The sequence below is a fragment of the Neisseria subflava genome (assembly GCF_003044645.1).
Classification (GTDB): Bacteria; Pseudomonadota; Gammaproteobacteria; order Burkholderiales; family Neisseriaceae; genus Neisseria; species Neisseria subflava_B.
In genome coordinates, this window is the sequence record NZ_POXL01000009.1 from 1 (window position 1) to 56,579 (window position 56,579).

57 protein-coding genes, 2 tRNA genes and 1 riboswitch (1 of these 60 running past the window's edge) are annotated in these 56,579 nt (G+C 47.8%); of the genes, 38 read left to right on the forward strand and 21 right to left on the reverse strand.

Translation table 11 applies throughout. The annotated features are described in order from the left end of the window. The first annotated feature begins 231 nt into the window (after window positions 1–231). Together DBY97_RS09840 and DBY97_RS09845 are read left to right on the forward strand one after the other, a co-directional pair. Window positions 232–519: a ComEA family DNA-binding protein gene (locus tag DBY97_RS09840; protein ID WP_107858216.1), complete on the forward strand. Its 288-nt coding sequence runs from the start codon at window positions 232–234 to the stop codon at window positions 517–519. Window positions 520–710: 191 nt separating this feature from the next. Beyond that, window positions 711–1,205 carry a type IV pilin protein gene (locus tag DBY97_RS09845; protein ID WP_234394552.1) on the forward strand — a complete coding sequence of 165 codons (495 nt, stop codon included), beginning with the start codon at window positions 711–713 and terminating at the stop codon, window positions 1,203–1,205. Window positions 1,206–1,276: 71 nt separating this feature from the next. On the opposite strand, the gene DBY97_RS09850 is transcribed toward DBY97_RS09845, so the two are convergent. The 6 genes from DBY97_RS09850 to metK form a co-directional block, all read right to left on the reverse strand. After that, entirely contained in the window at window positions 1,277–2,101 is an 825-nt protein-coding gene (locus DBY97_RS09850) for an undecaprenyl-diphosphate phosphatase (protein ID WP_107858217.1), read from the reverse strand. A 44-nt stretch (window positions 2,102–2,145) separates the two neighbouring features. After that, window positions 2,146–2,787: a thiol:disulfide interchange protein DsbA/DsbL gene (locus DBY97_RS09855; protein ID WP_107858285.1), complete on the reverse strand. Its 642-nt coding sequence runs from the start codon at window positions 2,785–2,787 to the stop codon at window positions 2,146–2,148. A gap of 11 nt (window positions 2,788–2,798) precedes the next feature. After that, on the reverse strand, window positions 2,799–3,956 hold the full coding sequence (locus DBY97_RS09860) for an SPOR domain-containing protein (protein ID WP_107858218.1): 1,158 nt from the start codon (window positions 3,954–3,956) through the stop codon (window positions 2,799–2,801). A gap of 154 nt (window positions 3,957–4,110) precedes the next feature. After that, window positions 4,111–5,607 (reverse strand): YifB family Mg chelatase-like AAA ATPase, encoded by a 1,497-nt coding sequence (locus DBY97_RS09865; protein ID WP_107858219.1) that lies wholly within the window; start codon window positions 5,605–5,607, stop codon window positions 4,111–4,113. Window positions 5,608–5,620: 13 nt separating this feature from the next. Further along, window positions 5,621–5,941: an accessory factor UbiK family protein gene (locus DBY97_RS09870; RefSeq protein WP_107858220.1), complete on the reverse strand. Its 321-nt coding sequence runs from the start codon at window positions 5,939–5,941 to the stop codon at window positions 5,621–5,623. Between the two features lie 109 nt (window positions 5,942–6,050). Next, window positions 6,051–7,220: a methionine adenosyltransferase gene (metK, locus tag DBY97_RS09875; protein ID WP_070583688.1), complete on the reverse strand. Its 1,170-nt coding sequence runs from the start codon at window positions 7,218–7,220 to the stop codon at window positions 6,051–6,053. 173 nt (window positions 7,221–7,393) lie between these two features. Beyond that, window positions 7,394–7,504: riboswitch (SAM-I-IV-variant riboswitch) on the reverse strand. Window positions 7,505–7,751: 247 nt separating this feature from the next. On the opposite strand from metK, the gene DBY97_RS09880 reads away from it, so the two are divergent. The 3 genes from DBY97_RS09880 to DBY97_RS09885 all read left to right on the forward strand — a co-directional run bounded on the left by DBY97_RS09880 (window position 7,752) and on the right by DBY97_RS09885 (window position 9,514). Beyond that, window positions 7,752–7,949: a hypothetical protein gene (locus DBY97_RS09880; RefSeq protein ID WP_107858221.1), complete on the forward strand. Its 198-nt coding sequence runs from the start codon at window positions 7,752–7,754 to the stop codon at window positions 7,947–7,949. 67 nt (window positions 7,950–8,016) lie between these two features. After that, window positions 8,017–8,478 carry a hypothetical protein gene (locus tag DBY97_RS11400; RefSeq protein ID WP_159069491.1) on the forward strand — a complete coding sequence of 154 codons (462 nt, stop codon included), beginning with the start codon at window positions 8,017–8,019 and terminating at the stop codon, window positions 8,476–8,478. Between the two features lie 154 nt (window positions 8,479–8,632). Further along, window positions 8,633–9,514, forward strand: coding sequence for a lysophospholipid acyltransferase family protein (locus DBY97_RS09885; protein ID WP_070713395.1), 882 nt, complete (start codon window positions 8,633–8,635; stop codon window positions 9,512–9,514). Window positions 9,515–9,562: 48 nt separating this feature from the next. On the opposite strand, the gene DBY97_RS09890 is transcribed toward DBY97_RS09885, so the two are convergent. After that, window positions 9,563–9,639: transfer RNA gene (locus tag DBY97_RS09890), tRNA-Pro, on the reverse strand. 199 nt (window positions 9,640–9,838) lie between these two features. Here DBY97_RS09890 and recC point away from each other — a divergent pair. Both recC and DBY97_RS09900 read left to right on the forward strand, forming a co-directional pair. After that, window positions 9,839–13,138 (forward strand): exodeoxyribonuclease V subunit gamma, encoded by a 3,300-nt coding sequence (gene recC, locus DBY97_RS09895; protein ID WP_107858222.1) that lies wholly within the window; start codon window positions 9,839–9,841, stop codon window positions 13,136–13,138. 3 nt (window positions 13,139–13,141) lie between these two features. Then, on the forward strand, window positions 13,142–13,648 hold the full coding sequence (locus DBY97_RS09900; RefSeq protein ID WP_107858223.1) for a thioredoxin family protein: 507 nt from the start codon (window positions 13,142–13,144) through the stop codon (window positions 13,646–13,648). Window positions 13,649–13,762: 114 nt separating this feature from the next. Here the strand turns inward: DBY97_RS09900 and lapB are convergent, their stop codons facing one another. Together lapB and DBY97_RS09910 are read right to left on the reverse strand one after the other, a co-directional pair. Beyond that, complete coding sequence (lapB, locus tag DBY97_RS09905; protein ID WP_063076142.1) at window positions 13,763–14,932, reverse strand: lipopolysaccharide assembly protein LapB; 1,170 nt, start codon at window positions 14,930–14,932, stop codon at window positions 13,763–13,765. A 25-nt stretch (window positions 14,933–14,957) separates the two neighbouring features. Continuing rightward, complete coding sequence (locus DBY97_RS09910) at window positions 14,958–15,281, reverse strand: LapA family protein (RefSeq protein WP_107858224.1); 324 nt, start codon at window positions 15,279–15,281, stop codon at window positions 14,958–14,960. A 213-nt stretch (window positions 15,282–15,494) separates the two neighbouring features. Here DBY97_RS09910 and ilvE point away from each other — a divergent pair, with 213 nt between their 5' ends. Both ilvE and DBY97_RS09925 read left to right on the forward strand, forming a co-directional pair. Next, complete coding sequence (ilvE, locus tag DBY97_RS09915) at window positions 15,495–16,493, forward strand: branched-chain-amino-acid transaminase (protein ID WP_070608070.1); 999 nt, start codon at window positions 15,495–15,497, stop codon at window positions 16,491–16,493. 1,077 nt (window positions 16,494–17,570) lie between these two features. Beyond that, window positions 17,571–19,811: a right-handed parallel beta-helix repeat-containing protein gene (locus tag DBY97_RS09925; protein WP_107858286.1), complete on the forward strand. Its 2,241-nt coding sequence runs from the start codon at window positions 17,571–17,573 to the stop codon at window positions 19,809–19,811. Window positions 19,812–19,903: 92 nt separating this feature from the next. On the opposite strand, the gene metE is transcribed toward DBY97_RS09925, so the two are convergent. From metE to iscX, 3 genes are all read right to left on the reverse strand, one after another. Then, entirely contained in the window at window positions 19,904–22,180 is a 2,277-nt protein-coding gene (gene metE / locus DBY97_RS09930) for a 5-methyltetrahydropteroyltriglutamate--homocysteine S-methyltransferase (protein ID WP_107858226.1), read from the reverse strand. 89 nt (window positions 22,181–22,269) lie between these two features. After that, window positions 22,270–23,151, reverse strand: a complete 882-nt coding sequence (metF, locus tag DBY97_RS09935; RefSeq protein WP_049323818.1) for a methylenetetrahydrofolate reductase — start codon at window positions 23,149–23,151, stop codon at window positions 22,270–22,272. Window positions 23,152–23,319: 168 nt separating this feature from the next. Beyond that, a complete protein-coding gene (gene iscX / locus DBY97_RS09940) occupies window positions 23,320–23,517 on the reverse strand; it encodes a Fe-S cluster assembly protein IscX (RefSeq protein ID WP_003682097.1) in 198 nt (65 codons plus the stop codon). A 299-nt stretch (window positions 23,518–23,816) separates the two neighbouring features. Between iscX and DBY97_RS09945 the strand changes: the two genes are divergently transcribed. Continuing rightward, complete coding sequence (locus tag DBY97_RS09945) at window positions 23,817–24,437, forward strand: hypothetical protein (RefSeq protein WP_107858227.1); 621 nt, start codon at window positions 23,817–23,819, stop codon at window positions 24,435–24,437. A 75-nt stretch (window positions 24,438–24,512) separates the two neighbouring features. Here DBY97_RS09945 and fdx read toward each other — a convergent pair whose 3' ends face one another. From fdx to hscA, 4 genes are all read right to left on the reverse strand, one after another. After that, the gene (fdx, locus tag DBY97_RS09950; RefSeq protein ID WP_003745561.1) at window positions 24,513–24,854 is read right to left on the reverse strand and encodes an ISC system 2Fe-2S type ferredoxin; all 342 of its coding nucleotides are present in this window, start codon (window positions 24,852–24,854) and stop codon (window positions 24,513–24,515) included. 92 nt (window positions 24,855–24,946) lie between these two features. After that, a complete protein-coding gene (locus DBY97_RS09955) occupies window positions 24,947–25,309 on the reverse strand; it encodes a TIGR02328 family protein (RefSeq protein WP_049337076.1) in 363 nt (120 codons plus the stop codon). Continuing rightward, window positions 25,306–25,935: a GIY-YIG nuclease family protein gene (locus DBY97_RS09960; protein WP_107858228.1), complete on the reverse strand. Its 630-nt coding sequence runs from the start codon at window positions 25,933–25,935 to the stop codon at window positions 25,306–25,308. The genes DBY97_RS09955 and DBY97_RS09960 overlap by 4 nt, the downstream gene beginning before the upstream one ends. An 82-nt stretch (window positions 25,936–26,017) precedes the next feature. Continuing rightward, window positions 26,018–27,877, reverse strand: coding sequence for a Fe-S protein assembly chaperone HscA (hscA, locus tag DBY97_RS09965; RefSeq protein WP_107858229.1), 1,860 nt, complete (start codon window positions 27,875–27,877; stop codon window positions 26,018–26,020). Between the two features lie 245 nt (window positions 27,878–28,122). Between hscA and rpsF the strand changes: the two genes are divergently transcribed. From rpsF to mltB, 5 genes are all read left to right on the forward strand, one after another. Then, on the forward strand, window positions 28,123–28,494 hold the full coding sequence (gene rpsF, locus DBY97_RS09970; protein WP_004519252.1) for a 30S ribosomal protein S6: 372 nt from the start codon (window positions 28,123–28,125) through the stop codon (window positions 28,492–28,494). Continuing rightward, the gene (gene priB, locus DBY97_RS09975; RefSeq protein WP_180947864.1) at window positions 28,491–28,793 is read left to right on the forward strand and encodes a primosomal replication protein N; all 303 of its coding nucleotides are present in this window, start codon (window positions 28,491–28,493) and stop codon (window positions 28,791–28,793) included. Before rpsF ends, priB begins: the two co-directional genes overlap by 4 nt. 6 nt (window positions 28,794–28,799) lie before the next feature. Continuing rightward, window positions 28,800–29,030: a 30S ribosomal protein S18 gene (gene rpsR, locus DBY97_RS09980; protein WP_003678863.1), complete on the forward strand. Its 231-nt coding sequence runs from the start codon at window positions 28,800–28,802 to the stop codon at window positions 29,028–29,030. Window positions 29,031–29,046: 16 nt separating this feature from the next. Continuing rightward, entirely contained in the window at window positions 29,047–29,499 is a 453-nt protein-coding gene (rplI, locus tag DBY97_RS09985) for a 50S ribosomal protein L9 (protein WP_003678862.1), read from the forward strand. A 208-nt stretch (window positions 29,500–29,707) separates the two neighbouring features. Continuing rightward, complete coding sequence (mltB, locus tag DBY97_RS09990) at window positions 29,708–30,787, forward strand: lytic murein transglycosylase B (RefSeq protein WP_107858230.1); 1,080 nt, start codon at window positions 29,708–29,710, stop codon at window positions 30,785–30,787. Between the two features lie 57 nt (window positions 30,788–30,844). Here the strand turns inward: mltB and DBY97_RS09995 are convergent, their stop codons facing one another. Next, entirely contained in the window at window positions 30,845–31,558 is a 714-nt protein-coding gene (locus tag DBY97_RS09995) for an aldose epimerase (protein ID WP_107858231.1), read from the reverse strand. 198 nt (window positions 31,559–31,756) lie between these two features. On the opposite strand from DBY97_RS09995, the gene dnaX reads away from it, so the two are divergent. The 3 genes from dnaX (at window position 31,757) to DBY97_RS10015 (ending at window position 35,042) form a co-directional block, all read left to right on the forward strand. Next, entirely contained in the window at window positions 31,757–33,757 is a 2,001-nt protein-coding gene (gene dnaX / locus DBY97_RS10005) for a DNA polymerase III subunit gamma/tau (RefSeq protein ID WP_107858232.1), read from the forward strand. A 90-nt stretch (window positions 33,758–33,847) separates the two neighbouring features. After that, on the forward strand, window positions 33,848–34,183 hold the full coding sequence (locus DBY97_RS10010) for a YbaB/EbfC family nucleoid-associated protein (RefSeq protein WP_003678854.1): 336 nt from the start codon (window positions 33,848–33,850) through the stop codon (window positions 34,181–34,183). 292 nt (window positions 34,184–34,475) lie between these two features. Further along, entirely contained in the window at window positions 34,476–35,042 is a 567-nt protein-coding gene (locus tag DBY97_RS10015; protein ID WP_107858233.1) for a hypothetical protein, read from the forward strand. Between the two features lie 260 nt (window positions 35,043–35,302). Here the strand turns inward: DBY97_RS10015 and DBY97_RS10020 are convergent. Both DBY97_RS10020 and DBY97_RS10025 read right to left on the reverse strand, forming a co-directional pair. Continuing rightward, a tRNA-Asn gene (locus DBY97_RS10020) sits at window positions 35,303–35,378 on the reverse strand. 139 nt (window positions 35,379–35,517) lie between these two features. After that, window positions 35,518–36,003, reverse strand: a complete 486-nt coding sequence (locus tag DBY97_RS10025) for a NemA protein (protein WP_107858234.1) — start codon at window positions 36,001–36,003, stop codon at window positions 35,518–35,520. A gap of 180 nt (window positions 36,004–36,183) precedes the next feature. On the opposite strand from DBY97_RS10025, the gene dapF reads away from it, so the two are divergent. The 4 genes from dapF to DBY97_RS10045 all read left to right on the forward strand — a co-directional run bounded on the left by dapF (window position 36,184) and on the right by DBY97_RS10045 (window position 39,328). Continuing rightward, window positions 36,184–37,035, forward strand: coding sequence for a diaminopimelate epimerase (gene dapF, locus DBY97_RS10030; protein ID WP_107858235.1), 852 nt, complete (start codon window positions 36,184–36,186; stop codon window positions 37,033–37,035). Continuing rightward, on the forward strand, window positions 37,032–37,634 hold the full coding sequence (locus tag DBY97_RS10035; RefSeq protein ID WP_107858236.1) for a hypothetical protein: 603 nt from the start codon (window positions 37,032–37,034) through the stop codon (window positions 37,632–37,634). Before dapF ends, DBY97_RS10035 begins: the two co-directional genes overlap by 4 nt. A 106-nt stretch (window positions 37,635–37,740) precedes the next feature. Next, a complete protein-coding gene (gene cysK / locus DBY97_RS10040; protein ID WP_107858237.1) occupies window positions 37,741–38,673 on the forward strand; it encodes a cysteine synthase A in 933 nt (310 codons plus the stop codon). A 154-nt stretch (window positions 38,674–38,827) separates the two neighbouring features. After that, window positions 38,828–39,328 carry a membrane lipoprotein lipid attachment site-containing protein gene (locus DBY97_RS10045; RefSeq protein ID WP_371444493.1) on the forward strand — a complete coding sequence of 167 codons (501 nt, stop codon included), beginning with the start codon at window positions 38,828–38,830 and terminating at the stop codon, window positions 39,326–39,328. A gap of 85 nt (window positions 39,329–39,413) precedes the next feature. Here DBY97_RS10045 and DBY97_RS10050 read toward each other — a convergent pair whose 3' ends face one another. Next, window positions 39,414–39,797: a YkvA family protein gene (locus DBY97_RS10050; protein ID WP_049329785.1), complete on the reverse strand. Its 384-nt coding sequence runs from the start codon at window positions 39,795–39,797 to the stop codon at window positions 39,414–39,416. Between the two features lie 462 nt (window positions 39,798–40,259). On the opposite strand from DBY97_RS10050, the gene sdhC reads away from it, so the two are divergent. From sdhC to DBY97_RS10125, 14 genes are all read left to right on the forward strand, one after another. Next, entirely contained in the window at window positions 40,260–40,637 is a 378-nt protein-coding gene (sdhC, locus tag DBY97_RS10055) for a succinate dehydrogenase, cytochrome b556 subunit (protein ID WP_004519263.1), read from the forward strand. Further along, window positions 40,631–40,972 carry a succinate dehydrogenase, hydrophobic membrane anchor protein gene (sdhD, locus tag DBY97_RS10060; RefSeq protein WP_003678837.1) on the forward strand — a complete coding sequence of 114 codons (342 nt, stop codon included), beginning with the start codon at window positions 40,631–40,633 and terminating at the stop codon, window positions 40,970–40,972. Before sdhC ends, sdhD begins: the two co-directional genes overlap by 7 nt. Before the next feature lie 2 nt (window positions 40,973–40,974). Then, on the forward strand, window positions 40,975–42,738 hold the full coding sequence (sdhA, locus tag DBY97_RS10065) for a succinate dehydrogenase flavoprotein subunit (RefSeq protein WP_070461322.1): 1,764 nt from the start codon (window positions 40,975–40,977) through the stop codon (window positions 42,736–42,738). 119 nt (window positions 42,739–42,857) lie between these two features. After that, the gene (locus DBY97_RS10070; RefSeq protein ID WP_002241462.1) at window positions 42,858–43,565 is read left to right on the forward strand and encodes a succinate dehydrogenase iron-sulfur subunit; all 708 of its coding nucleotides are present in this window, start codon (window positions 42,858–42,860) and stop codon (window positions 43,563–43,565) included. 3 nt (window positions 43,566–43,568) lie between these two features. Continuing rightward, a complete protein-coding gene (locus DBY97_RS10075) occupies window positions 43,569–43,817 on the forward strand; it encodes a succinate dehydrogenase assembly factor 2 (protein ID WP_003678830.1) in 249 nt (82 codons plus the stop codon). A gap of 124 nt (window positions 43,818–43,941) precedes the next feature. Further along, window positions 43,942–45,225, forward strand: a complete 1,284-nt coding sequence (gene gltA, locus DBY97_RS10080) for a citrate synthase (RefSeq protein ID WP_107858238.1) — start codon at window positions 43,942–43,944, stop codon at window positions 45,223–45,225. A gap of 209 nt (window positions 45,226–45,434) precedes the next feature. Next, complete coding sequence (locus tag DBY97_RS10085) at window positions 45,435–48,263, forward strand: 2-oxoglutarate dehydrogenase E1 component (RefSeq protein WP_107858239.1); 2,829 nt, start codon at window positions 45,435–45,437, stop codon at window positions 48,261–48,263. Window positions 48,264–48,362: 99 nt separating this feature from the next. Beyond that, entirely contained in the window at window positions 48,363–49,544 is a 1,182-nt protein-coding gene (gene odhB, locus DBY97_RS10090) for a 2-oxoglutarate dehydrogenase complex dihydrolipoyllysine-residue succinyltransferase (protein ID WP_002217383.1), read from the forward strand. Window positions 49,545–49,803: 259 nt separating this feature from the next. Then, window positions 49,804–51,237: a dihydrolipoyl dehydrogenase gene (gene lpdA, locus DBY97_RS10100; protein ID WP_070645452.1), complete on the forward strand. Its 1,434-nt coding sequence runs from the start codon at window positions 49,804–49,806 to the stop codon at window positions 51,235–51,237. A gap of 124 nt (window positions 51,238–51,361) precedes the next feature. Next, window positions 51,362–51,649 (forward strand): hypothetical protein, encoded by a 288-nt coding sequence (locus DBY97_RS10105; protein WP_107858240.1) that lies wholly within the window; start codon window positions 51,362–51,364, stop codon window positions 51,647–51,649. A gap of 71 nt (window positions 51,650–51,720) precedes the next feature. Next, on the forward strand, window positions 51,721–52,887 hold the full coding sequence (sucC, locus tag DBY97_RS10110) for an ADP-forming succinate--CoA ligase subunit beta (RefSeq protein WP_049352726.1): 1,167 nt from the start codon (window positions 51,721–51,723) through the stop codon (window positions 52,885–52,887). Between the two features lie 10 nt (window positions 52,888–52,897). After that, window positions 52,898–53,788, forward strand: coding sequence for a succinate--CoA ligase subunit alpha (gene sucD / locus DBY97_RS10115; RefSeq protein WP_002221113.1), 891 nt, complete (start codon window positions 52,898–52,900; stop codon window positions 53,786–53,788). A gap of 193 nt (window positions 53,789–53,981) precedes the next feature. Continuing rightward, on the forward strand, window positions 53,982–54,416 hold the full coding sequence (locus tag DBY97_RS10120; RefSeq protein WP_004519274.1) for a DUF883 family protein: 435 nt from the start codon (window positions 53,982–53,984) through the stop codon (window positions 54,414–54,416). A 109-nt stretch (window positions 54,417–54,525) separates the two neighbouring features. Further along, window positions 54,526–54,933, forward strand: coding sequence for a phage holin family protein (locus DBY97_RS10125; RefSeq protein WP_070632098.1), 408 nt, complete (start codon window positions 54,526–54,528; stop codon window positions 54,931–54,933). A 174-nt stretch (window positions 54,934–55,107) separates the two neighbouring features. Here the strand turns inward: DBY97_RS10125 and DBY97_RS10130 are convergent, their stop codons facing one another. Next, the gene (locus tag DBY97_RS10130; protein WP_107858241.1) at window positions 55,108–55,434 is read right to left on the reverse strand and encodes a hypothetical protein; all 327 of its coding nucleotides are present in this window, start codon (window positions 55,432–55,434) and stop codon (window positions 55,108–55,110) included. 341 nt (window positions 55,435–55,775) lie between these two features. Here DBY97_RS10130 and DBY97_RS10140 point away from each other — a divergent pair, with 341 nt between their 5' ends. Further along, window positions 55,776–56,042 (forward strand): hypothetical protein, encoded by a 267-nt coding sequence (locus tag DBY97_RS10140; protein WP_039861953.1) that lies wholly within the window; start codon window positions 55,776–55,778, stop codon window positions 56,040–56,042. A 225-nt stretch (window positions 56,043–56,267) separates the two neighbouring features. Then, window positions 56,268–56,579 carry the 5' portion of a phosphatidylserine decarboxylase gene (locus DBY97_RS10145; RefSeq protein ID WP_107858242.1) on the forward strand. Its footprint extends 519 nt past the window's final position, so the window shows 312 of its 831 coding nt (coding positions 1–312); its start codon is at window positions 56,268–56,270; the stop codon falls past the right edge of the window.

A 56,579-nucleotide genomic window follows, 5' to 3' on the forward strand; every position in this document is an offset into this window, starting at 1 on the left:
GTATTTGAATTATGTATGGTTACCCTGTTGTTATTCTTGAACAAAAGTACCGAAAGTTACGGTTAACCGTTTGGAATGTTTGAAATCGAACGTTATTTGCGTTATTATGTCGTATGCATTTATATGGAATAGGGCCGTGTTCTACTGTCGTGTGGCAGTGTCTGCGGGGAAGTAAAACCGTCCTGCAGACGGCCCGGTTGATTCAATCCAATACGTTATAGGAAAACCTTGATGAAGAAATTTTTATTTGGTGTCTTTGCCGCCGTGTGTACGGCATTCTCTTTGGCTGCCGTGAACGTCAATACGGCCTCTTCTGCTGAACTGGAGGCATTGCCGGGTATCGGCCCGGCTAAGGCGAAATCGATTGTGGAATACCGTCAGAAGAACGGTGCGTTCAAATCGGTGGAGGAGCTGAAAAACGTGAAGGGCATCGGTGATGCGGTGCTGAACAAGTTGAAGGCGGAGGCGACGGTTTCTTCTGCCGCGCCTAAGGCCGCGCAGCCTGCCGTGAAAAAATAAGTCTGACGGACGTTTGTGCCGTATATGCCGCCCCGAGGCCGAACCGCTTGCCGGTTCGGGATGAAGGGCGGCTTTGTATGGGCAGTGGCAATGAGAGTTTGGACCAGTGGGGGCTTCTATTGGGTAAAGGGATGAACGGATAAGGTGCCTCTTGTTGGATAGGGATATAAAAGATAAAGGGAATTAAAGATATGCACTTAAAAACATTTGTTGGAAAACGGAATAGGGCAGCTGTACAGAGGGGCTACTCATTGGTACAGCTGTTGGTGGTGATGCTGTTGGTTTCGATCTTGGCAACGGCGGCCTTTACGGCCTATCGGGAATCAGTCCGCTCGGCCAACCTGCGTGCGGCTCATGCCGCGCTGCTGGAAAATGCGCGCTTTATGGAGCAGTTCTACACGAAAAAAGGCAGCTTTAAGCTGACGTCGACGAGGTGGCCGGAGTTGCCGGTGAAGGAGGCGGGCGGTTTCTGTATCAGGATGAGCGGTCAGGCTAAGGGCATCCTGGAGGGTAAGTTTACCCTGAAAGCGGTGGCGCTGGACAGGGAGGTGGAACCCAGGGTATTACGTTTGAACGAGTCGTTGACGGCGGTGGTGTGCGCGAAGATGAAGGTGAAGGGCAGCTGTACGGATGGTGAGGAGATATTTAGGGGCAATGATGCGGAGTGTAAGCCTTTTATGGGGTAGAAATCTGATCGAAAGGGAGGAGGCGGATAAAGAAAAAAGGACGTGCACAGGCACGTCTTTGGGGGGAGGGGCTATTCGCTCCAGCTGACTATACCTAGCATCCAAGTAAGGAGAATCAGACCACCGAATACGATGCGGTAGTAGGCAAAAGGAACATAGTTTTTACTGGAAACAAATTTCAGCAAAGCTTTTACTGCTAATAAACCGGCGATAAATGCTGCGATAAAGCCGATGGCAATTTGTCCGACATCTTGCAAGGTAAAGAGTTTGTAGTTTTTTAAGATGTCGTAACCTGTTGCCGCAATCATCATTGGTACAGCAAGGAAGAATGAAAATTCGGTAGCCGTTTTACGTTCTAATCCCCACAGCATACCGCCCATGATGGTACTGCCTGAACGTGATGTCCCAGGGATAAGGGCACAAATTTGGGCGCATCCTACAACAAATGCGTCAATTGGGCGCATATCATCGACATGGTTGACTTTAGGTTTGGCTGTTGTTTGGCGTTTTTCAACCCATAAAATGAAGAAGCCTCCCAGTACCAGCATGGTAGCAACGGTAATCGGGTTGAAAAGATGCAATTTAATTTGTTTACTGAATAAGAGGCCAACAATCGCAGCGGGGATGAATGCGATAAATAAATTCAGCACAAAGCGATTGGCTGTTCGCTCTTTGCCTAGTCCTTTTATGATATGGGTAAATCGTTGGCGATATTCGAATACGACGGCTAATACGGCACCGAGCTGGATGGCAATTTCGAATACTTTACCGTTACTTTGGAAATTCATTAAGTCGCCGAATACAATCAAGTGACCGGTACTGGAAATAGGGAGAAACTCGGTTAAACCTTCGATAATACCGAGAATAAGTGCTTTGAATAAAATCAGAATGTCCATAAGTTTTCAGACGGCCTTGAGGCCGTCTTTCTTTTGTTGATTAGTTAAAGTGGTTTCGAGGATTGTTCGCGGCGGACTTTGACGATGAGCTCGTCTATGGTTTTCATACCGGCTTTCCAGTCGCTACCATTGAAATTGACTTTGTATTTACCACCGACGATGACAGTTGGTGTGTTTTCAATTCGATAAGTTTCCGTCAATTGCTGCATTTTTGCAGCAGCCGATGCGGCAGCAGGACTGTTGTAGGCTTGAAGCAGTTTTTGACTGTCAAAACTTGTCTGTTTGCCGACCCATGATCGGAATACATTTGCATCAGCCAAGTTAATCTTCTGTTCGTGAACAGCTTTGAAGATGACTGGATTGGCCTGATATTTTAAATCTGAAAGATTGACGGCAGTGGCTACTTTGGCCAAGCCTAACATTTCAGGCATCCAAACGACGTGTTCTGTCCGTAAGGAAACATCTTTGGCAAAGGTTTTGCTGTGTTGCAACAAAACTGGATCGAGATGGTAACAATGGACGCAGAAGTAGCCGAAAAATTCTAGCACTTCAATTTTTCCGGCTTGCTGCTGCGGAATAGGGCGACTGAGAACAGTATAGTCCACGCCTTCGGTAGCAGCCTGCGCGCTCAGACTGAGCAGGCTCAGGCTGAGTGCGGCAATGGTTTGTTTTATACGCTGCTTCATCAGTGATTCCATTATTTGGTAGAACGAATCAAGCTGTTGATATTATGGCCTTGCAGGTTTTTTTGCAGTTTTACAGCGGCTTCCTGCGGCATGGTGTTACTTTGAACTCGGTAAATGGTTTTATCGCCGTTTTGCGATTCAACCACTTTGGAAGAAACACCTAAAATAGCCAATTTCGCACGTTGTGAATCTGCGCTGGAGCGGTCTGCATATGAACCAAGTTGCAGGAAGGCTTTTTTACCGCTGTTGGCAGCTGCTTCGGCTTTTTCTGTTGACTGTTTACTTGCAGTGTTGCTGCTTTCTTTGGTTGTAGAGGCATTTGCGGCTTTACGTGCTTTCTCGATGCTGCCGCTGTTGAGGATTTGCTCAGGTGTCGGCTTGTTTTGTTTTTTGGCTTCGGCTGCTTTTTTCTCAGCCAATTTGCGCTCGGCACGCTCTTTTTGTTTGTCGGTCAGTTGGTCGGCCGCTTTTTTATCTTTTGCAGTTTTATCAGCAGCTTCTTTTTCAGCTTTGGCTTTTTCTGCGCGTTTTTTTTCTAATTCGGCTTTTTTCTCGGCCAGTTTTTTCTTGGAGGCTTCTTTTTCTGCTTCCGCTTTTGCAGATTTTTCTTTGGCTTCACGTTCGGCTTTGTCGGTGGCAGTTTTGTCTGCTCTTTCTTTGGCTTCGCGTTCGGCTTTATCGGCGGCGGCTTTTTCAGCTTTTTCTTTAGCTTCGCGTTCGGCTTTTTCTGCTTCAGCTTTATCCGCTTTTTCTTTGGCCTCGCGATCGGCTTTTTCTGCTTCAGCTTTATCCGCTTTTTCTTTGGCCTCGCGATCGGCTTTTTCCTGAGCCTCTTTTTCTGCTTGTGCCGTTTTCTCTTCAGCTTCTTTGGCAGCCTTTTCAGCCTCTTCTTTAGCTTTGGCTTCTTTCTCTGCCGCTTCTTTTTCTGCTTTGGCTTTTTCTTCATCTGCTTGGGTAGATGAAGTGTCGGTAGCTGGGCGTTTCTCTGCTTTGTCCTGAGGTTTCAGGATTTCAGGTTCTTCGCTTTGTTTAGGCTGAGTCAGCTCTTTGAAAACGTTTTGGTTGCCTTGGTTCAAGAAGAACAAAATACCGGCAATAATACCTGTTGCCAGTATCAGGCCGAAAAAGAAACCGGCCAAGCCTTTACCATATTGTGTAGATTTTTTCATGACTTACCTTGTAATAATGTGTTCAGACGGCCTGAAAGGAGACTGTCTGAGTTTGGATTCGATATTTTATCAATAACCGTTATAGACGGCAAAATCCTGATGCTTTGTTTACTCTAGTTTTACTTAAACATAAAGATTCAGGCCGTCTGAAAAGTTAAAGAGCGCGACGGAAGCCGATGGCTTTCATCACATGGGTTTTGCTGACTTCTTCGTCCCCTGCCAAATCGGCCAACGTACGGGCAACTCGCATGATGCGGTGAAAACTTCGTGCGGAAAGGGACAGTTTTTCAAGCATGGTTCCTAAGGCTTCTTGCGCTTCTTTTTGGATGCGGGCTTTGCCATCGAGCTCGCCGACACTCAGTTCTGCATTGACTTTGCCTTGTCGGTTGTATTGGATTTTGCGTGCGGCGGTAACGCGTTTCAATACGGCGGCACTGGATTCGCCTGCTTCTTGTTGCATCAACTCGGCAGCGGAAAGGCTGGGTACTTCGATGGTTAAATCAATACGGTCGAGCAATGGCCCTGAAATTTTGTTGCGGTAGCGGGCAACGCTTTCAGGCGTGCAGCGGCAAGGTTTGGATGGATGGCCAAGATAGCCGCAAGGGCAGGGGTTCATGGCGGCAACAAGTTGGAACTTGGCCGGATAAACAGCTTGGCGTGCGGCGCGGGAAATATGGATTTCGCCGTTTTCCAAAGGCTCGCGCAATACTTCTAATACTTTACGGTCAAACTCGGGCAATTCGTCTAAAAACAACACTCCGTGGTGTGCCAATGAGATTTCGCCCGGACGTGGGTCTGAACCGCCACCGACCATGGCAGCCGAGCTGGCGCTGTGATGAGGGCTGCGGAAAGGACGGTTACTGTCGAGTTGCTGTTGATGGTTGGGCAGGAGCGAACGCAATGCCCATACTTCGACCAATTCGTCTTCGGTCAAAGGCGGGAGGATACCGGGTAAACGTTGCGAAAGCATGGATTTGCCCGTGCCTGGAGGGCCCATCATCAGCAGGCTGTGTCCGCCTGCCGCTGCGATTTCCAAAGCAAGGCGGGCGGTATGTTGGCCTTTAACATCGGCTAAATCAGGAATTTTACTTTGTTCAGACGGCCTTTGCGTCAGCTTGCATTCAGTTTGTGTCAACGGTTCGATACCGTTTAAATGCGCGGCCAATTCGCCTAAAGAACGTGCGCCATAAACCGCGATACCGCGCATGACTGCAGCCTGTTCGGCATTTTCTTGCGGCAAGACGAACGAACGGCCGGCCTGCATTCCCTGCCATGCCATAGCCAGCGCGCCGCGTACAGGACGCAGCAGGCCGGATAGTGCCAATTCTCCGGCAAACTCATATTGTGCGAGCTTTTCTGGATTGATTTGTCCCGATGCGGCAAGAATGCCTAAGGCAATAGGCAAATCGAAACGGCCGGATTCTTTTGGGAGGTCGGCCGGTGCGAGGTTGACGGTAATTTTCTTGGCGGGAAAGTCGAAGCCGCTTTGGATGATGGCGGCACGTACACGGTCGCGGCTTTCTTTGACTTCAGTATCGGGCAAACCGACGATATTGAAATGTGGCAAGCCGTTGGCAAGGTGGGCTTCCACTTCGACCAACGGCGCATTCATGCCGCTTAAGGCGCGGCTGTAAACCAAAGCAAGCGACATGCTTCAGACGGCCTTATTCGGCAGCTTCGGTTTGTTGTTTGATTTCGGCAACAGCTTCTTCAGCAGCGGCTTTGGCCGCTTTCAAGGCCACTTCTTCAGGCTCTTGAGCGGCTTCGAGTTTGGCCAAACGGGCTTCCAATTCGGCCAGTTTGGTACGGGTTTTAATCAAAACCTGTTGTTGGATGTCGAATTCTTCGCGGGTCACCAAATCCATGCGGTTGAACGCGCTGCCGAGCATGGCTTTAACGTTTTTCTCCATGTCTTTGGCAGGGCTGTTGGCGATGGTTTCGCTGATTTTGGAGCTGACTTCTTCAAAAAGTTGTTTGCCGAACATAATCCGTATCCTTTATTCAGAATGTATATAGAAATTCAAGTGGCTATTGTATAAGGAAAAAGGCCGTCTGAAAACGTTTTGCTTTTCAGACGGCCTAAAATGCGGAAGTTTACACGCCTGCGGCTGCTTTTAATGCGGCTGCTTTATCGGTGCGCTCCCAAGTAAATTCAGGCTCCTCGCGGCCGAAGTGGCCGTAGGCGGCGGATTTTCCGTAAATCGGGCGCAGCAGGTCGAGCATTTGGACGATGCCTTTAGGACGTAGATCGAAATGTTCGCGAACCAAGGCGATCAGTTTTTCTTCGCTGATTTTGCCGGTACCGAAAGTATCGATGGAAATCGAAGTCGGTTCGGCAACGCCGATGGCGTAGGAAACCTGAATCTGACATTGGGTTGCCAAACCGGCGGCGACGATGTTTTTTGCAACATAACGGCAGGCGTAAGCGGCGGAACGGTCCACTTTGGACGGGTCTTTGCCGGAGAATGCGCCGCCGCCGTGCGGAGCTGCGCCGCCGTAGGTATCGACGATGATTTTACGGCCGGTCAAACCGCAGTCGCCTTGCGGGCCGCCGATAACGAAGCGGCCGGTCGGGTTGATCAGGTATTTGGTTTCGTCAGTCAGCAGTTCAGACGGCAGAACCGGTTTGATGATGTGTTCGATCACGGCGTTTTTCAGCTCTTCGTAACCGATAGACGGATCGTGCTGGGTAGACAGGACGACGGTGTCGATGCGTTTTACTTTGCCGGTTTCGCTGTCGTAAACCACGGTCAGTTGCGCTTTGGCATCAGGGCGCAGCCAAGGCAGGCGGCCGTCTTTGCGCAATTCGCTTTGGCGTTGCATCAGGCGGTGGCTGTAATAGATGGCAAACGGCATCAGGGTAGGGGTTTCGTCGCAGGCATAGCCGAACATCAAACCTTGGTCGCCCGCGCCTTGGTTCAAGTCGATGCCTTCGCCTTCGTTCACGCCTTGGGCAATGTCCGGAGATTGTTGGTCGTAGTACACGCCGACTGCGCAGCCGTTGGCGTCAAAGCCCAGCTCGGAGGAGTTGTAGCCGATGCGTTTGATGGTCTCGCGGGCGACTTTGATGTAGTCCACTTGGGCAGTAGTAGTAATTTCGCCTGCCAATACGCACAAGCCTGTGTTGACCAAGGTTTCAGCGGCGACACGCGCTTTGGGGTCTTGCGCCAAGATGGCATCCAAAATCGCATCGGATACTTGGTCGGCAACTTTATCCGGATGGCCTTCGGATACCGATTCGGAAGTAAACAGATATTCGCTCATTGCTATTCTTTCATTAAAAACAGGCTGCTGTGTTTTCAGACGGCCTTTTATTTCGGACAGCGGAAATCATAACAAAAACTCCGCTTTTTCTCTATACAAGTGAGAAACATTCGCACTTGTCTGCTGTTTCGGAATCCTGTTGCGCGTTTCTTACAGGCAAAAAAATTCCCGCATTAAGCGGGTTTGGATTGCTCTGGCGAGCCACATCGGTTTTTCAACCGTCCACCTTACCTTTCCGTTTGAAAAGCAGGTTGGCATGGAATTCCCAACTCTTAATGCAGCGCGGATAGTAGCAGAAAAGCGGGTGTGCCGCAATATATTTGCCCGAAGTCTGTTTTGTTACCTTCCTTTTGCAAAAAAGAACTTTTAGTATTAAACTTCTAGAATGAAATAATTCCTTTATTTCACATAAAGAACGTACTTATTTACATAAAATAGTTCAGCATTCGCGCGTATATACATTTATGCTTTTATATGTGCATTTGTACAATTTAGTGAATAGGAAGAAAAAAGTTTTGAAAAGGATAAATCATGAGCAATAGACAAAAGAAACGTAATCCTCATGCGTATAGCTATGTCGATAAACGACCAGCTACTAAGCATCGAAATAATTTACAACGATATGAACAGGATAATGACAATTATGTCATTCTCCAAAGGGATCCCTTTGAAATTGTAATGGGGCTATGTGCTATTGCTTTCATGGCTATTTTATTTTTCCTAGCTTAATTTTTTGCCTTTCATATATTAAATGCTATGCGTTATCGCAGTATTTTTTATTTGAGAGGAAATTCTTGTGGAAGATATGTACACCAAAAAAACCGATGCTCCTAGAGCTAATAACGTAAAAAAAATTAACTCGAAACCTTTTAATAGGTTCAGTACATTTATATCGTTATTGATTATTGTAGTAGCTTTTTGTATGGTGATCTTACCTAAAAAAACAATTAAGGTTGAAAACAAGACTGGAATACCAGCCTCGTCTTTACCTTATGAATTTGCAGGTAACGGTTGGAAGTCATATTTAAAACTTACTTTTACATCAACAGGTCCTAGAATAGAAAGAACGATTTTTTCACCACAAGGTGAAAGAAGTTTTGCTTTTTTCATAGGAACGTATTGTGGAAGCAATGTTTGTTTTTATGATCAAGAAACAGATTCTGACGTAGTAATCAGCCGTATTGATGATAAATCAATACAGTATGATGCATCTTTCAGAAAAAAAGGAGAAAAACAAACTCTTGTTTTTTCTCATTAACCACCTAAAGAAGCCTTCGGGCTTCTTTTTTTTGGCTAAGCTTTTATATATGTCATCAATCTGAGTCATAATTTCCAGTGATTTTGATAAAATCAAAATCACCCAGACGGCCTGTTTCGTTTACAATCTGTCCACTTCATTTTGGTAAAACCTTATGCAAACGCTTGTTACCTTTGTTTTTAAATTTTTGGCCGCGCTACCTTTGGCTTGGTTGCACAAATTAGGCAACCTGCTCGGCGGTTTGGGTTTCCGCTTGCTGTCGAAAGATCGCCGAAGGGTATTCGAGAACATGAAACTTGCCGGATTGAACCCGACGGACGAGGCGGTGAAAAAAGTTTTCCGTGAAACGGCAAAAGGCGGCTTGGAATTGCCGGTGGCGTTTTTCAGACGGCCTGAGGAAATTGAAAACCTGTTTGTCAGCGTCAACGGTTGGGAACATGTTCAGACGGCCTTGAGTGCGGGCGAGGGTTTGCTGTTTATCACGCCGCACATCGGCAGCTATGACTTGGCCGGCCGCTACATCAGCCAGCAACTGCCGTTTCCGCTGACGGCGATGTACAAGCCGCCGAAAATCAAGGCATTTGATGCGGTAATGCAGGCAGGGCGCGTACGCGGTAAAGGCAAGACTGCGCCGACCAGTATTCAGGGCGTCAAACAAATCATTAAGGCCCTGCGCGGCGGCGAAGCGACTATTGTGTTGCCGGACCATGTACCGTCTCCCGAAGAAGGCGGCGACGGCGTGTGGGTGGACTTTTTCGGCAAACCTGCCTACACCATGACGTTGGCGGGTAAGCTGGCGCAAGTCAAAGGCGTGAAGGCTTTGTTTTTCTGCGGCGAGCGTCTGCCCGACGGTAAAGGCTTTGTCTTGCACATCGAGCCTTTGCGCGGGGAGTTGAACGGCGATAAGGAGAACGACGCGCGCGTGATCAATGAAAATACCGAATATTGGATACGCCGTTTTCCGGAACAATATTTGTTTATGTACAACCGCTACAAACATCCCGAAGGCGCGCCTTTCCCTCCGCCGGAAGTATAGGCTTGCCGAATGTAAAAAACCTGCTTGGATTCAAGCAGGTTTTGTATTTGGTCGGAATGAGAGGATTCGAACCTCCGACCCCTTCGTCCCGAACGAAGTGCGCTACCGGGCTGCGCTACATTCCGAATGTGGGAAATTATAGGATAGGAGAAGCCGGTTTGTACAGAGGTCGATAAATAATTAATAATTGGCTGCCGATGGGTTTGTTTTAGGCCGTCTGAAGCGATGTGTTTCAGACGGCCTGTGTTTTTGTTTGCCGCTTCTGCTGAAGCATTTGTCCTAATGGCATTATAATGTGGGCAATTGTTTTTTAGATTGTCTGCTATGTTTTATCTTTATCAATCCGACCGTTTGGAATCGCTTGCCGAAATGTGCGCGCGTATTCATCAGGCTTCGCCCTTGGATTCTGTATTGGCTCAGGAAGAAGTAGTGGTGCAGAGCCAGGGGATGCGGCGTTATCTGAATGTGTTTTTCGCGCGCGAACTCGGCGTGGCGGCGAATTTGAAGTTCAGCCTGCCTGCCGGTTTGGCGTGGCAACTGATGCGCAAATTGGTTCCCGATGTGCCGCCGCTCAGTCCGTTTTCGCCTGAAGTCATGCGTTGGCGTTTGCTGGATTTGTTCCGCAGCGAAGCGTTTCAGACGGCCCCGGAATACGAAAACGTGCGCCTGAAGCTGGAAAGTTATTTGCACAGCTCGGCATCGGCGGATTATCAGCTTGCCGGACAGATGGCGGATATTTTCGACCAATATTTGGTGTACCGGCCGGATTGGATTGATGCGTGGCAGGCTGGGAAACTACTGGGTTTGGGCGATGATGAGGATTGGCAGGCGCGGCTGTGGCGTTATTTGGACGATGGCAGCCAATCTGCGCCGCACCGCGTGGCCTTGTGGGAAAAGCTGTTGGCGCAGTTGGATAAATCGGTCTTGCCGCAAAGGTTGTTCGTATTCGGCATTTCGACAATGGCGCCGATGTATCTGCAACTCTTGCACCAAATTTCCAAGCATTGCGATGTGTTTGTGTTTGCGCTCAACCCGAGCAGCCAATATTGGGGTGAGGTTATCGATGAGGTGCAGATTTTGAAAAGGGGCGATGAGGCGGATTTGTCGCAGGCAGGACATCCGCTGTTGGCTTCTTTGGGCAAGCAGGGGCGTGATTTCTTTGATTTTCTGGCGGAAGTGGAAACCGAGCAGGATATTCAGGTTTATGAAGATGGAAAAGACGATACCTTGTTGCATTGCCTGCAAAACGATATCCAAAAATTAATCATGCCGTCTGAACGCTTATATCAACAGGAAGAAGGCGAAGCAGGCGCGCAATCGGCTTTGGTTCAGGTTCACGATGCGGGCGGTAATCCAGTGTGTGTCGAGCCGGACAAATTGTTGAATGACGGCTCCATCAAAATCGTTGCAGCACACAGCCCTTTGCGCGAATTGCAGATTTTGAAAGAAGAGCTGTCGCTGGTGTTGCAAAAAAATCCCGACTGGCAGCCGCACGATATTGCCGTGTTGACGCCGAACATCGAGCCGTACAGCCCGTTTATTGAAGCCGTTTTCGGACAGGAGCAGGCAGGCAGCCAGGCTTTGCCGTATTCGATTTCGGATGTGAAGCTCAGCCGCTGCCAGCCGTTGCTGTACGCTTTGGCGCAAACTTTGGACTTGCTGGAAAGCCGGTTTGAAGTGGACAAGGTTTTGCCTTTGCTGGAAAGCCGGTTGGTGCTGCAACGCTTCGGTTTGAGCGAGGAAGATGTGCCGCTGCTGCATGAGACTGTTGCCGGATTGAATGTGCATTGGGGTTTGGACCAAACCATGCGCGAGGGCAAAGACAACCTCTTTACTTGGCAGCAGGCAGTAGAGCGTTTGGCCTTGGGCTGGATGCTGCCCGAAGGAGGTAACGGCATGTGGCAGGGCGTGAGCGCGTGGCATAGCAATGTCAACCAGTTGGACGTGTTCAGCGGTTTTGCCGAATTTATCCGCACTTTGGCCGATATGGCGGCGCAATGGCAAGAGCCTGCCAATGTGGAAAACTGGGTACAACGTTGCCGTGATTTGCTGGAGAAACTGTTTGCTCCGGATACGGACGACCAATACGCTAAGCAGCAGTTTGAGCAGTCTTTGGCGAAATGGCAGGAAGAGGCGCAGTTGGCCGGATTTGACGGATTGTTGCCGTGTAAAACCGTTATCCGCCATATCCGCCGCTTTTTGGACAGTGAAAGCCAAGCCGGATTTTTGAGCGGCGGCATCACTTTTTGCAGTATGGTGCCGATGCGCAGCCTGCCGTTTAAAATGGTTTGTCTGTTGGGTTTGAATGACGGCGATTTTCCGCGCAATACCAAAGCGGCGGTGTTTGACCTGATTGCCAAACATCCGAAAAAAGGCGACCGCGCCCGCCGCGACGACGACCGTTATCTCTTCCTCGAAGCCTTAATCAGCGCCCGCGAAATGCTGTATTTGTCTTATATCGGCCGCGATATACGCAATGATGCCGAGTTCGCGCCCTCTTCGTTAATCAGCGAGCTGCTGGATACCATTGCTGCCATGACGGGGAAAAGCGGGCGCGAGTTGTCGGAGAAATGGGTGAAACATCATCCTTTGCAGGCATTTTCGCGCCGTTATTTCCAAAAGGATGCGCTTTCAGACGGCCTCTTCAGTACGCGCCAAGATTACGCCGATGCGTTGAATCAACCGCAAGCGGAAGCGCAGCCGTTTTTCCTTGAGGCCTTAAGTCAGGAAGAGCCGGGCAAAACCATTCATCAAGGCGAGCTTATCAGTTTTTGGCGCAACCCTGTCAAAGTTTGGCTGAAGAAAAATTTAAGCTGGGATCAGCCGTATCTGGACGGCGCATGGGAGTCTGCTGAACCGTTTGAGCCGCAACATGAGGGTCGGATTGCCGATGCCTATTTGGATGCGCGGCGCAAAGGGGAAGATTTTGAAGATACGGCCATTCGGCTGAATGCCGAAAGCCTGATGCCGGTAGGCGAATTGGGCGGTTTATGGCAGAAGCAGTATCAGATATCTGCGAAAAACGTAGATGCCGAGCTGATATGCAGTAACAAAAGGCCGTCTGAACCTTATGAGGCACACTTTGACGACTTGGTTTTACAAGGCACCATCGGCAATCTTTACGAATGCGGCCGCATTGTGTTCCTAAATCAAAAAGACAATGCGCCCAACCGCATTGCCCGTTTATTGGAGCATTTGATTTTTTGTGCCGTCGCCCCTAAATCCGTTGCAAACCGACAAACCTATATTGTCAGCTTGGGGCAGACCGAAACCTATGCCGCCATCGGGCAAGAGGCCGCGAGGGGGCTTTTGAAAGAATGGTTGGTATATTTCCGAATCGGACAAAATACCCCCTTGCCGTTTTTCGCCAAAACCAGCCTTGCCGCTGCGGAGGAGTACAGCAAAAAAGAGGATTGGGATGCTGCCTTGAGAAAAGCCTATGAGGTTTTTAACGGCAACAAAATGAGCAAAGGGCAGAAGGAATATACCGAAGTGAAGCTGGTGTTTGGCCATTCGGAAGAATCGCCGCTTGATGAGCCGCTATTTGAAAACCTCGTCGTCAATCTGCTTGTTCCGCTTTTGACCGGCGTGGCAGGAAAAACCGATACAACAGAACAGGAGTAAAGCATGGCCGCTTATGCAGAATATTTGGATTTTGATACTGAAGAAGACAAATTGAAACAGCAGCAGCTCTATCAGGCGACCGAGCTGTCGGCGCAAACGGTGGCGGCGGTCAAAAAGATCGGCCGTCCGCAAAACTGGCTGCTTGCCGCTGCGCCGTATTGCCCTGATTGCCGCGTGTTTGTGCCGTTTATTCAAAAAATGGCGGAGTTAAACCCCAATATCCGCGTCAACTATATTGCCCGCAACGATTTTGACGACAGCAGCCGTTTCGATAATCCGCGCCAACAGGAAATCGTCCGTACCAATCAAAAAATCCCTGCGCTGTTTTTGATGGGTCATGAAGAAGCCGGGCCTGTGTTTAACGAATTTCCGCAAGTGGTATTGAACCAAATTGCGGCAGATGAAACCCGTCGCACGGAATTGCGCGATGCATACCGTGCCGGCGAATTTAATGCCGATATTGAGGCTCAGATTGTAGCGGCATTGGCATGGGCAGAGCAGCGTTGTTGAGCAAACATTGCTGGTGTGTGCGCCTATGTTTTGAGCTGTTTTGATATTTTGCTTCGTAATAAAAAGGCCGTCTGAAAAGATTTCAGACGGCCTTTTTTGATACTTAACGCTTTATCAAATCTCGATTTTATTCGGCGTAAAGGTTTGCCATTTGTTGCAGGCTGGGCAGTGCCAGAAGAAGACTTGGGATTTGAAGTGGCAGTTGCGACAGCGGTACATGACGCTTTTTTGCAGCTGGCGGCCGATAATGGAACGAATCATATCGGCATCGGCTTTCCACTCCGGATTCATATTGCTGAGTTTCAAACCAAGCAGGCGGTACACGCCGTTGAGATCGGGTTTTTGGCGGACGAGTTCGACAGCGATTTGCGCCGCTTCGGTTTCGCCTTTGAGCAGCAGGGCCTTCTCGTAGATGACGTTGATTAGGTCAAGATCGGGGAAGGTTTGCATATAGCCGATGAGGCGGTTGAGGCCTTCTTCCTGTTTGCCTTGTGCGGCATAGGCTTCATAGAGTTTCTCGCCCACCATGCTCAAATAGGCATGGTTTTGCTGCTCGATGGCGGAATACGCTTCTACTGCGGCAGGGAAATTGCCCTGACGGTATTCGATGTCGCCAAGGATGATGTTGGCGCGCGTACATTTTTTGTTGGCTTCGAGTGCTTTGCCGATGTTGTAGCGAGCAGCATCGAAGTTGGACTTGAACAGCGCAGCTTGGGCGATTTCGCAATAGAACTGGGCGATTTCAAACTGGTAGGTCTGTTCGTCATGGCTCAAGAGCTGCGCCATCTCGATGGCTTTTTCCCAGTCGCGGTCTTGTTGGTAGATGCTCAAAAGGTGTTGGCGGGCTTCGCGTGCCATATCGCCTTCCTGCAAACCGAGGAAGATTTGTTCGGCACGATCCACTAAGCCTGCGCTTTGGTAGTTTTGCGCCAATTCAAAAAGCACGCGCGCGCGTTTTTCGTTGACTGTGTCGGGAGAATCGAGCAGGGCGCGGTGCATATTGATGGCTTTGTCGTTTTCGCCGCGTTGGCGGTAGAGCTTGCCTAAGGTCAGATTCAAATCGTATGACTGCGGCTGCTGGTCGATCACTTCCGCCAATTCGCGCGCGGCGCGGCCGCTGTTGCGGTCAACGAGGGCGTCAAGGCTTTTGTAAAACCCTGCCGGTATGCTTTTGGCCTGTTTCAGGACGGTCTTCATATCGACGCGCGCGGCAAACCAGCCCATAGCGAAGAAAACGGGGAGGAGGACGATGGGCAGTAAGATGACCCACAATTCGTTGTCCATGGTATTCCTTTATTGATTGGTGGCGTTACGCTTTGGGAGTGGCTTTGGAAGTCGTTGCCGGTGTTTCGGTTTTGACCGGAGTCAGGTCTTTTTCGGAAAGGTGGGCATGTTTTTTTACTTCGGCGCGCAGGCGGTTGTTTTCGCTGCGCAGGGACAACAGACGGCCGAAGAGGGCAAACATACCGAATACGATGCCGATAATAAATGCACCGAAAAGCACGACAATCAGCGGCAGATTGATGTTTTGGCCGGGCAGGTAGAAGAAGGATACGGTGTGGGTATTGGTGATGGCCAGCAGGAGGAAAACAAGAAGAATCAGGATTTTGATGATGGTAGAGATGAGTTTCATGGGTTACTCCGGGTTGGCTGCGGTTGGGGCAGGCCGTCTGAAAAATGGTATCAGTTTAAACGATTTGCCGGATTTCGGATAGGACGGCATGTTTCAGACGACATGGGAAGGGTATCTTTAATGCTGACGGGTACTTGTCAAACCCATATTGAAAGGCGTATTGTTCAGTCTTTAGTTATTATCTTACAAATCAGAATAAGAAAGGCAATCATCATGAGCAGACCAGTCCCAGCCGTATTCGGCAGCGTTTTTCACGCTGAAATGCCCGTTATCGCTTATCGTGAAGGTAAATGGCAACCGGTAGAATGGCAATCTTCCAAAGACCTGACACTCGCCCCCGGCGCACATGCTTTGCATTACGGCAGCGAATGTTTTGAAGGTTTGAAGGCATTCCGTCAGGCAAACGGCAAAATCGTGATGTTCCGCCCGACCGCTAACATCGCGCGTATGCAGCAAAGCGCAGATATTCTGCACCTGCCTCGTCCTGAAACGGAAGCTTATTTGAATGCTTTGATCGAATTGGTCAAACGCTCTGCCGAGGAAATCCCTGATGCGCCTGCTGCGTTGTACCTGCGTCCGACTTTGATCGGTACCGACCCTGTGATCGGCAAAGCCGGTTCTCCTTCCGAAACAGCCTTGCTGTACATTTTGGCTTCTCCTGTCGGCGACTATTTCAAAGCCGGTTCGCCCGTTAAAATCTTGGTGGAAACCGAACATATCCGTTGCGCCCCACATATGGGTCGTGTGAAATGCGGCGGCAACTACGCTTCCGCCATGCCTTGGGTGTTGAAAGCTAAAGCCGAATATGGCGCAAACCAAGTGTTGTTCTGCCCGAATGGCGACGTTCAGGAAACCGGCGCGTCTAACTTTATCCTGATTAACGGCGATGAAATCATTACCAAACCGTTGACCGATGAATTCCTGCACGGCGTTACCCGTGATTCCGTGCTGACTGTTGCCAAAGATTTGGGATACACCGTTACCGAACGCAACTTTACCGTTGATGAGCTGAAAGCCGCGATTGAGAATGGTGCGGAAGCGATTCTGACTGGTACGGCTGCGGTTATTTCTCCGGTAACTTCTTTCGTGATTGATGGCAAAGAAATCGAAGTGAAGAGCCAAGAGCGCGGTTACGCAATCCGTAAGGCGATTACCGACATTCAATACGGTTTGACAGAAGACAAACACGGCTGGTTGGTCGAAGTTTGTTGAATAGAACGCATTTAATAAAAAAAGGCCGTCTGAAATATTTTTTCAGACGGCCTTTTTTATTGGTTTTTAGATGGTGAAAGCAATAAAAAAATACTAAATTTTGCAAATAAACGGTAGTATTTTGAGATAATCGGTATATAATGCGCAATTATGTTGTAAAAATACACATTGAAAATATCGAATTTTATTGATTTTTCGATGAAGTTAAAAACAATTATAGATATTTATTTTGTATATTTTGTAAATTTAGTTAAATTTGGAATGCTAAAAGCATATTGTGTTAGAATTCCCCTCCTTTTTGGCTTCGCGGGATTAACTCTGTCACGCCAAAAAAGAAAAACAATGCAAGATAAAACCATTTTTATTTTGCTATAAAAATCAAAAATAACTTAACTTTGGATGAACTAATCAATTAAAAAGGGACTCTGATACATTTCCGTCAAAAATAACCGGATACATGGTACGCGGACAGATTGCCTATAAAAGTCATCCAAGGGTTCTGTCTAAACACCATTACCGTTTCCAATCAGAAAACCGGCAGAAGGGGAAACGCTGCCGAGTTTCTCAAAGTGGCCAGCTTCAGTTTGGCCTTTATACAGGCAATTGCTGTTACGACAGAATCCGTCTTACCTCTTTAATCAATCGAACTTTTTTGTTGCACACTTGTGCGGTGGAAAAGGACGATATTCGATACAAGGAAATACGCTGATTATGTCACATAAACTTGCTCCTCTTGGCCGTACCCATATTCGTCAAGGCTCCTCAACTCCTGAAACCACTTCCAAATCATCTTCTCCTCTAAAAGAATGGATACACACCCAAAATTGGGGGGATAGTCCGTCGGTTTTTCCAGAACCCAAGCAATTAAGCGGTAAAAATACTGTAACGAGAGAAGTAGTGCATGTGGCGGAGGCAGCAAGATTTGATAGTTCTTCATCATCTTCAGACGGCCTTGTGACAAAAATGCATGTTGCACGGGCCAGCGTTGCTTCTGTAAGCAGCGTTTCCAGTAAACATATCATTGCGCCTAAAGTGGCGAGCAAACACGTTGTTTCAAAAGAACCAGTTAATCAATCGATGGAAAAAGTCCTGGCTGCAAGGCAAAAAGTTTACGAAGAAGCCAAAGCAAAAAAAATAGCCGAGGCTGCCGCCGCCAAAGCAAAGGCGGTCGAGCGCGCAAAAGAAGCGCATAAAGCGGCAGTCGAAAAAGCGATTGCAGAGCGTAAAGCCAAACAAGAAGCCGCCCGCAAAGAAAAAGAGGCGGAAGACAGAATTGCCGAAGAAAAAGAAACCGTTGAGATTGTCCATAAAAAGAATCTGAAGGATTCAGACGGCCATGACAAAATAGCGGGCGTTTCTTCCGGCAAAAAAGCAATCAATAGCCACGACGGACACCTCAGTTCGGGTAAAGCAAACAAAATTGACGACCATGCCGAAGGCAGGATAGGACTATCCGGAAAATACCGCGTGTATGAATCTAAAGAATACGGCAATTATGTTCGCGTGAATGATTTTGGTGCCGATGCACAGGGTAAAAAAGACAGCCTTCAGGCATTTAAAGCGGCCTTAGAGGCGGCTCATAAAGAAAAAGCCATGGTCTTCTTGGATGGCACCTACTATATTTCCAACCAGATTGTGATGGATAAAACTGTTTCCGGCGCGCGCGGTTTGTTTGGCTCGGGTATGGGCAAAACCAAAGTAACGTTTGATAAAGCGCAAACAGGCGTGTTCAATCCGGACACCAACCATGATGACATTCGCCAATTTGCCGGTATTTTGGTCGATGGACAAAACAATAAAATCATTGCCGATTTGTCGGTTCAATATACCAACCCTGATTTTTACCGCAAAGGCTTAAGCTATTTTGGCAAGGTAAACGGCATTTTGGTGAACGATGCGGACAATACTTTAATTAGCAAAGTAGAGGTTTCCGGTGCCAATCGTGCTGGTGTGATGTTTACCTCGACCGCTTCTTTGGAAACGGAAAAAGGCCATAAGCTGACCTTTAAAGAGCGCGTGCAAAGCGGCGAAATTGATGAAACATACGAAGTGCTGCCTTTGGGTGAAAACAACCGTATTGTCGATTCGTATCTGCACCACAACCGCGTTGCCGGTGCGCTGATTGGTTTCCAACAAAACTTTATCGGCGAGGGCAACCGTTTGGATTGGAATGGCCACGAAGCGGATGGAGGGACAGGCTACGGTATGGCCGTGGCTGCCGGCAGCTACAATTACGGCATCACATACCGTAAAAACACGACCGACCACAACTACCGCAAGGGTTTGGATGTGCACGATGGTACAGGCATTGTCATTGAAGACAATGTGTTAACGGGTGACCGGCTGTATGGTATTGTTGCCTACAACCGCCAGTTTTCTATGGATAAAGTCAAAATTACCGGCAATACCATTATCCAAGACCCGAGCTTCCGTTTGAACGTTGATGATGACTTGGGCAAGTACTACCACATGTATTCAGGGATTCAGGTGCAAACCAACACCCAGTACAAAGATTTGCACTCGGCTGACAAAGGCTATTTCGATATTAGCGATAATGTCATTAAAAATCTGACGGTTTATCAAAACAATATTCAGACCTACGCGATTGAGTTCCGTAACCATGAAAGCAAAATGGATTACACGCTCAATATGGCAAACAACAAGATCAGCGGCGAATCCACCAAATATCTGATTGCCGTCATCAACGATACTTACGATCACGTTTTATCTAAAAACGGCATTGGCAGCGGTACCATTACCATCAGCGGCAATGATGCCGATATCGGCAAGATCATGAAAGGCGCAGTACCGGTTTATGTGGAAGAACACCATGGTAATGTCGCTATGCATGGGGCGGTAACGATTCATAACAACAAAATTTCCGTGCGTGAAGAATCTGAAGGCTATGTTGAATTTGCTTATTTAAAGAGCAATGCCAAAGAGTACAACATCACCAATAACACATTGAAACTTGGTGGCGCTCTAAATGATGCTTTGGTAGACGTACACAGTACCAACCCTAAGGGTAAGGCATCTTTAAATGTGGCCAACAATAAAATCATGACGGACATTAAAGGCAAGTTGTATGATTCATGGCTGCGCTTTGAGAATGACATCAACACGTATTCTGAAGGCAATAGCCATAACGGCACAGCACTGAAAAAGGTGAATACGACCGGCAGTAAAGTGGCATTGAGCGATATCTTGTCAGAAGCCAACCATATTGTTGAAACGACTAAAGAGACTGTGTATCACCATACTCAGAACGTGTATACATCAGGAGTGGAAGAACATCATACAACGACAGGGATTTTGTAAGCTGTTGAAGTCGTAATCTTTATAGTTTAAATATCGATAAATAAAAAAAGGCCGTCTGAAAATTTTCAGACGGCCTTTTTATCTAACTCACATTATTTAGCCAGTTCGGCGCGCAGTTTGTGGGTTACGTTCATCATTACTTGGAGTTGTTCCAGAGTTTCTTTCCAGCCACGGGTTTTCAGGCCGCAGTCCGGGTTAACCCACAGACGTTCAACCGGTACAACCTCGATGGCTTTGCGCAACAGGTGCTCAACTTCAGCTTCAGTCGGTACGCGTGGGCTGTGGATGTCGTAAACGCCCGGGCCGATGTCGTTCGGGTATTTGAACTCGCCGAACGCGGTCAAGAGCTCCATATCGGAACGTGAAGTCTCAATGGTAATCACGTCAGCATCCATAGCGGCGATGGCCGGTAGGATGTCGTTGAACTCGGAGTAACACATATGAGTGTGGATTTGAGTGCTGTCTTCGCAACCGGTAGAGGACAGGCGGAAAGATTCGCCGGCCCAGTTCAGGTAAGCATCCCAATCGGCGCGTTTCAAAGGCAGACCTTCGCGGATGGCAGGTTCGTCAATTTGGATGACTTTGATGCCGGCTTTTTCCAGATCCAATACTTCGTCGTTCAGAGCCAGTGCGATTTGTTTGCACACGGTAGAACGTGGAATGTCGTTGCGGACGAAAGACCATTGCAGAATGGTTACAGGGCCGGTCAACATACCTTTCATCGGGCGTTTAGTCAGGCTTTGTGCGTAAGTAGACCAAGCCACGGTCATGGCTTCAGGACGGCTTACGTCACCGAAGATGATAGGTGGTTTAACGCAGCGTGAGCCGTAGCTTTGTACCCAGCCGTATTGGGTGAATGCAAAACCGCTCAACAATTCGCCGAAGTATTCAACCATGTCGTTACGCTCGGCTTCGCCGTGTACCAGTACGTCCAAGTCCAGTTTTTCTTGCTCTTCAACCACCAAGGCGATTTCTTTTTTCATCGCGGCTTCGTAATCGGCGGCAGACAGTTCGCCTTTTTTGAAGGCGGCGCGTGCTTGGCGGATTTCGGTAGTTTGCGGGAAAGAACCGATGTTGGTAGTCGGCAGCAGGGGCAGGTTCAACCATGCTTGTTGCGCTTTGATGCGGTCGGCAAACGGTGATTTGCGTTGGTCTGCGTTGGCAGGCAAATCGACAAGGCGTTTGGCAACGTCTGCACGGTGGATTTCGCTGCTGTTGGCACGGGAGTCGGCGGCAGCTTGGCTGGCGGCCAGTTCTTCGGCAACAGAGTCACGGCCTTCGTTCAATGCGGCTTTCAGAACGCGCAATTCTTGGGTTTTTTGCAGGGTGAATGCCAACCAAGAGTACAGGTCAGGTTTGTTGGCTTTCAGTTTTTCTTCAACTGACAAGTCAAATGGAGTGTGCAGCAGGGAGCAAGAGCTGGAGATCCACAAACGGTCGCCCAGTTTGGCTTGCAGAGGCTCGACAGTTTCCAAAACTTTGTTCAGGTTGGCGCGCCAAATATTGCGGCCGTCGATAACGCCGGCAGACAGAACTTTGTCGTAGTCGGCAAATGCGTCCAGTTGCTCAGGAGCGCGTACCAAGTCGATGTGCAGGCCGTCAACAGGCAGGGATTTCAGCAAGGCAGCGTGTTCGGCAACAGAACCGAAGTAAGTGCTCAACAAGATTTTGGCGTTTACTTTGCTCAAAGTGGCGTAAACGTCTTTGTAGGCTTCTACCCATTCTTTAGGCAGGTCGACAGCCAAAGCTGGCTCGTCGATTTGAATCCATTCGGCACCGGCTTCAACCAAAGCGTTCAGGATTTCAACGTAAACAGGCAACAGTTTAGGCAACAGGCTCAGACGGTCGAATTCGACAGCGCCTTTTTCTTTACCTACCCACAGGAAAGTCAATGGGCCGACGATGGTCGGTTTGGCTTTCAGGCCCAAAGCTTGGGCTTCTTGCAGTTGTTGAACGTAGTGTTTAGCGTTGGCTTTGAATTCGGTATCGGCGTGGAATTCAGGCACCAAGTAGTGGTAGTTGGTGTCGAACCATTTGGTCATTTCGATAGCGAATTGGTCTTTGTTACCGCGGGCCAGTTGGAAGAATTGTTCCAAAGACAGGTTTTGGCTGTCGAAGCCGAAGCGGGCAGGGATGGCACCGGTGGCAACTTGCAGGTCGAGGATGTGGTCGTAGAAAGTGAAATCGCCTACGGCAACGTAATCAGCGTTGGCAGCGGCTTGGTGTTTCCAGTTTTTCTCGCGCAAGTCTTTAGCAACAGCCAGCAATTCTTGCTCGCTGATTTCTTTGCGCCAGTATTTTTCTTGTGCGAATTTCAATTCGCGGAAGGCACCGACGCGCGGGAAGCCTGAAAAATGCAATGTTGTCATGTTAACTCTCCTAGTTGGAATTTTGAATCAGGCCGATATGGCCTGAATGTTCGATATTGTAAATCAGAATGGGGAGGCCGTCTGTTTTATTAACGCGGACGCACGCCCAAAATATGGCAGATGGCGTAAGTCAGTTCGCTGCGGTTGAGGGTGTAGAAGTGGAAGTCTTTGACACCTTCGCGCGAGAGGACTTTGACCATGTCGATAGCGATGCTGGCGGCAACAAGGTTGCGCGTGCCTTGGTCGTCATCCAAACCTTCGTACATTTTAGACAGCCAGCTTGGGATTTTGACGTTGGTCACTTGGGCCATTTTGGTCAATTGTTTGAAATTGGTTACGGGCAGGATGCCGGGAACGATTTCAACGTCAATGCCCATCATCACGCAACGGTCGCGGAAGCGCAGATAGCTTTCCACGTCGAAGAAGAATTGGGTGATAACGTGGTTGGCACCCGCATCGATTTTGCGTTTCAGATTAATCAAGTCGGCTTGTGCGGATTTGGCTTCCGGGTGCACCTCTGGATAGGCCGCTACGGAAATATCAAAGTCGGCAACGGAGCGCAACAGTTTGACCAAATCTTCGGCATAGAAAGGTTTTTTCTCGTAGCCGGGCGGCTCGTCACCGCGCAGGGCGACAATGCGGCGGATACCGCTGTCCCAATAATCTTTGGCGATTTGGCGCAACTCGTCAGGGCTGGCGTCGATACCGGTTAGGTGGGGGGCGGCGTCAAGGCCGGTTTCTTGTTTGATGCGTTTGACGATACTGTGTGTGCGGTCGCGTTCGCCGGAGTTTGCGCCGTAGGTTACGGAAACGAATTTCGGATGCAAGGTTTGCAGGCGATGGATGGAATCCCACAGCATGGTTTCCATTTGTTCGTTTTTCGGCGGGAAAAATTCGAACGAAACGTTGATGTCGCCTTTCAAATCAGAAAGGCTGTTGTTTAAAGCGGCGATTTCTCGAGCGTGATTCATGGTTATGCACCTTCTGCATATCTTTTATTTGTTGTCAGACTGCATAATAAATTTGAGGTTGGTATGAGTCAATTTCGAAATTTTCCGAAATTGTATGAATAGATTTAATAAAGACCTCAGGCCGTCTGAAAAACAGCCTGAGGTTTTATTTGATGAAAAGGGAAAAGGTTATTCCGCTTCATCTATCCAGGCTTGTTGCACGGCTTCGAGAATGCGCTCGCCACAACGCGCCGGATCATCGTCAAATTCAGGCAGAGCCATAATCAAATCACGCAGTTGGGTGAAACGCACGGTTTTCGGGTCGATGCTGTCGCCGTGTAAGTCGTAGAGTTCTTCGGCGATGCGTTGGGTATCTGTCCATTTCATGATGTGTTCCTTTATTGGGTTTCGACTATTGCCAATTATTTTAATCAAGAAGAAGTCGGACTGCCAGATTGTTTTACGGAAGAAGGGCAGATAAATGATGACGCTATTTTTTAACAAAATAGCATAGTTGCGTTAAAATACGGCAAGACACTTAAAACTCACGGCAATCTGCCGTTTTATACTTTCTATTCCGTTTTGAATGATTTGGTTTCCATGCAAAATTTACATTTCGCTATGCAACCAAATTTTTTGGAACGGCTCTTAAGACAATCCATCGCTTAAAAATAAAAGGAAAAAAGATGAATAACGCACTCAACGCCAAGCTGTCCAAACTGATTTACGCGCTCGCTTCCGATGATCCGGAGTATCTGTCCAAAGCAGGCGCATTCGACCGTTTGCTGTTGTTGGTTCGCGAATTTTATCGGATGCTGGACGAAACAGAAGGTTTGAAGCAGCTGGTGTTCCGTCTGTATTACGGCAAACACTATGGCTTGATTAAACTGGATGCTGCTTCACCCAACGACGATGCAGGCGCATTAAGGTTGAAACGTTGGATGGTTTATTCGCGCATCGCAGAGCGTATCGAAAATTGCGGCAAGCATTTGTCGGTCGTGCTTGAAGATGCAGTGTTGGAAAATGGCGCGGACAAATCGCGTTATATAGATGAAGCCAATGCCATTATAGAGCGTTTCGGTTTGGCAAGGGATGAGGCAGCACTTTCGGCGATTGAGGCAGAGGAAGCTTTGAAGGCTGAGGCTGAACTGCCGACAGTCAACAAATCTCAGAACGCGGCTCCCCGTTATAACGGCAATCTGCATCAAATCAGAATGCAAGAAAAAATTGAAAATTACTCCGCTACGCAGAAAGTGGCTTCCATGCAAATTTCGCGTATGCGTTTTATTTTTCCTCATATCAAATAGTTTGCCGCATAAGCAACAGGCCGTCTGAAAACCATGAATTTGTGGTTTCAGACGGCCTTTTCATTCAATCTTGTTTTAATGGTCTTCACGTGCATGGTTGATCGTATATTTGGGAATTTCTACGACCAAATCTTCATCGGCAACGACTGCCTGACAGCTTAAGCGTGAATCGGCTTCCAAGCCCCATGCCTGGTCGAGCAGGTCTTCTTCCAGTTCGCTCGGCTCTTCCAAGCTGTCAAAACCTTTGCGGATGATGACGTGACAGGTTGTGCAGGCGCAGGATTTTTCACAGGCGTGATCGACTTCGATATCGTGGTCGAGCAGTACGTCAAGGACGGTTTGACCTTCCGGTGCGTCTTCGATAACCGCGCCTTCAGGGCATAATGTCGCGTGTGGGAGTACGGTAATTTTTGGCATTTTTATTGTCTCGGTTGTTTAAGAGTGGTTGTGGTTAAAGTGGTTTCAGACGGCCTTGGGTATTCAATATTCAGGCCGTCTGAAAAATGGGTTTATAACATGATGCCTTTACTTTTTAAATTTTCCAGACATTCGTCCAAGTAAGCATCATCATGTTCAGCATAAATCGGCGAAGTAGCTGTTTCAGCCGCGTGCGAATGGTATGGGGCAACGGCTTTGCCGCGATACAGCGGGTCTTTCCATAAGGTATCGGGTTTGTAACCGCGCTTTTCCATCTCTTCCATAATCAACGCGTGATACAGATAGAGTTTGTAGGGCGAATGGGTAAAAACGTAATTAACCGTCGCATGCGGTCTGCCCCAGCCCGCTCCGCGTAAAGCAGCGCATTCGCGGTGTTGCCCCAAAAGCTGGGCGCGGGGTAGTAGGGGGATAAGGGTTTGGTGCCAGAGTCTCATTGTGATTCAAATAATTTTGAATATTCTGCGTAAGCTTTCTCTAAATTTTCTTTTGAGTAGGTAGTATAAATATGAAGACCTTCTTCAATTTCAGTAGTTAGCTTTGTTCCACTTTTCCCAAAGTATTCGTTTTTATAGAGACGGACTTTGGAATTTTTAGGTTTATGTGTATTTTTCGAAGAGATGAGATTTCTTAATATAGAAGGATTTTGTTGGTGCTTTTCTTTGATAAAGGAGATAAATGCACTTCTGTCTATTTCAAAAATTTTTTCTTGATGATGTTCTTCGACAGTTTTTTCAAAACCCAACTCTGCTATTTCATTTTTAGGAAATACAATTTCACCTCTTAATGAGAGAAAAAGCCTTTTCACAAGATTTTCATCAATTGCAAAAAGCTCAGTTTCTCCTATTCGGCTTTTGCCGAAAATTTCATGAAGTAAGGTTTCTTTTTCTTTATAGTTGTCGGTTTTAATCGCTAGAATACGTTCTAACCCGGCAACGTTTGCGTAGCCGTTGTTTTCCAAATGGCGCATTCTAGTTTCAAAATTATTTTCGTCAGTAATACCAATTTTATATACGCCTTTGATGACGGTTTTCATCAGGTAGACAATGCCCGCTTTTTCCATTGTTGTCCTTTATTTTTATTTCTGTATGAAGATATCTTTTCAGACGGCCTTTTTATCAAAGTCCGTCTGAAACCATTTGCCGTCAAATATTATCAACGCTTTGACCTGTCAACGCACGTTGGATGTTGCGGTTCATGCGTTTGGCGGCGAAGTTGTCGGTGCTGTGGCTGAGCTTGGCGACGGCAGCACGGATCTCTTCGGCTTTACCGTCTTTCAGACGGCCTTGCAAAACGGCGATGTCTTGTTGAATCTGTTGCAACTCTTCGGCTTCCAACAAGTCGCTATCCAACTCAAGGGCAGCATTAACGGCGTCGGTCAGGCTTTCGGCTTCGACTACGGCTTCGGCTCGGGCACGGGCTGCCATGTCTTCGGCAGCGTTGCTCATGCTGTCTTTGAGCATTTGGGTGATGGTGCTGTCGTCCAAACCGTAGGAAGGTTTAACTTCGATTTGCGCCTGTACGCCGGTGCTTTGCTCTTGTGCAGAAACGGACAGCAAACCGTCGGCATCAACTTGGAAGGTCACGCGGATACGCGCTGCGCCTGCGGCCATCGGCGGAATGCCGCGCAGGGTAAATTTGGCAAGGCTGCGGCAGTCGGAAACGAGTTCGCGCTCGCCTTGTACGACGTGTATCGTCATGGCAGTCTGACCGTCTTTGAAAGTGGTAAAGTCCTGCGCACGCGCAGTAGGAATGGTGGAGTTGCGCGGGATAATTTTTTCGGCAAGACCGCCGTAGGTTTCTAGGCCAAGCGACAAAGGTGTAACGTCAAGCAGCAGCCATTCGCCGTCGGTTTTGTTGCCGGCAAGGACGTTTGCCTGTATGGCGGCACCGAGTGCAACCACTTCGTCGGGGTTGAGGTTGTTCAGCGGAGTTTGACCAAAGAAGGTGGCGACCGCTTGTTGAACGTGCAACATGCGGGTAGAGCCGCCAACCATAATCACGCCCTTGACATCGGCCTTGGTTACGCCTGCGTCTTTCAAAGCCTGTTTGACGGGCTCGATGGTTTTTTGTACCAGATTTTGGGTTAGGTTGTGAAACTCTTGGCGGGTAATGACGGTATGGACTTTATGGCCGTCTGAAAGTGTAGTTTCGATGACTGCTTCAGTTTGAGTGGTCAGTTTTTCTTTGGCGGTACGGGCAAGGGAAAGCAGAAGTTGGCTGTCTTGTTCGTTGAGTTTGGAAAGGTCGTTTTGTTCGAGCAAGTAGCAGAACAAACGATGATCGAAGTCGTCGCCGCCCAATGCACTGTTACCGCCGGTGGCTTTGACTTCAAATAGGCCTTTAGTCAGTTGCAATACGGATACGTCGAATGTGCCGCCGCCCAAGTCGTAAACGACAAACGCGCCTTCTGAGGCGTTGTCCAGTCCGTAGGCGATTGCGGCGGCAGTCGGTTCGTTAAGGAGGCGCAAGACATTTAAGCCTGCCAAGCGTGCGGCATCTTTGGTGGCTTGACGTTGGGCATCGTCAAAATAAGCAGGTACGGTAATGACGGCGCCAACCAAATCTCCGCCTAATGATTCTTCTGCACGCGATTTGAGGGCTTTGAGGATTTCTGCCGATACTTCGATAGGCGTTTTTGCACCTTGACGTGTGTTTAACTCGACCACGCGCTCATTGGGTGTAAATCGATAGGGCAGGTATTGCGCCTCTTGTGCGAGGTCGGTAAGGGTGCGGCCGATTAAGCGTTTGGCGGAGCTGACGGTATTTAGCGGATCGGTTTTTTGGGCGGAAAGGGCGTTTTTGCCGACTTCAACTTCGCCATCCAAATAACGGACAACCGAAGGTAGGGTGGTGCGGCCGTCTGAATCGGGCAGGCAGACTGCGCTGCCACTGCGTACGGTGGCCACCAAGCTGTTGGTTGTACCTAAATCAATGCCTACGGCGAGGCGGTGTTGATGAGGGGCGGCGGACATGCCGGGTTCAGAAATCTGCAAAAGAGCCATGATTGTGTGCCTTCTGATGCTGTATTTATTAGGATGGGGCAGATTTTAGCAGATTTTTGGCAGATAGTTGAGTGGTTTGCTAGGAAATAACCATAAGGCCTAATGTTGTTTTTTAATTGAAAAGAAAGTGGATTTTGAATCCGGACTTGTATTTTTTAAGAAATGCGGATAGAATTCAACCTCTTTGCCTTGCCTTTTACTTCGCATGGTGAAAGGCTGTTTTTAATCATCCATAAGGAGATAACATGCGTCATTACGAGATCGTGTTTATCGTTCATCCTGATCAAAGCGAGCAAGTGCCTGCTATGGTTGAGCGTTACAAAACCATGATTACTGAAGCCAACGGTAAAATCCACCGTTTGGAAGACTGGGGTCGTCGTCAATTGGCTTACCCAATCAACAAAATCCATAAAGCACACTATGTTTTGATGAATATCGAAACTACTCCCGAAGTGGTTGAAGAGCTGGAAACTGCTTTCCGCTTCAATGATGCTGTACTGCGTCACCTGACCATCAAAACAAAACACGCTGTAACTGAAGCTTCCCCAATGCTGGGCGGCGAAAAAGCAAAAAACTTGCTGAACGGTGCAGCTGAAGAAGTTGCAGCAGCTGAATAAGATTGAACAATCTGATTAAGCTTACCGCCCGTATCTTGCAGGTTCAGCCTTTGAGATATACGCCGGCAGGAATCCCTGTTTTAGATATTGTGTTGCAACATGAATCTTGGCAGGAAGAAAACGGACAAAAATGTCTGGTCAAATTTGAAATTCCCGCGCGGATTTTAGGTAAGCAGGCTGAGGAATGGCAGTATCGGCAAGATGCAGTCATCGAGTCGGAAGGTTTTTTGGCGCAACGCAGCCAACGCTTCCCCAAGCCGGTACTACGCATACAGAACATTAAAGAATATAAAGGTTAAACGACAATGGCTCGTCAATCATTCAAACGTAGAAAATTCTGCCGCTTTACGGCTGAAAAAATCCAAGAAGTTGATTACAAACAAGTTGATTTGTTGAAAGACTTCATCTCTGAAAACGGCAAAATCATCCCTGCCCGCATTACTGGTACTAAAGCACACTACCAACGTCAGTTGGCTACTGCTGTGAAACGTGCCCGTTTCCTGGCTCTGTTGCCTTACACCGATCAACACAAATAATTTTGGAGTTTAAATCATGCAAATTATTCTGTTAGAAAAAATCGGCGGTCTGGGTAACTTGGGTGACATCGTTACCGTTAAAAACGGTTACGCACGCAACTTCCTGATCCCTGCCGGTAAAGCAAAACGTGCAACCGAAGCCAACATGAAAGAATTCGAAGCACGCCGCGCTGAATTGGAAGCCAAACAAGCTGAAATCTTGGCTGATGCTAAAGCACGTCAAGAAAAACTGGAAGGCCAAACCATTACTGTTGCTCAAAAAGCCGGTGTTGATGGTCGTCTGTTCGGTTCTGTTACCAATGCTGACATCGCTGAAGCGATTGTTGCTGCCGGTATCCAAGCTGCTAAAGCAAACGTACGTCTGCCTAACGGCCCATTGAAAGCTGTTGGCGAATACGAAGTTGAAGTAGCTCTGCATACTGACGCTGTTGCTAAAATTACCGTTGCTGTTGTTGCAGCCGCTGAGTAATTGATTCATTCAAGGCCGTCTGAAAATCAAGGGTTTCCTTGGATTTCAGACGGCCTTGTTTATGTGCTTGAGCCGAAGCAAATCGGTGTCGAGTTGCCTATATTTTTGGCTGATTAAAAAGTATGGCGGTTGGCATAGAGAGATGATGTGTTGGATGAATATTCTTTCGTATTCGGATTTGTTATGGTGTTTAATAAAGAGATTATTTATGAATAAAATCAAAATCTTTGGGATGGGTCTGGCTGCTTTGGCTCTGGCTTCATGTAGTACCCCACAAAAGCCTGCTGTTGATACGGCAAAACCTGTCGAGCCTGTTTCCTCTGTAAAACGCCCTGTATTTGATGCAGCGGCTGAATCTGTTGCCAGCAGCGGTTTTAATGAAAACGTCAATGTTCAGCAGTTTATCCAATATGAAGTGAAAAACCGTCGTTTCAGTGCGGAAGAATTGCGTAACTTCTTCAATGGCGTGGTGTATAAAGGCAACATTATTACCATTATGTACCGCCCAAGCACTTCGCGTCCTTGGTATGAATTCCGCACCGGTAACTCCGGTGCGGTCAAATTTAATGGTGGCAGACAATTCTATGCGGCAAACCGTGCCGTAATCGATGATGTGGCACGCAAATACGGCGTACCTGCCGAATTGATTGTGGCGATTCTCGGTATCGAAACCAATTACGGCAAAAATACGGGCAGCTTCCGCGTTGCCGATGCTTTGAGTACATTGGCCTTTGATTATCCTCGCCGTGCCGAGTTTTTCCAAAATGAATTGAGTGAACTTTTGCAGATGGCAAAAGAAGAAAAAGAAAATATCTTTGACTTCAAAGGCAGCTATGCCGGCGCGATGGGTATGCCGCAATTTATGCCTTCAAGCTACCGTAAATGGGCGGTGGACTATGATGGTGATGGTCATCGCGATATTTGGAATAATGTTAGCGATGTGGCGGCTTCTGTCGCCAATTATATGAAACAGCATGGCTGGCAGACCTGCGGTAAGATGGTTGTGCCGGTAAGTCTGACGATTACTCCGCACTTGCAGGCGATTATCGATGAGAAAACTGCCTTGACGCGCACTGTCGCAGATTTCAAAGCTTTGGGTGTCGTGCCTCAAGCTGCTGTTGCGGATAATGAAAAGGCTGTATTGTATGCTTTGGAAACCAGCCCGGGCGTATTTGAATACTATTTGGGCCTGAATAACTTCTACACGGTATGGCAATACAACCACAGTCGCATGTATGTAACAGCGGTGCGCGATATTGCGAATGCAATCAATAACAATGGCCTGTAAACCATAAGAAAACCACCCTTCGGGGTGGTTTTTAGATATTGAGGATTTGTAAGGGAGTTAAGCCATCAGTCTGATTTTCATGGCGTAACGTTTTTTACTGTGTCCTGAAACAAATTGTCCGCCTCGGGCAGGGGATAAAAACGCATTGCCTTCTGCGGTTGGCTCTGCACAAGTATATTGGCCGTTTCGATCGCTCCAGAGGGCATACACAGGCAGATTGTGGGTGCGGATATCCAGTTTCAAGCCGTCAAATGCAACGTGTGCATCCTGGTCGGAGGAAACAAATTCGGTATGGGAGATATAGTCGGCATCGTATGGCGCGCCGTTGAAATCAAATTGTGTGCCGGCGGCGGTGAAGTAGGGGTGGAATCCCGGGGAAGTGCGGACGGGCGATTCTCCGTAATTGCAGACGGTTAGGATGGCGATGGCTTCATTTTCGTTAGGCAGACTGTAATCAAGCAACCATTCGACGTGTTCATAGCCTTTTTCTGTGCTGATTAATTTCAAGCCGATATCCGATTCATTTTGATGGCGGATTTCCCAGTCTGAAGTTCTACCGAAGCCATGTTGGGCCAGATGATTTTTGCTGTCTGGTCCGAATTGGGGTAAGCAAACGTGCATGCCACCGCGTAATTTTGTATCATCGCCCACGTGGACGCTGGTTTTCGGAAATAAGACTTCCCGTCCTTTTAGAATCAGGGAGTCAATATATCCGCCTATTGTATTGACTTGCATAGTGGCTGATTTGTTGCGTAGTATGATTTCAGACATAATAATTTGAGCTTCAAATTGTTTATCATTTATGTAGCATTCTAACATTGCGATGACATGCTGTCGCCGTCGGCTTGATAGAAAATCCTTAATAAAAATCAAAAAAATGCTAGAATATATGCCATTTTCTGAGGCCGTCTGAAAAGCGGATAATTCTTTTCAGACGGCCTTCCGATTTATTTCCCGTAGAGAAACAACATGGCTTATCAAGTTCTTGCACGAAAATGGCGTCCGAAAACCTTTGCCGATTTGGTCGGACAGGAACACGTCGTCAAAGCCCTGCGCAACGCGCTGGACGAAGGCCGTCTGCACCATGCCTATCTGTTGACAGGGACGCGCGGTGTGGGTAAGACCACGATTGCCAGGATTTTGGCCAAGAGCTTGAACTGCGAAAATGCCGTGCATGGCGAGCCATGCGGTCAGTGTGAAAGCTGTACGCAAATCGACAGCGGCCGTTATGTGGATTTATTGGAAATCGACGCGGCATCGAATACCGGTATCGACAATATCCGCGAAGTGTTGGAAAACGCGCAATACGCGCCGACTGCGGGTAAATACAAAGTCTATATCATCGACGAAGTGCATATGCTTTCCAAAAGCGCGTTCAATGCCATGCTGAAGACTTTGGAAGAACCGCCTGAACACGTTAAATTTATTTTGGCGACCACCGATCCGCATAAAGTCCCCATTACTGTATTGAGTCGCTGTTTGCAATTTGTTTTACGCAACATGACGACTCAACAGGTTGCCGAGCATTTGGCGCATGTCTTGGACCGTGAAAATGTTCCGTATCAGCCACAGGCTTTGCAGCTTTTAGGCCGTGCCGCCGCTGGCTCGATGCGCGATGCGTTGAGTCTTTTGGATCAGGCGATTGCCATGGGTTCGGGTAAAGTGGCCGAACAAGATGTCCGCCAGATGATCGGAGCAGTCGATAAACAATATTTGTTTGAATTGCTTGAAGGAATCATCAATCAAAACGGTGAGGCCTTGCTGGAAAAAGCTCAGGAAATGTCCGCCAGAGCGATTGGTTTTGACAGCGCATTGGCAGAATTGGCCATGCTGTTGCAACGTTTGGCTTTGATTCAAACCATTCCTTCCGCCTTAGCGAATGACGACCCTGAGCGTGAAACTTTGCTGCGATTAAGTCAGGCTTTGAGTGGCGAGCAGATTCAGCTTTATTATCAATGTGCTATTCATGGTAAACAGGATTTGCCGCTGGCTCCGGACGAGTATGCCGGTTTTGTCATGACGCTTTTGCGAATGCTTGCATTTGCTCCGTTGGCCGCTTCGGGTTGCGATACGCAAAGTCAGATTGAACACACGGATTTGCATTCCGATCATCAGAAAGCTGAGGCCGAAAAAAAGCCTTTTCAGCTGCCGAAATCTGAGCCGATAGCAGCACCGGCGGTTGAGAAAGAGGCTGTTCCGATCAAACAGGATACCGTTGAAAGGCCGTCTGAAGAAACCATTCAGTCTGCCCAACAACAGACGGATGTGCCGCCTTGGGAAGACATGCCAAGCCAAGTATCGGCTGAGCCGCCTCAAATTCAAGCGGTGCAGATGCAAGAAACTGCAGAGCCATTGCCTGTTGCAAAAGTTCAGACGGCCTCTGAGCCGGAAGAATATCCGCATATGGATGAGGAAATTCCACCTCCGTATTTTGATGAAGCATATACATATGAAGATTCGCATCGTGCTGATGTGATGGAAGTACTGCAGCCGGTTGTGTCTGCTGAGTCTGAAGAAGAGGAGGGAGATGAAGAAGAGCTTCAGTTCGCTCCTTTGCCTGAGTTTAAAACAGAGAATTGGCACAGCATTATCGAACGCTTTGCCCGTAAATTAGGCGCAGCGCAGATGTTGGCGCAAAATGCGGCATGGACGAGTTATGATGCGGAAGCAGGATTAATCATGCTGTCGTTGACGGATGAAGCCAAAGCCACTGCCAATAAAGAGCGCTTGGACAAAATCTGCCAGACGTTGAGTGAGGCCTACCATCTTGGCAATTTAAGGCTGCAAACCGAGCCTTGGCAGGATGATAAAGGCTGGGAAACGCCGGTGATGCGCCGCAAACGTATTCAAGAAGAAGGGCGGCAGCAGGCGCAAGATTTGCTGGAAGCGGATACAACGGCGCAGAAAATTTTGCAAACCTTTGAAGCGCAATGGCTGCCGGATTCTTTAGAATTAGCAGGACATTCTTAAAATACTGACATACAAGGCCGTCTGAAAGGCAATAGCGTTTTTCAGACGGCATGAGTGAAACCCATTTATTCAAACCCATAGGAGTAAAACATGTTCGGAAAAGCCGGATTAGGCGGCCTGATGAAACAGGCTCAACAAATGCAGGAAAACATGAAAAAGGCACAAGCCAAGCTGGCTGAAACCGAAGTTGAAGGCGAAGCAGGCAATGGTTTGGTGAAAGTTGTGATGACATGTTCGCACGTTGTCCGCAAACTTGAAATCAGCCCTGATTTGATTCAAGAAGCCGCTGACGACAAAGAAATGTTGGAAGATTTGGTATTAGCCGCTATCAATGCCGCTTCTGAAAAAGCCGAAGAAACCACCAACAAAACCATGGGTGCGTTTACCCAAGGCCTGCCTGCAGGCATGGGCGACTTCTTCCGCTAAACCCGCGACGCAAAGCAAACAAAGGTCGTCTGAAACGCCAAAAATCAGTTTCAGACGGACTTTGGATTATCTGTTTTGCAGATTGAAATTAACATATCGGCAGTTATTCCGCCGAAGGTATATTGAGTGTTTATTGCATTCAAATCTGCTCAACCAATATTATAGTGGATTAACTTTAAACCAGTACGGCGTTGCCTCGCCTTGCCGTACTATCTGTACTGTCTGCGGCTTCGTCGCCTTGTCCTGATTTAAATTTAATCCACTATAAAAACCAATCGATACACCAAACAAAATGAAACCGTCCCTTCCCATCCGCTCACTTCTTTTAAGTTGTATGTTCGCCGCAGCAAGCGCAAACAGCTTTGCCGCCGAAACCGTCATCACTTCTCCGGACAAGCAGTTCAGCGTTAAAAAAGTCTGCAACCACAAAACCCAAGAATGCTCTTTCTTTGCAGGCAAAAAAGCCATCGAAAAAAATCTTCCCGAAGACAGGACAAGCCATGAATGGCTTGGCAATACCTTCGCATTAAGAACCAGCTTCGGGTCGTATGATTCCTATACCACCTTCGCCGACCGTACCCACAAGCCCTATACGCTTTCCTCCGTCATCGCCACCGACAGCAAAACACAATGCGCCGTGACCGCAGATAATAAAGGCATGTCTTTCTACTCGTTATTCCGCGACAAACCCGTTAAATTCATTGCTGCAAACGACAAAAAATTCGGCTTTCCTCAAGATGTTGCCACGCTGGAATCAGTCGTCGAAGCAGAATTTAAAGGCAAGAAAGTCTACATGACGTATATGAACAAAGCCGAACGCAATGTCTCGGTCGTTTTAGACAATCCGTGTGTGAAATGATGTGCCAAATTTGATGGACAAGGCCGTCTGAAAAGATGTCGTTTATTCAAAAAACGAAACAGCCCGAAACCTGATTGAAAAAGGTCTCGGGTTGTTTGCACCTGTTCGCCAGACGAAGTGAGTAGGGCGCAAGGCGTGCCAGTTTGGAGGATAGAGACCTTTGCAAAGGTCTCATGAGGATTCAGGGCTTTCTTTGGGAAAGAACAATCGTTCCTTATTGATGTAAAAAAGCCTGAACGGAAGTTCAGGCTTTTAAAATTTGGCTCCCCGACCTGGGCTCGAACCAGGGACCTGCGGATTAACAGTCCGTCGCTCTACCGACTGAGCTATCGGGGAATGGGGCGTATTATAATGGCTGAAAAAAATGTGTCAATCAATATTTTCAAGAAAATGGTGCAAAATATTTCAAATGTTTGAATGTTAAAAATATTTTGTAATCAAGTTTCACATGCTCCCCAGCCGTTTCAGACGGCCTTTAGTAATTGGCGTTAACCAATTTGCCGTTTTGGAACACTTGCTGCTGCATCACAGTGCCGTTGTAAGCGTAAGTGGTCAGCGAGCCGTTGCTTGGCGTGGCGCGGAACTGCATCAGTTGGTTACGGCTGAGGACGTAGGGGTCCGTGCGTTTTTGGCTGTTGTCGCTGTAAAAGTCTTGGACGACATATTCGTTGTTACGTTTGCTGATCAGTTGGCGATGGAAGCCGCCTTTGACTGCGCTGTTGCTGGGTGTGCCGTGTGCATCAAAATAGGTCACGATTTGTTCTTCTGAGATACGGATGCCGTCTGAATCCGTGCCTTTGGTGGTTTTATCCAAGCCGACAGGGATGTTGATGGATGTACCCAAGCCGACATGGCGGCCGATGCTGGTGCCGACGCCTAAGCCGACGGAAACGCCGGGCGTGCCGACTGTACATGCGCTGAGTGAAGCGGCCAAAAGGGCAGGTAAGAGAACTTTTTTCATAATGTGTATCCTTGTAATAAGAAATGTTTGTAATGTGGGAAGTATAGTATTTTTGCGGGGTGGCTGGTGTTAGTATTGGTAAAAGGGCGCAAGGCCGTCTGAAAAACAAGATAGAAACGAATATATCATTCTGGTGTAGAATGTGCCGGAATAATGATTTAATAAGAATGTGAATGAATAATGAAAACTTTGAAATTTACGAAGATGCACGGCTTGGGCAATGATTTTATGGTGGTCAATGCCATCAATCAGGACTTTGATCCGTTGGCTGCACCGCTTGCCCAATGGGCAGACCGCTATCGCGGCGTGGGTTTTGATCAGTTTTTGGTAGTGGAGAAACCGTCTTCTGATGCGGTCGATTTTCGGTATCGCATTTTCAATGCCGATGGTCGGGAAGTAGAGCAGTGCGGTAATGGCGCGCGTTGTTTTGCGCGTTTTGTCGCGGATAAGGGTTTAACGGATAAAACGGAAATTTTAGTCGAAACGGCCAAAGGGATTATTGTGCCGAAGCTGTTGGATAACGGTTTGGTTACCGTCAATATGGGTAAACCGCGTTTCATGCCGTCTGAAATTCCGTTTGTGCCTGCACATGGTGAAAATGAAGATGCGCTGACACATATTGTCTTAGTCGGTTTGGAGTCTGTACCGGTAAGTTGCGTGAATATGGGTAATCCTCATGCAGTAATTTTGGTTGATAATGTTGAAACCGCACCTGTGGAGCATTGGGGCGGCGCTATTGAATCGCACGAGCAGTTTCCTGAACGGGTCAATGTCGGCTTTTTGCAGGTTGAAGATGAGTTGTCAGTCCACCTGCGTGTGTTTGAACGCGGGGTGGGGGAAACCCAGGCTTGCGGCACTGGAGCGTGTGCGGCCGTGGTGGCAGGCGTGCGCAATGGCTTGCTGAAAGCGGGTGCGCCTGTGCGTGTTACTCTGCCTGGCGGCGAATTGTTTATCAGTTGGGAAGACGGTGGCGATGTGCAAATGACCGGCCCTGCTGAAACCGTTTTTGAAGGCGAGTTGCAGTATTCATGATGGTTTCTTTGGATTTGTGGTTTGCCGTCGCGTATGCTGCGGTATCGTTGGCATTTATTTTTCGCGCACAGCGGTTTCAATGGCTTTGGGCTACGGTGTTGTTGTGGCTGGGGATTTCGGCACTGGGCGCACGCTTGTTGCCCGGAATGTGGGGTTTTACGCATACAGGCCCTTTGTTCATCCCTCATTTTTATCTGACAATCGCCAGTATTTTCTTCTTTATCGATGACTGCAGTAAAACGGAAGACAAAAAGTTTTGGTCGGCAGGCGAATATGCCGGTTTAACCTTATTTGCGGTTTCCAATGTCGTCATGACTTTGGCTTTTGTTTTCTTGGCAGGCGTGGTTTATTTCATCTTGCCGCTGGCAGGCTCGGTTTTTGCATGGGTGGCTTTACTGAAAATTTATGCCTTGAAACCGATTTATTGGTTTGTTTTGCAGGGCGTGTTGATGCTGGTGTTTTATCTGCACCGCGTGGTTGTGTGCAAACAGTCTGCCTCTCTTTTCAGTATGCGGCAGATGTGGGCAGGCTGGACGGTTGCCGTCGTGATGCAGGCTGTGGTTGCCGTTGCATTGATTTTTGAGCGCAGTGGATATTGACCGCGCTTGAACCAAAAGTTATAAAGAAAGAAATTTTCGATATTGGTTTTTCAGACGGCCTGAGTTTAATATGCAGGCTGTATTACATCTAAATCAGGAGCAGGAAATGAAAATTGCAAATAATATTACCGAGCTGATCGGCAACACACCTCTGGTGAAACTGAACCGCCTGACCGAAGGTTTAAAAGCGCAAATCGCCGTTAAACTTGAATTCTTTAATCCGGGCAGCAGCGTGAAAGACCGTATTGCCGAATCTATGATTGAAGCGGCCGAGAAAGCCGGTAAAATCAATAAAGATACCGTTATCGTTGAGGCAACCAGTGGCAATACCGGTATCGGTTTGGCCATGGTGTGTGCGGCCCGCGGTTATAAATTGGCCATCACCATGCCTGAAAGCATGAGTAAAGAACGCAAAATGCTGCTGCGTGCGTTTGGTGCAGAATTGATTTTGACCCCTGCTGCCGAAGGCATGGCAGGCGCTATTGCCAAAGCCCAATCTTTGGTGGACGAACATCCGAGCACTTATTTCATGCCGCGCCAATTTGATAACGAGGCCAATCCTGAAGTTCACCGTAAAACCACTGCCGAAGAAATTTGGCGCGATACAGACGGTAAAGTGGATATTTTCGTGGCCGGTGTGGGTACGGGCGGTACGATTACCGGCGTGGGCGAAGTGTTGAAAAAATACAAACCCGAAGTTCAAATCGTGGCTGTCGAGCCTGAAGCTTCCCCAGTATTGAGTGGCGGCGAAAAAGGCCCGCATCCGATTCAAGGTTTGGGTGCAGGCTTTATCCCCAGCGTTTTGAATACGACTGTTTACGACAGCATTTTCAAAGTACCTAACGAGGCAGCGTTTGAAACTGCACGTGCTATGGCCGAAAAAGAAGGCATTTTGGTAGGTATTTCTTCCGGTGCCGCGGTATGGAGCGCATTGCAACTGGCTAAAAAACCTGAAAACGAAGGTAAGCTGATCGTTGTCTTGCTGCCATCATATGGCGAACGCTATCTTTCTACACCTCTATTTGCCGATTTGGCATAATATAGGATTGTCGTTAAAAGGCCGTTTTCAGACGGCCTTTTTTGCGTATGGGCTTGAGATATCGTATGAAATCTGTTGTAATTCAGTTAATGAGCTTTGAATACCGTTATTCAAAAGTTGGTTTCTTCAACGAATCATGCTTATAATGCGCATTATGAAAAAATACATTCTTCCTATCCTTGCTGTGGCGGCACTTGCCGGTTGTGAATCGATTTATGTTCCAACATTGAAAGAAGTGCCAGTTCGACCAACCAACGTTAAGAAACCTAAGGCTGATTCACAAGTTTCAGCTACCGGTTATCATTTAGCTCCTTCGCATTGGGCAGATGTTTCCAAGATTCATGATGAAGCACGTCGCTTGAGTACCCAAGTGAGCCAAGGTAGTCTGACCAAAGTTCAGGCCGCCCAATATTTGAACCGCTTCCGTATCCAACAAGTGGGACGCAACTCTGTCGATGACAGTATGTACGAAGTTTATCTGCGTTCTGCCGTTGACAGCCAACGTGGTGAAATTACTACCGAGCAATCCAAACAGTACATCCAAGGTGCTTTGCGCGGTTGGCAGCAACGTTGGAAAAACATGGATACTAAGCCAAGCAATCCTGCGTTTACCAACTTCCTGATGGAAGTTATGGGTATGCAACCTTTGAAATAAAAAAGTCATAAACTGAGAAGGCCGTCTGAATATTCAGACGGCCTTCTTCTCATAATTTATATATGTGTAGTCGAATTGTATCCAATTAAGAACCAAACAGCTTGTCAGCCGCTTGGCGGGCTTTTTCTTGAATATCTTCGGTCAGATAGTTTTTCATCTGAGAATAAACCAAAGCAATGACGGCAATGTCATCGCTGAAGCCAAATGGAATCAGAAGGTCGGGAATGCTGTCGATAGGGCTGAGGAAATAAACCAGTGCGCCGACAATAATCATTTTAGCCCGTTTGGGCGTGTGTTCGGATTCCCAAAGGTAATAAAGTGCATAAAGCTGTCGGACGACAGGTTTGCCCAGGCGGCCGGCAAAGCGTCCGAGTTTTTTCATAAAGCCGGATGTGTCCAAGTTTCGACGGCGGAAGGAGGGGATATAGTCTTCCGGATCGGGTGTGTTTTGATGAGGAGAGTGTGTCATGATGCAGCTTCCTTATAAGGTATGGAAACATTGTTGGTGTTGTGCTGTATTTTAGTCCATCTAGAGATGGATGAAATGTCTTTGAATGTATAACTATGTAAGAGTAGTGGTGATAATGCAATGGTAATAAGTTAAGAATGGCTTATGCCTTTGTAAAGATTAGGTATCAAGAGTGAGAATTTATCTCACAATAGATACAATTCTCAAACAATAATGATGTTATCGTAAGTGCTTTGATGGGGAGATGGCTTAATTGCAGGAAAGTAACAAAAAAGGCTAGCCACGCAAAAAAAAATCTAAGAATGATTGTTTGATTTTATTAGTCTTTTGGTAAAAATCATTAGAGCATTCATAAATTGCACTGTTCAAAATGAGATAAAACAGGTAAATTATGGTTTATGTAGCTTATTGTAGTGCTGAGCTATAGGTTTTGAGCTGATAATAAATCTAGAGGAACTGACCATGTCCGCCAAATCACGCCCGGTATTTTTGGAAATTCCGAATATCCGATTGCCCATACCGGGGATTGTATCTATTCTTCACCGTATCAGCGGCGTCGGCTTGTTTGTGATGCTGCCTGTTCTCTTGTATTTCTTCTCTGGAACGCTGGATCGCGAAGCGTCGTTTGAAGCATATCGTTCTGCTATTTCCAATCCGTTTGTGAAGCTGATCCTTATCGGTCTGTTGTGGGCATATCTGCACCACTTTTTTGCCGGGATCCGCTTTCTGTTTTTGGATGTGCATAAAGGCCTGGAATTAAATACTGCCCGTACTACTGCTAAAGTTGTATTTGCTTCTGCTTTGATTCTGACCGTCGTTTTGGGAGCTTTGTTATGGTAGAACGTAAATTGACAGGTGCGCATTACGGTTTGCGCGATTGGGCAATGCAACGTGCAACTGCGGTCATCATGTTGGTGTACACCGTGGTTCTTTTGGTTGTTTTGTTTACGTTGCCTAAAGAGTATTCGGCATGGCAGGCATTTTTTGATCAAACTTGGGTGAAAGTATTTACTCAAGTGAGCTTCTTGGCCGTATTCCTGCATGCATGGGTAGGTATCCGCGATTTGTGGATGGACTACATTAAGCCTTTCGGCCTGCGTTTGTTTTTACAAGTTGCCACCATCGTTTGGTTGGTAGGCTGCTTGGTGTATTCAGTTAAAGTAATTTGGGGGTAAATATGGGTTTTCCTGTTCGCAAGTTTGATGCCGTGATTGTTGGCGGTGGTGGTGCAGGTTTACGCGCAGCCCTCCAATTGTCTAAATCCGGCCTGAATTGTGCTGTTTTGTCTAAAGTGTTCCCAACCCGTTCTCATACTGTAGCAGCTCAAGGCGGTATTTCTGCTTCATTGGGTAATGTGCAGGAAGACCGTTGGGATTGGCATATGTACGATACCGTGAAAGGTTCTGACTGGTTGGGCGACCAAGATGCGATTGAATTTATGTGTCGCGCAGCGCCTGAAGCCGTAATTGAGTTGGAACACATGGGTATGCCTTTTGACCGTGTGGAAAGTGGCAAAATCTACCAACGTCCTTTCGGTGGTCATACTGCCGAACACGGTAAACGTGCCGTAGAGCGTGCATGTGCGGTTGCCGACCGTACCGGTCATGCGATGTTGCATACTTTGTACCAACAAAACGTCCGTGCCAATACACAATTCTTTGTGGAATGGACGGCGCAAGATTTGATTCGTGATGAAAACGGCGACGTAGTCGGTGTAACAGCCATGGAAATGGAAACCGGCGAAGTTTATATTTTCCACGCTAAAGCTGTGATGTTTGCTACCGGTGGTGGCGGTCGTATTTATGCTTCTTCTACCAATGCTTATATGAATACCGGTGATGGTTTGGGTATTTGTGCCCGTGCAGGTATTCCGTTGGAAGACATGGAATTCTGGCAATTCCACCCGACTGGTGTAGCCGGTGCCGGTGTATTGATTACCGAGGGTGTGCGCGGTGAGGGCGGTATTCTGTTGAATGCCGACGGCGAACGCTTTATGGAACGTTACGCTCCGACTGTAAAAGACTTGGCTTCCCGTGACGTGGTTTCCCGTGCGATGGCAATGGAAATTTACGAAGGTCGTGGCTGTGGTAAAAACAAAGACCACGTTTTGCTGAAAATCGACCATATCGGCGCAGAAAAAATTATGGAAAAATTGCCGGGCATCCGCGAGATTTCCATTCAGTTTGCCGGTATTGATCCGATTAAAGACCCGATTCCTGTTGTGCCGACTACCCACTACATGATGGGCGGTATTCCGACCAACTACCATGGCGAAGTTGTCGTTCCGCAAGGTGAAGATTACGAAGTACCTGTAAAAGGTCTGTATGCGGCAGGCGAGTGCGCTTGTGCTTCCGTGCACGGTGCAAACCGCTTGGGTACTAACTCCCTGTTAGACTTGGTGGTATTCGGTAAAGCTGCCGGCGACAGCATGATTAAATTTATCAAAGAGCAAAGCGACTGGAAACCTCTGCCTGCTAATGCCGGTGAATTGACCCGCCAACGTATCGAGCGTTTGGATAATCAAACTGGCGGCGAAAACGTTGATGCATTGCGTCGCGAACTGCAACGCTCCGTACAACTGCACGCCGGTGTGTTCCGTACCGATGAGATTCTGAGCAAAGGCGTTCGAGAAATCATGGAGATTGCCGAGCGCGTGAAACGTACTGAAATCAAAGACAAGAGCAAAGTGTGGAATACCGCGCGTATCGAAGCTTTGGAATTGGATAATCTGATTGAAGTAGCGAAAGCGACTTTGGTGTCCGCCGAAGCGCGTAAAGAATCGCGCGGCGCACACGCTTCAGACGACCATCCTGAGCGCGATGACGAAAACTGGATGAAACATACCCTGTATCATTCAGATACTAATACTTTGTCTTACAAACCGGTACATACCAAGCCTTTGAGCGTGGAATACATCAAACCGGCTAAACGCGTTTATTGATGAGTTTTCAGACGGCCTTTACCTTAAAGGCCGTCTGAAACCTAACCATACCCACATTGAACTGCTTGAATTCATAATACAAAATCATTGGGCAGTTTATGAGAAAAGGAACACTTCTCATGGAAAAAATGAGTTTTGAAATTTACCGTTACAACCCGGACGTTGATGCCAAACCTTATATGCAACGTTACGAGTTGGAATTGGAACCAACGGACGTTAAACTTTTGGACGCTTTAGTGCGCCTGAAAGCACAAGACGATACATTGTCTTTCCGCCGTTCTTGCCGCGAAGGTATTTGCGGTTCTGACGGTATGAACATCAACGGCAAAAACGGCTTAGCATGTCTGACCGATCTGCGCGGCCTGAAACAGCCGGTTAAAATCCGCCCTCTGCCAGGTCTGCCTGTTATCCGCGACCTGATTGTGGATATGACCCAATTCTTCAAACAATATCACTCCATTAAACCTTACGTTGTCAACGATAACCCTATCGATGCGGACAAAGAGCGTCTGCAAACTCAGGAAGAGCGTAAAGAGTTGGACGGTTTGTACGAATGTATTTTGTGCGCCTGCTGTTCGACTGCCTGCCCGTCATTCTGGTGGAACCCTGATAAATTCGTTGGCCCGTCCGGTTTGCTGAATGCTTACCGTTTCATTGCGGATAGCCGTGATACCATTACTAATGAGCGTTTGGATAATCTGAACGACCCATACCGTTTGTTCCGTTGTCACACCATTATGAACTGCGTAGACGTATGTCCTAAACACTTGAATCCGACCCGAGCCATCGGTAAGATTAAAGAGATTATGTTGAAACGAGCCGTTTAAGAAATGATGGTTTTTGACGATATTGCCAAACGGAAAATCCGTTTTCAAACCCGCCGGGGATTGTTGGAATTAGACTTAATCTTCGGTAGGTTTATGGAAAAAGAATTCGAGCACCTGAGTGATCAGGAGTTGTCCGAATTTTCCGAAATCCTCGAATTTCAAGACCAAGAATTGCTTGCCTTGATTAACGGACATTCGGCGACGGACAAGAAACACCTGATTCCCATGCTTGAAAAAATCAGACAGGCATGACGTGTTATAGAGCTTGTTTGCGATGCCAATCCGAACAAGCTCTTTCCATACTGAGGCCGTCTGAAAAAAAGGACCGTGCCGCTTAGGCGGCAACGAAAGCCCCAACTTACAAAGGAGTTTAAGAATGTCTAAATCAGTCAAGCTCACCACCCCAAATCAAGAGACCTTGGAACTGCCAGTATTGGAAGCAAGTATCGGCCATGATGTGGTTGATATCCGTACTTTGACAAAAAATACAGGTCTGTTTTCATTCGACCCAGGATTCGTGTCAACTGCAAGTTGCGAATCCAAAATCACTTATATTGATGGCGATGAAGGTCTGTTGTATTACCGTGGTTATCCTATCGAGCAGCTGGCAGAAAAATCCGATTATTTGGAAGTTTGCTATCTGTTGATTTACGGCGAACTGCCTACCCCTGAACAGAAAAAAGAATTTGATGCCACAGTCGGTCGCCATACTATGCTGCATGAGCAGCTGACTTGGTTTTTCCGCGGTTTCCGTCGCGATGCGCACCCAATGGCGATGATGGTTGGCGTGGTTGGCGCTTTGTCTGCTTTCTACCAAGACAGCTTGGATATTGCCAATCCTGAGCACCGCAAAATCGCGATTTACCGCTTAATCTCCAAAATTCCGACCATTGCGGCAATGTGTTACCGTTATTCCAACGGTCTGCCGTTCAATTATCCTAAAAATAACCTTTCCTATGCTGAAAACTTCTTGCACATGATGTTTGCCACACCATGTGAAGAATATAAACCTAATCCAGTATTGGCCCGCGCGCTCGACCGTATCTTTATTTTGCATGCCGATCACGAGCAAAACGCGTCAACTTCAACCGTGCGTTTGGCTGGCTCTTCAGGCGCGAACCCGTTTGCCTGTATTGCAGCCGGTATCGCTTGCCTGTGGGGTGCTTCACACGGCGGTGCAAACGAGGCCGTGTTGAAAATGTTGGATGAAATCGGCGATGTGTCTAATGTTGCCGAATACATGGAAGGCGTGAAACAACGCAGATACCGTCTGATGGGCTTCGGTCACCGCGTATATCGCAATATGGACCCACGAGCCAACATCATGCGCGAAACCTGTTATGAAGTCTTGAAAGAATTGGGCTTGGAAGACAGTCCTAAATTCAAGCTGGCGATGGAATTGGAACAAATTGCACTGAAAGATCCATTCTTTGTTGAGCGCAAGCTGTATCCAAACGTCGATTTCTACTCCGGTATCGTCTTGTCCGCATTGGGCATTCCAACTGAAATGTTTACCGTTATCTTCGCATTGTCGCGCAGTGTAGGTTGGATTTCTCATTGGCATGAAATGATTAGCGATCCGGCACTGAAAATCGGTCGCCCACGTCAACTGTATACCGGTGCAGAGCGTCGCGATTACGTTCCGGTAGATAAACGCTAATAGACAATACATTAATATATTGTTGAAAAGTCGTTTGAAAAAATCGAATTGCCGTTTTCAATGAGGTTGGTCGTAATTAATTAAGTTGATAGCAGGTAATTTGATTTGAAATAGGGTAGAATAAAGTGTCATTTCAGACGGCCTGAATTCCGTTCGGAGAACACGGAATTCTACCCTTTGTTTATATTTTAAAGAAAAGAGCTCACGCCATGATGGACGAAAAACTCAATTTCTCTTATCTGTTTGGTTCTAATGCGCCATACATCGAGGAGTTGTATGAAAAGTTTCTGGATAATCCGGAATCTGTCGATGAAAAATGGAAACAGTACTTTACCGATTTGAGTAAACAGCCGGGCGCAGTCGCTGTCGATGTTGCCCATACACCGATTCGTGAATCATTTGCCACTTTGGCTAAAAAGAAAATTGCCGCAGCCGTCGCAGGCGGTGTGGATGAGGCAATGATGAAAAAGCAAGTCAGCGTTTTGCGACTGATTTCTGCTTATCGTATCCAAGGCGTGGGTGCAGCCCAACTTGATCCGCTCAAACGTATTCCTCCTCAAAATATCGAAGCTCTCGATCCTAAATTCCATGGTCTGTCAGATGCCGATATGGCGCTTCAGTTCAATATGGGTGAGGGCGATTTTTCCGGTCAGAGCAAACTGCCTCTGTCCCAAATCATCAGCAACCTCAAACAAACCTACTGCGGCCATATCGCGGTAGAGTACATCTACATTCCAAATACCGAAGAGCGCCGCTGGGTTCGCAATTATTTTGAAAGCGTACTGTCTACGCCAAGCTACAACGTTGAACAGAAACGCCGTATCTTGAAAGAAATGACTGCTGCCGAAACTCTGGAACGCTACCTGCATACCAAATATGTCGGTCAAAAACGCTTTGGTGTAGAAGGCGGCGAAAGCGCTATTGCCGGTTTGAATTACCTGATTCAAAACGCTGGTAAAGACGGCGTGGAAGAAGTCATCATCGGTATGGCACACCGTGGCCGTCTGAATGTTTTGGTTAACATTTTGGGCAAAAAACCGGCTGATCTGTTTGCTGAATTTGAAGGCCGTGCCGAAATCAAATTGCCTAGTGGCGACGTGAAATACCATATGGGCTTCAGCTCCGACATCGCTACGCCACACGGCCCAATGCACGTTTCTTTGGCATTCAACCCGTCACACTTGGAAATTGTTAACCCAGTAGTGGAAGGTTCTGCGCGCGCCAAACAAAAACGTTTGGGCGAAAACGGCCGCGATAAAGTCTTGCCGGTATTGATTCACGGTGACTCCGCATTTATCGGTTTGGGTGTTAACCAAGCAACATTCAACCTGTCTAAAACACGCGGTTATACCACCGGCGGTACTGTTCACATCGTGATCAACAACCAAATCGGCTTTACGACTTCCGATACCCGCGATACCCGTTCAACCGTACACTGTACCGATATTGCGAAAATGGTTTCCGCTCCGGTTATCCATGTGAATGGTGATGATCCTGAACGCGTTTGCTTTGCCATCCAAGCCGCTTTGGATTACCGCAAAAAATTCCATAAAGACATCGTGATCGACGTTGTCTGCTACCGTAAATGGGGCCACAACGAGGGCGATGATCCGACCCTGACCCAACCGATGATGTACAAAAAAGTATCGCAACACCCGGGTGCGCGTGCTTTGTACACCGAGCAACTGATTGCCGAAGGTGTGGTAACTCAAGCTGAGGCTGACGGCTACATCCAAGCTTACCGTGATGCTTTGGACAAAGGCGAACATGTTGAACAAACAACTTTGAGCAACTTCCAACGCACACAAATCGACTGGAGCAAATACCAAGGCAAAGATTGGCGCGAAAAAATCGAAACCGGTTTGCCTGCCGCCGACATTGAGCGTCTTACCGAGAAATTCACCGCCGTACCGGAAGGCTTTGCCCTGCATCCGACTGCGAAACGTGTGATTGAAGCGCGTAAAGCCATGGCATCCGGCAAACAAGCCATCGACTGGGGTATGGCCGAAACCCTCGCATACGCAAGCCTGCTGACTAAAGGTCATGGCGTGCGTATCTCCGGTGAGGACTCCGGCCGCGGTACATTCTCACACCGTCATGCCGTTCTGCACGATCAAAAACGCGAAAAATGGGACGACGGTACTTATGTTCCTCTGCGCAACATGGGCGAAGGCTTGGGCGAGTTCCTGGTTATCGACTCTATCTTGAACGAAGAAGCCGTGATGGCGTTCGAGTATGGCTTTGCCTGCTCCGCTCCTGACAAGCTGACTATTTGGGAAGCTCAATTCGGTGACTTCGCCAACGGCGCGCAAGTAACTATCGACCAATTCCTGTCTTCAGGCGAAACCAAATGGGGTCGTTTGTGCGGCCTGACCACCATCCTGCCGCACGGCTACGACGGTCAAGGCCCTGAGCACTCTTCTGCACGCGTAGAACGTTGGTTGCAACTGTGTTCTGAGAACAATATGCAAGTCATCATGCCGTCTGAAGCGTCGCAAATGTTCCACCTCTTGCAACGTCAAGTCTTGGGTTCATACCGCAAACCGCTGGTGATTTTCATGTCCAAACGCCTGTTGCGCTTCAAAGGTGCAATGAGCCCGCTGGAAAACTTCACCGAAGGTTCGACTTTCCGTCCGGTTATCGGCGATACCGCAGAACGCACAAGCAACGACAGCGTGAAACGCGTAGTATTGTGTGCCGGTCAGGTTTACTATGACTTGGAAGCAGGCCGTGCCGAGCGTAAACTGGAAGATGATGTCGCTATCGTCCGCGTTGAGCAGCTGTATCCGTTCCCATACGAGGAGGTTAAAGCTGAACTGGCGAAATATCCGAACGCAAAATCTGTGGTTTGGACACAAGAAGAGCCGAAAAACCAAGGTGCGTTCTACCAAATCCGCCACCGCATTGAAGACGTTATCAGCGAAGAGCAAAAACTGTCTTATGCCGGTCGTCCAAGCAGCGCATCGCCTGCAGTGGGCTACTCAAGCAAACACATTGCTCAATTGAAACAATTGGTTGAAGACGCTTTGGCGTTATAAACTAAGTAGCATTCCGTCTGAGTCTGCTCAGGCGGAATGCCCATATGCAGAATTAAAAACACACAACAGGCCGTCTGAAAGGGCCATTGGAGACACAAAATGATTATTGATGTAAAAGTACCTATGCTGTCTGAAAGCGTATCTGAAGGCACGCTCTTGGAATGGAAGAAGAAAGTTGGCGAAGCCGTTGCCCGTGACGAAATCCTGATCGATATCGAAACTGACAAAGTGGTTTTGGAAGTACCTTCTCCACAAGCCGGCGTATTGGTTGAAATCGTAGCTCAAGACGGTGAAACCGTTGTTGCCGACCAAGTTTTGGCACGCATCGATACAGCTGCTACCGCTGCCGCTGAAGCACCTGCCGCCGCGCCTGCAGAAGCAGCCCCAGCTGCCGCTCCTGCTGCTGCACAAAACAACGCCGCTATGCCTGCCGCCGCCAAACTGGCTGCCGAGACCGGTGTTGACGTGAACGCATTGCAAGGTTCTGGCCGTGACGGTCGCGTATTGAAAGAAGACGTACAAAATGCCGCTGCCAAACCTGCAGCAGCCGCAGCCCCTGCCGTTGCACTTCCTGCCGGCGCACGTCCTGAAGAACGCGTACCAATGAGCCGCCTGCGTGCCCGTGTTGCAGAACGCCTCTTGGCTTCTCAACAAGAAAACGCCATTCTGACTACATTCAACGAAGTCAACATGAAACCAATCATGGACTTGCGTGCGAAGTACAAAGAAAAATTCGAGAAAGAACACGGCGTGAAACTGGGCTTTATGTCCTTCTTCGTTAAAGCCGCTGTTGCCGCCCTGAAAAAATACCCGGTTGTGAATGCTTCTGTTGACGGCAAAGACATCGTGTACCACGGCTACTTCGACATCGGTATCGCAATTGGCAGCCCACGCGGTTTGGTTGTACCAATCCTGCGCGATGCCGACCAAATGAGCATTGCCGACATCGAACAAGCAATTGTTGATTACGCGAAAAAAGCTAAAGACGGCAAAATCGCTATCGAAGATCTGACCGGTGGTACATTCAGTATTACCAACGGCGGTACTTTCGGTTCTATGATGTCTACCCCGATCATCAACCCGCCTCAATCTGCGATTTTGGGTATGCACGCCACTAAAGAGCGCGCTGTGGTTGAAAACGGTCAAGTTGTTGTCCGTCCAATGATGTATCTGGCTCTGTCTTACGACCACCGTATCATCGACGGCCGCGAAGCTGTATTGACCTTGGTAGCCATTAAAGACGCGTTGGAAGACCCAGCTCGCCTGTTATTGGATCTGTAATCGTTTCAGACGGCCTTTTATTTGTTAATGAAAAGGCCGTCTGAATTTTTATTTAGATGTAGCGTAATGTAGTATCGTGCTACAATAGGCTCAACGAACGATTGAGGCCGTCTGAAACATTTGATTCGAATGAATCGACAGATATGGACTTTCAGACGGCCTTTTCTTAAAACCATCAAAACGCAGTCATTCAAAATAAAAAAGAAACGAAAAGTATCGTTTTTATTTTGAGATACTGCTAAAAGCAAAGGATGACACGATGTCTCAATATGATGTAGTAGTGATTGGTGCAGGCCCGGGCGGATACGTTGCCGCCATCCGTGCTGCGCAACTGGGTTTCAAAACCGCTTGCGTCGATGCAGGCGTTAACAAAGCAGGCAATGCCCCTGCATTGGGCGGTACTTGCTTGAACGTAGGCTGTATCCCTTCTAAAGCCCTGTTGCAATCCAGCGAATATTTCCACGCTGCGCAACACGATTTTGCCGAACACGGTATCACTGTCGGCGACGTAAAATTCGACGCGGCCAAAATGATTGAGCGCAAAGATGCCATCGTGACCAAACTGACCGGCGGCGTGAAATTCCTGTTCCAAAAAAACAAAGTAACCAGCCTGTTCGGTACTGCTTCCTTTGCCGGTAAAAATGGCGATGCTTACCAAATCGAAGTCGATAACAAAGGCGAGAAAACCGTTATCGAAGCCAAACACGTCATCGTAGCCACCGGTTCTGTACCGCGTCCGCTGCCACAAGTCGCTATCGACAACGTGAACGTATTGGATAACGAAGGCGCATTGAACCTGACTGAAGTACCTGCCAAACTCGGCGTGATCGGTTCCGGCGTGATTGGTTTGGAAATGGGTTCCGTATGGAATCGTGTGGGTGCAGAAGTTACCATTCTTGAAGCTGCGCCGACCTTCCTGGCTGCCGCCGACCAGCAAATCGCCAAAGAAGCCTTCAAATACTTCACCAAAGAGCAAGGCTTGAGCATCGAATTGGGCGTGAAAATCGGTGACATCAAGTCTGAAGGCAAAGGCGTTTCCGTTGCTTACGAAACTGCTGCCGGCGAAGCCAAAACCGAAGTATTCGACAAACTGATCGTTGCCATCGGCCGTATTCCAAACACCAAAGGCCTGAACGCCGAAGCCGTAGGCTTGGAAAAAGACGAACGCGGCTTTATCAAAGTAGATGGCGAATGCCGTACCAACCTGCCTAACGTATGGGCAATCGGCGACGTGGTTCGCGGCCCGATGTTGGCACACAAAGCCAGCGACGAAGGCGTTGCCGTTGCCGAGCGCATTGCCGGTCAAAAACCACATATCGACTTCAACAACGTACCGTTTGTTATTTACACCGACCCTGAAATCGCTTGGGTGGGTAAAACCGAAGAGCAGCTCAAAGCCGAAGGCGTGGAGTACAAAAAAGGTACTTCAGGTTTCGGTGCAAACGGTCGCGCATTGGCAATGGGCAAAGCTAAAGGTACGGTTAAAGTATTGGCAGATGCTAAAACCGACCGCATCTTAGGCGTACACATGATTGGCCCAGTTGTCAGCGAATTGGTTACCGAAGGTGTGACTGCACTCGAATTCTTCGCCAGCAGCGAAGACATCGCCCGCATTATCCATGCCCACCCAACCTTGTCCGAAGTGGTTCACGAAGCTGCATTGGCGGCCGACAAACGCGCTTTGCACGGTTGATAGACATTAAGGCCGTCTGAAACTTTTCAGACGGCCTTAAGGCCTCCGACAAATTGAATGTTTCGAGAGCTTCGTTTTCTGATTTATAATTCCGTCAGGTAAACAAACAGCATTTACATTCATTATGAACAAAGAAATAGTCGGTATTTTCTTTATACCGATGGGCATCATCAGCATGTGTATGGCCGCATTGTGGCAGATGTATGTGATGATGACCGAAACTTATACGCTCAACCGTTTCAAAGATAAAGAATTGGTTTGGCGCGTGGCATTGTTGTTTATCAGTTTCAGCCTTGCCGTTTATCTGCTCTGCCCGAATTCGCATAAAAAAGGCATTGTCTTTTTTATTCTCGGAGGAGGCGGCGCAACCATGTATCTGCTGGCGCGGATGTGGTTGCCCTTCAGTAAATAGTAGGGCCGTCTGAAAATATGGGATTGGCCGCAGGGCGATTCCTAAAACCCACTCACCTTAAGGAGAAATCCATGAATTTACACGAGTATCAGGCTAAAGAACTGCTGGCTAGCTACGGTTTGCCCGTACAAGGCGGTATTTTGGCACACAACGGCGAAGAAGCCGCTGCAGCTTACGACAAATTGGGCGGCAAATTCGCTGTTGTCAAAGCACAAGTACACGCCGGCGGCCGCGGTAAAGCGGGCGGCGTAAAAGTCGTTAAAAGCCGCGAAGAAGCTAAAGAAGTGGCTGAAAGCCTGATTGGCACCAACTTGGTAACTTACCAAACCGATGCCAACGGCCAACCTGTCAACAGCGTTTTGGTTTGCGAAGATATGTATCCTGTTCAAACCGAGCTGTACTTGGGCGCAGTGGTTGACCGTTCTACCCGCCGCGTTACATTCATGGCTTCTACCGAAGGCGGCGTGGAAATTGAAAAAGTTGCTGCCGAAACTCCAGAAAAAATCTTCAAAGTAACCGTTGATCCGCTGGTCGGCCTGCAACCTTGCCAAGCTCGCGAAGTTGCCTTCCAACTGGGCTTGAAAGACAAACAAATCAACGAGTTCGTCAAACTGATGACCGGCGCGTACAAAGCGTTTGTCGAAAACGACTTCGCCCTGTTTGAAGTAAACCCATTGGCAGTCCGTGAAAACGGCGACTTGGCCTGTGTAGACGGCAAAATCGGTATCGACAGCAACGCGCTCTACCGCCTGCCGAAAATTGCCGCTTTGCGCGACAAATCTCAAGAAAACGAACGCGAGCTGAAAGCTTCCGAATTCGACCTGAACTATGTTGCCCTGGAAGGCAACATCGGCTGTATGGTTAACGGTGCCGGTTTGGCGATGGCCACTATGGACATCATCAAACTGAAAGGCGGCCAGCCTGCCAACTTCTTGGACGTCGGCGGCGGCGCAACCAAAGACCGCGTGGTTGAAGCGTTCAAACTGATTCTGGAAGACAAATCCGTTAAAGGCGTATTGATCAACATCTTCGGCGGTATCGTACGTTGCGACATGATTGCGGAAGCCATCGTGGCAGCCGTTAAAGAAATCAACGTCAACGTTCCTGTCGTTGTTCGTTTGGAAGGTAACAACGCCGAACTCGGCGCGAAAATCCTGAACGAATCAGGTCTGAAACTGACTTCTGCAGACGGCCTGAATGACGCAGCCGAAAAAATTGTTGCAGCCGTAAACGCCTAAGGAGAAAAGAATGAGCGTATTGATTAATAAAGACACCAAAGTATTGGTTCAAGGTTTCACTGGTAAAAACGGTACTTTCCACTCCGAACAAGCTCTGGCTTACGGCACTAAAGTTGTCGGCGGCGTTACCCCAGGAAAAGGCGGTCAAACCCACCTGAACCTGCCTGTATTCAACACTATGAAAGAAGCCGTTAAAGAAACCGGCGCTGACGCATCTGTAATTTACGTTCCCGCTCCGTTTGTTTTGGATTCTATCGTTGAAGCAGTTGATTCAGGCGTAGGCTTGGTCGTTGTGATTACCGAAGGCGTGCCTACTCTGGACATGCTCAAAGCCAAACGCTACTTGGAAACCAACGGCAACGGTACCCGCTTGGTCGGCCCTAACTGCCCTGGCGTGATTACTCCGGGTGAGTGCAAAATCGGCATTATGCCGGGCCACATCCACACTCCGGGCCGCATCGGTATTATTTCCCGTTCCGGTACATTGACTTACGAAGCTGTGGCACAAACCACCAAACTGGGCTTGGGTCAATCAACCTGTATCGGTATCGGCGGCGACCCGATTCCTGGTATGAACCAAATCGACGCACTGAAACTCTTCCAAGAAGACCCAGATACTGACGCCATCATCATGATCGGTGAAATCGGCGGTACTGCGGAAGAAGAAGCAGCCGAATACATCCAATCCAACGTAACCAAACCTGTTGTAGGTTACATCGCTGGTGTTACCGCTCCTAAAGGCAAACGTATGGGCCACGCCGGTGCGATTATCTCCGGCGGTAAAGGTACTGCCGAAGAAAAATTCGCCGCTTTCGAAAAAGCCGGTATCGCTTACACCCGCAGCCCTGCCGAGTTAGGCACTACCATGCTGGAAGTGTTGAAAGCAAAAGGTTTAGCATAAGACTTAAGTCTTTAAGCTGAAGTGAAAAGGCCGTCTGAAGTTTTCAGACGGCCTTTTTTAAATTTCATTGGGTTGTTTTCATAATAAGCACTTAATTTTATTTAAATTAACGTTTATTTGGAAATAAATGGTTATAATGTTATTAACAGATGAATAATCTGTAACCATATCAATCTATATCAAGGAGAAAACCATGAAAAAACACGATTTTGAAGCACGTCGCGAGGCTTTGCTGAAAGACATCCGAGAAGTAATGGATGATGTGGAAGAGTTGTACCGCAATGGTGTTGAAGCCGGTTCGGAAGAAGGCAGCAAAGCCCGAGCCAAATTGGAAGAAAAATTGGCTGTGGCCAAAGAGCGTTTGAGCCGTTTTGAAGAAGAGGCCGGCGAACGTCTGCGCCATCATGCCGAACGTGCGCGTGAAAAATACGAACAGTTTGAAGAAGCGGCTCAGGAGCGTTTGAAAGAAGGCAAAGAGCGTTTTGCCGAATTTGAAGCCGATGCGGGCGAGCGTTTGAAACGCGGTGCCAAACACGCTGATGAAGTGGTGCATGAAAAACCATATTATGCGATGGGTTTTGCCGCATTGGCCGGTTTGGTTGTTGGTGTGTTGTTGAACCGCCGTTAATGTGAATATGTTAAGGCCGTCTGAACAGGCGTGTGCATGAAATCGTGGATTTCATTGCGCCGTGCAGACGGCCTTAGCCTTATGCTTCCTAAGAAAAAGGATAATCGAGATGGGAATTCGCCAGCGTTTTGAACATGGCAAGGCTTTGTTGAATCAGGGCGCGGATTTGCTGCTGTTGCGTTTGCAGGTATTGAGCTTGGATTTGACGCGTCAGGCGGAGAATGTGTTCCGGTTGGCGATCTGGCTGGTGTTGTCCGGCGCGCTGTTGATGGTGGGCTTGGTCGGTTTGCTGTTCGGCTTGAACCGCGTGCTGTCGGATGTGGCCGCTTTGTGGGTATTTTTCGGCATTTTCTTTGTAAGCCTGTTGATTATTGCTGTATTGTTCCGCAAAGTATCGGCAGATTATCGGGAGCAGGGCAGCCGTGTGGCTGAAACCTTGCAGGATATTCGATCGGATATTGCGTATTTGCGCGGTGAGATAGACAAGGATGCGGATGATGAAGCAACAGGAGTATAGGAGTTTTCTAAGAATATTAGAACATGTCAATTCTATTGCAAATGCCGTCATAGATAGACATAAAAATATTTTCGTAGCTTTTAAGATACTCTTGAAACCTTGATTAGGCATTTGCTCTCTAATGATAAGGGGTTGTCCTCAAATAATCAGTAAAGAAAGATTTGTTCTGGTTATCTATAGCAGGGTAGTTCCAGTAATATTAATTTGGGGATAGAGTTTTATCAGGATATGAAGACTGTTAGAAAATTTAAATGATAGGTAATTACCATTTTCATCCACATATAGCTCCGACAGATTTTCTAGATAAAGATCAATGACAATATAATCTTTTCTGTAAAACAAGAGTCGGACAGAATTTACTGTCAGATCAAAGCTCAAAGTAACTCGTTCATCACCGTTAACAAACTTAACAGTCTGAATAACATCGTCTATTTCGCAATCAAATCCATAAATAGATATAAACTCATTACAATTTGGAATCACTAATTTAGTATTATTCATTGCTAGTTCCCTCCGTTGAGTATTATGGTAGCAGAAGATCTCGAGTTGTTATTTATTATTGGAAAAAGACTCTTAAATTTTTAACTTTTTAGGACAGTTACATCTTCTTTTGTTTAAGCCTTATATTTTCCTGAAAAGAGATAATATTGAGATAGCGTTGTCAAATCTGGTGGCTTTGAGGATATTTTTAGGTATTTTTTATGAAGCTGTTGATTATACTGTATCATTTTAAACAGTATCGGCAGATTATCGGGAGCAGGGCAGCCGTGTGGCTGAGACCTTGCAGGATATTCGATCGGATATTGCGTATTTGCGCGGTGAGATAGATAAGGATGCGGACGATGAAGCAACAGGAGTATGAAGAAGCGCGCGAGCTGCTGCTTTTAGAAGCTAAGCTGGTGCGGCTGCGGATTGAAGCGGAAAATTTGAAACTGCGTAAAGCGGAAGAAGGTAATGCTCGGCAGACTAATCGCTTGGTAATGTTGGCCGATGTGGCGTATCAGTTGAGCCAAACGCGTTTGCTGTCTCAACGCTCTTTGTTCTCTACATCACGCCGTCGGCATTGGATCTGGCTAGTGTTGGCGGTCATACTGGGCTTGTCGAGATAATCGAGGGCGGAGATTTGGTCTAAATGATATTTGCAGCGAGTTGTTGGAGCGTGTGAGCCGCTTGTTGAGGACGCTGCGTTATTGTGTTGCCGAAACTGAAACTTTATCTATATTGAGTATTTTTTACAAAAGACACCGGCCGTCTGAACATTTCAGACGGCCTCAATGTTTGGAGTTTCAGATATAATGGCGGCAATTTTGAAATTATTAAATGAAGGATAAGTGATGAACCGTTTGTATCCCCACCCGATTATCGCCCGTGAGGGCTGGCCGATTATCGGCGGCGGTTTGGCTTTGAGCCTGCTGGTGTCGATGTGTTGCGGCTGGTGGTCTTTGCCGTTTTGGGTGTTTACCGTATTTGCTTTGCAGTTTTTCCGCGACCCTGCGCGTGAGATTCCGCAAAATCCTGAAGCAGTGTTGAGCCCGGTTGACGGCCGTATCGTGGTGGTCGAGCGCGCACGCGATCCGTATCGTGATGTCGATGCTTTGAAAATCAGTATTTTTATGAACGTGTTCAACGTGCATTCGCAAAAATCG

Coding starts and splice junctions, on each gene's coding strand:
- DBY97_RS09840 (WP_107858216.1), top strand. CDS start 232: ATGAAGAAATTTTTATTTGGTGTCTTTGCCGCCGTGTGTACGGCATTC.
- DBY97_RS09845 (WP_234394552.1), top strand. CDS start 711: ATGCACTTAAAAACATTTGTTGGAAAACGGAATAGGGCAGCTGTACAG.
- DBY97_RS09850 (WP_107858217.1), bottom strand. CDS start 2,101: ATGGACATTCTGATTTTATTCAAAGCACTTATTCTCGGTATTATCGAA.
- DBY97_RS09855 (WP_107858285.1), bottom strand. CDS start 2,787: ATGAAGCAGCGTATAAAACAAACCATTGCCGCACTCAGCCTGAGCCTG.
- DBY97_RS09860 (WP_107858218.1), bottom strand. CDS start 3,956: ATGAAAAAATCTACACAATATGGTAAAGGCTTGGCCGGTTTCTTTTTC.
- DBY97_RS09865 (WP_107858219.1), bottom strand. CDS start 5,607: ATGTCGCTTGCTTTGGTTTACAGCCGCGCCTTAAGCGGCATGAATGCG.
- DBY97_RS09870 (WP_107858220.1), bottom strand. CDS start 5,941: ATGTTCGGCAAACAACTTTTTGAAGAAGTCAGCTCCAAAATCAGCGAA.
- metK (WP_070583688.1), bottom strand. CDS start 7,220: ATGAGCGAATATCTGTTTACTTCCGAATCGGTATCCGAAGGCCATCCG.
- DBY97_RS09880 (WP_107858221.1), top strand. CDS start 7,752: ATGAGCAATAGACAAAAGAAACGTAATCCTCATGCGTATAGCTATGTC.
- DBY97_RS09885 (WP_070713395.1), top strand. CDS start 8,633: ATGCAAACGCTTGTTACCTTTGTTTTTAAATTTTTGGCCGCGCTACCT.
- recC (WP_107858222.1), top strand. CDS start 9,839: ATGTTTTATCTTTATCAATCCGACCGTTTGGAATCGCTTGCCGAAATG.
- DBY97_RS09900 (WP_107858223.1), top strand. CDS start 13,142: ATGGCCGCTTATGCAGAATATTTGGATTTTGATACTGAAGAAGACAAA.
- lapB (WP_063076142.1), bottom strand. CDS start 14,932: ATGGACAACGAATTGTGGGTCATCTTACTGCCCATCGTCCTCCTCCCC.
- DBY97_RS09910 (WP_107858224.1), bottom strand. CDS start 15,281: ATGAAACTCATCTCTACCATCATCAAAATCCTGATTCTTCTTGTTTTC.
- ilvE (WP_070608070.1), top strand. CDS start 15,495: ATGAGCAGACCAGTCCCAGCCGTATTCGGCAGCGTTTTTCACGCTGAA.
- DBY97_RS09925 (WP_107858286.1), top strand. CDS start 17,571: ATGGAAAAAGTCCTGGCTGCAAGGCAAAAAGTTTACGAAGAAGCCAAA.
- metE (WP_107858226.1), bottom strand. CDS start 22,180: ATGACAACATTGCATTTTTCAGGCTTCCCGCGCGTCGGTGCCTTCCGC.
- metF (WP_049323818.1), bottom strand. CDS start 23,151: ATGAATCACGCTCGAGAAATCGCCGCTTTAAACAACAGCCTTTCTGAT.
- iscX (WP_003682097.1), bottom strand. CDS start 23,517: ATGAAATGGACAGATACCCAACGCATCGCCGAAGAACTCTACGACTTA.
- DBY97_RS09945 (WP_107858227.1), top strand. CDS start 23,817: ATGAATAACGCACTCAACGCCAAGCTGTCCAAACTGATTTACGCGCTC.
- fdx (WP_003745561.1), bottom strand. CDS start 24,854: ATGCCAAAAATTACCGTACTCCCACACGCGACATTATGCCCTGAAGGC.
- DBY97_RS09955 (WP_049337076.1), bottom strand. CDS start 25,309: ATGAGACTCTGGCACCAAACCCTTATCCCCCTACTACCCCGCGCCCAG.
- DBY97_RS09960 (WP_107858228.1), bottom strand. CDS start 25,935: ATGGAAAAAGCGGGCATTGTCTACCTGATGAAAACCGTCATCAAAGGC.
- hscA (WP_107858229.1), bottom strand. CDS start 27,877: ATGGCTCTTTTGCAGATTTCTGAACCCGGCATGTCCGCCGCCCCTCAT.
- rpsF (WP_004519252.1), top strand. CDS start 28,123: ATGCGTCATTACGAGATCGTGTTTATCGTTCATCCTGATCAAAGCGAG.
- rpsR (WP_003678863.1), top strand. CDS start 28,800: ATGGCTCGTCAATCATTCAAACGTAGAAAATTCTGCCGCTTTACGGCT.
- rplI (WP_003678862.1), top strand. CDS start 29,047: ATGCAAATTATTCTGTTAGAAAAAATCGGCGGTCTGGGTAACTTGGGT.
- mltB (WP_107858230.1), top strand. CDS start 29,708: ATGAATAAAATCAAAATCTTTGGGATGGGTCTGGCTGCTTTGGCTCTG.
- DBY97_RS09995 (WP_107858231.1), bottom strand. CDS start 31,558: ATGTCTGAAATCATACTACGCAACAAATCAGCCACTATGCAAGTCAAT.
- dnaX (WP_107858232.1), top strand. CDS start 31,757: ATGGCTTATCAAGTTCTTGCACGAAAATGGCGTCCGAAAACCTTTGCC.
- DBY97_RS10010 (WP_003678854.1), top strand. CDS start 33,848: ATGTTCGGAAAAGCCGGATTAGGCGGCCTGATGAAACAGGCTCAACAA.
- DBY97_RS10015 (WP_107858233.1), top strand. CDS start 34,476: ATGAAACCGTCCCTTCCCATCCGCTCACTTCTTTTAAGTTGTATGTTC.
- DBY97_RS10025 (WP_107858234.1), bottom strand. CDS start 36,003: ATGAAAAAAGTTCTCTTACCTGCCCTTTTGGCCGCTTCACTCAGCGCA.
- dapF (WP_107858235.1), top strand. CDS start 36,184: ATGAAAACTTTGAAATTTACGAAGATGCACGGCTTGGGCAATGATTTT.
- DBY97_RS10035 (WP_107858236.1), top strand. CDS start 37,032: ATGATGGTTTCTTTGGATTTGTGGTTTGCCGTCGCGTATGCTGCGGTA.
- cysK (WP_107858237.1), top strand. CDS start 37,741: ATGAAAATTGCAAATAATATTACCGAGCTGATCGGCAACACACCTCTG.
- DBY97_RS10045 (WP_371444493.1), top strand. CDS start 38,828: ATGAAAAAATACATTCTTCCTATCCTTGCTGTGGCGGCACTTGCCGGT.
- DBY97_RS10050 (WP_049329785.1), bottom strand. CDS start 39,797: ATGACACACTCTCCTCATCAAAACACACCCGATCCGGAAGACTATATC.
- sdhC (WP_004519263.1), top strand. CDS start 40,260: ATGTCCGCCAAATCACGCCCGGTATTTTTGGAAATTCCGAATATCCGA.
- sdhD (WP_003678837.1), top strand. CDS start 40,631: ATGGTAGAACGTAAATTGACAGGTGCGCATTACGGTTTGCGCGATTGG.
- sdhA (WP_070461322.1), top strand. CDS start 40,975: ATGGGTTTTCCTGTTCGCAAGTTTGATGCCGTGATTGTTGGCGGTGGT.
- DBY97_RS10070 (WP_002241462.1), top strand. CDS start 42,858: ATGGAAAAAATGAGTTTTGAAATTTACCGTTACAACCCGGACGTTGAT.
- DBY97_RS10075 (WP_003678830.1), top strand. CDS start 43,569: ATGATGGTTTTTGACGATATTGCCAAACGGAAAATCCGTTTTCAAACC.
- gltA (WP_107858238.1), top strand. CDS start 43,942: ATGTCTAAATCAGTCAAGCTCACCACCCCAAATCAAGAGACCTTGGAA.
- DBY97_RS10085 (WP_107858239.1), top strand. CDS start 45,435: ATGATGGACGAAAAACTCAATTTCTCTTATCTGTTTGGTTCTAATGCG.
- odhB (WP_002217383.1), top strand. CDS start 48,363: ATGATTATTGATGTAAAAGTACCTATGCTGTCTGAAAGCGTATCTGAA.
- lpdA (WP_070645452.1), top strand. CDS start 49,804: ATGTCTCAATATGATGTAGTAGTGATTGGTGCAGGCCCGGGCGGATAC.
- DBY97_RS10105 (WP_107858240.1), top strand. CDS start 51,362: ATGAACAAAGAAATAGTCGGTATTTTCTTTATACCGATGGGCATCATC.
- sucC (WP_049352726.1), top strand. CDS start 51,721: ATGAATTTACACGAGTATCAGGCTAAAGAACTGCTGGCTAGCTACGGT.
- sucD (WP_002221113.1), top strand. CDS start 52,898: ATGAGCGTATTGATTAATAAAGACACCAAAGTATTGGTTCAAGGTTTC.
- DBY97_RS10120 (WP_004519274.1), top strand. CDS start 53,982: ATGAAAAAACACGATTTTGAAGCACGTCGCGAGGCTTTGCTGAAAGAC.
- DBY97_RS10125 (WP_070632098.1), top strand. CDS start 54,526: ATGGGAATTCGCCAGCGTTTTGAACATGGCAAGGCTTTGTTGAATCAG.
- DBY97_RS10130 (WP_107858241.1), bottom strand. CDS start 55,434: ATGAATAATACTAAATTAGTGATTCCAAATTGTAATGAGTTTATATCT.
- DBY97_RS10140 (WP_039861953.1), top strand. CDS start 55,776: ATGAAGCAACAGGAGTATGAAGAAGCGCGCGAGCTGCTGCTTTTAGAA.